Annotated in this window: 48 protein-coding genes (2 of these 48 cut by a window edge); 27 read left to right on the top strand and 21 right to left on the bottom strand. The window is 66.3% G+C overall.

Annotated features, from left to right (window positions below; all coding sequences use genetic code 11):
* The 5 genes from yedE to ACYQ01_RS10310 all read left to right on the top strand — a co-directional run.
* On the top strand, positions 1-202 hold the end of the coding sequence (yedE, locus tag ACYQ01_RS10330) for a YedE family putative selenium transporter (RefSeq protein ID WP_459933763.1). It extends 881 nt beyond the left edge of the window; 202 of the gene's 1083 nt are visible here — the last part of the coding sequence; its start codon lies off the left edge, out of view; its stop codon occupies positions 200-202.
* Between the two features lie 9 nt (positions 203-211).
* Complete coding sequence (locus ACYQ01_RS10325; protein WP_459933762.1) at positions 212-430, top strand: sulfurtransferase TusA family protein; 219 nt, start codon at positions 212-214, stop codon at positions 428-430.
* A gap of 3 nt (positions 431-433) precedes the next feature.
* The gene (locus tag ACYQ01_RS10320; protein WP_459933761.1) at positions 434-982 is read left to right on the top strand and encodes a putative Se/S carrier protein; all 549 of its coding nucleotides are present in this window, start codon (positions 434-436) and stop codon (positions 980-982) included.
* Positions 970-1827, top strand: a complete 858-nt coding sequence (locus ACYQ01_RS10315; RefSeq protein WP_459933760.1) for an NAD(P)H-hydrate dehydratase — start codon at positions 970-972, stop codon at positions 1825-1827. The genes ACYQ01_RS10320 and ACYQ01_RS10315 overlap by 13 nt, the downstream gene beginning before the upstream one ends.
* A gap of 224 nt (positions 1828-2051) precedes the next feature.
* Positions 2052-3116: a glycosyltransferase family 2 protein gene (locus ACYQ01_RS10310; protein WP_459933759.1), complete on the top strand. Its 1065-nt coding sequence runs from the start codon at positions 2052-2054 to the stop codon at positions 3114-3116.
* A gap of 57 nt (positions 3117-3173) precedes the next feature.
* On the opposite strand, the gene ACYQ01_RS10305 is transcribed toward ACYQ01_RS10310, so the two are convergent.
* From ACYQ01_RS10305 to ACYQ01_RS10275, 7 genes are all read right to left on the bottom strand, one after another.
* Positions 3174-4418, bottom strand: coding sequence for a polysaccharide biosynthesis/export family protein (locus ACYQ01_RS10305; protein ID WP_459933758.1), 1245 nt, complete (start codon positions 4416-4418; stop codon positions 3174-3176).
* A gap of 163 nt (positions 4419-4581) precedes the next feature.
* Complete coding sequence (locus ACYQ01_RS10300) at positions 4582-6219, bottom strand: hypothetical protein (protein WP_459933757.1); 1638 nt, start codon at positions 6217-6219, stop codon at positions 4582-4584.
* 20 nt (positions 6220-6239) lie between these two features.
* Positions 6240-8795, bottom strand: a complete 2556-nt coding sequence (locus ACYQ01_RS10295) for a glycosyltransferase (protein ID WP_459933756.1) — start codon at positions 8793-8795, stop codon at positions 6240-6242.
* Positions 8792-10303 carry an O-antigen ligase family protein gene (locus tag ACYQ01_RS10290; RefSeq protein WP_459933755.1) on the bottom strand — a complete coding sequence of 504 codons (1512 nt, stop codon included), beginning with the start codon at positions 10301-10303 and terminating at the stop codon, positions 8792-8794. Before ACYQ01_RS10290 ends, ACYQ01_RS10295 begins: the two co-directional genes overlap by 4 nt.
* Before the next feature lie 40 nt (positions 10304-10343).
* Entirely contained in the window at positions 10344-12218 is a 1875-nt protein-coding gene (locus ACYQ01_RS10285; RefSeq protein WP_459933754.1) for a tyrosine-protein kinase domain-containing protein, read from the bottom strand.
* Positions 12215-13414: a glycosyltransferase family 4 protein gene (locus ACYQ01_RS10280; RefSeq protein ID WP_459933753.1), complete on the bottom strand. Its 1200-nt coding sequence runs from the start codon at positions 13412-13414 to the stop codon at positions 12215-12217. The genes ACYQ01_RS10285 and ACYQ01_RS10280 overlap by 4 nt, the downstream gene beginning before the upstream one ends.
* Positions 13411-14514 carry a glycosyltransferase family 4 protein gene (locus ACYQ01_RS10275; RefSeq protein WP_459933752.1) on the bottom strand — a complete coding sequence of 368 codons (1104 nt, stop codon included), beginning with the start codon at positions 14512-14514 and terminating at the stop codon, positions 13411-13413. Before ACYQ01_RS10275 ends, ACYQ01_RS10280 begins: the two co-directional genes overlap by 4 nt.
* A gap of 570 nt (positions 14515-15084) precedes the next feature.
* On the opposite strand from ACYQ01_RS10275, the gene ACYQ01_RS10270 reads away from it, so the two are divergent.
* From ACYQ01_RS10270 to ACYQ01_RS10245, 6 genes are all read left to right on the top strand, one after another.
* A complete protein-coding gene (locus tag ACYQ01_RS10270; protein WP_459933751.1) occupies positions 15085-16227 on the top strand; it encodes an SGNH/GDSL hydrolase family protein in 1143 nt (380 codons plus the stop codon).
* A gap of 461 nt (positions 16228-16688) precedes the next feature.
* A complete protein-coding gene (locus ACYQ01_RS10265) occupies positions 16689-16868 on the top strand; it encodes a hypothetical protein (protein WP_459933750.1) in 180 nt (59 codons plus the stop codon).
* A 43-nt stretch (positions 16869-16911) separates the two neighbouring features.
* A complete protein-coding gene (locus tag ACYQ01_RS10260; protein ID WP_459933749.1) occupies positions 16912-18546 on the top strand; it encodes a glutamate synthase-related protein in 1635 nt (544 codons plus the stop codon).
* Positions 18547-18679: 133 nt separating this feature from the next.
* A complete protein-coding gene (locus ACYQ01_RS10255) occupies positions 18680-19885 on the top strand; it encodes a sensor histidine kinase (protein WP_459933748.1) in 1206 nt (401 codons plus the stop codon).
* The gene (locus ACYQ01_RS10250) at positions 19882-20580 is read left to right on the top strand and encodes a response regulator (RefSeq protein ID WP_459933747.1); all 699 of its coding nucleotides are present in this window, start codon (positions 19882-19884) and stop codon (positions 20578-20580) included. The genes ACYQ01_RS10255 and ACYQ01_RS10250 overlap by 4 nt, the downstream gene beginning before the upstream one ends.
* Positions 20581-20834: 254 nt before the next feature.
* Positions 20835-22319, top strand: a complete 1485-nt coding sequence (locus ACYQ01_RS10245) for a methyl-accepting chemotaxis protein (protein ID WP_459933746.1) — start codon at positions 20835-20837, stop codon at positions 22317-22319.
* Here the strand turns inward: ACYQ01_RS10245 and ACYQ01_RS10240 are convergent.
* From ACYQ01_RS10240 to ACYQ01_RS10210, 7 genes are all read right to left on the bottom strand, one after another.
* Positions 22303-22884: a cysteine hydrolase family protein gene (locus ACYQ01_RS10240; RefSeq protein WP_459933745.1), complete on the bottom strand. Its 582-nt coding sequence runs from the start codon at positions 22882-22884 to the stop codon at positions 22303-22305. The two genes, ACYQ01_RS10245 and ACYQ01_RS10240, sit on opposite strands and share 17 nt — an antisense overlap.
* Before the next feature lie 213 nt (positions 22885-23097).
* Positions 23098-24195 (bottom strand): beta/alpha barrel domain-containing protein, encoded by a 1098-nt coding sequence (locus ACYQ01_RS10235; RefSeq protein WP_459933744.1) that lies wholly within the window; start codon positions 24193-24195, stop codon positions 23098-23100.
* Between the two features lie 321 nt (positions 24196-24516).
* Entirely contained in the window at positions 24517-25758 is a 1242-nt protein-coding gene (locus ACYQ01_RS10230; protein WP_459933743.1) for a DUF190 domain-containing protein, read from the bottom strand.
* Between the two features lie 377 nt (positions 25759-26135).
* Positions 26136-27644 carry an efflux transporter outer membrane subunit gene (locus ACYQ01_RS10225; RefSeq protein WP_459933742.1) on the bottom strand — a complete coding sequence of 503 codons (1509 nt, stop codon included), beginning with the start codon at positions 27642-27644 and terminating at the stop codon, positions 26136-26138.
* On the bottom strand, positions 27641-28747 hold the full coding sequence (locus ACYQ01_RS10220) for an efflux RND transporter periplasmic adaptor subunit (RefSeq protein ID WP_459933741.1): 1107 nt from the start codon (positions 28745-28747) through the stop codon (positions 27641-27643). The genes ACYQ01_RS10225 and ACYQ01_RS10220 overlap by 4 nt, the downstream gene beginning before the upstream one ends.
* Positions 28748-28754: 7 nt before the next feature.
* Positions 28755-29459 carry an ABC transporter ATP-binding protein gene (locus tag ACYQ01_RS10215; RefSeq protein ID WP_459933740.1) on the bottom strand — a complete coding sequence of 235 codons (705 nt, stop codon included), beginning with the start codon at positions 29457-29459 and terminating at the stop codon, positions 28755-28757.
* Positions 29460-29463: 4 nt separating this feature from the next.
* The gene (locus ACYQ01_RS10210; RefSeq protein ID WP_459933739.1) at positions 29464-30627 is read right to left on the bottom strand and encodes an ABC transporter permease; all 1164 of its coding nucleotides are present in this window, start codon (positions 30625-30627) and stop codon (positions 29464-29466) included.
* 218 nt (positions 30628-30845) lie between these two features.
* Here ACYQ01_RS10210 and ACYQ01_RS10205 point away from each other — a divergent pair, with 218 nt between their 5' ends.
* The 3 genes from ACYQ01_RS10205 (at position 30846) to ACYQ01_RS10195 (ending at position 33259) form a co-directional block, all read left to right on the top strand.
* Entirely contained in the window at positions 30846-31142 is a 297-nt protein-coding gene (locus tag ACYQ01_RS10205; protein ID WP_459933738.1) for a hypothetical protein, read from the top strand.
* A gap of 384 nt (positions 31143-31526) precedes the next feature.
* Positions 31527-32774, top strand: a complete 1248-nt coding sequence (locus ACYQ01_RS10200; protein ID WP_459933737.1) for a hypothetical protein — start codon at positions 31527-31529, stop codon at positions 32772-32774.
* Between the two features lie 161 nt (positions 32775-32935).
* A complete protein-coding gene (locus ACYQ01_RS10195; RefSeq protein WP_459933736.1) occupies positions 32936-33259 on the top strand; it encodes a DMT family transporter in 324 nt (107 codons plus the stop codon).
* 225 nt (positions 33260-33484) lie between these two features.
* Here the strand turns inward: ACYQ01_RS10195 and ACYQ01_RS10190 are convergent, their stop codons facing one another.
* Positions 33485-34747, bottom strand: coding sequence for an EAL and HDOD domain-containing protein (locus ACYQ01_RS10190; protein ID WP_459933735.1), 1263 nt, complete (start codon positions 34745-34747; stop codon positions 33485-33487).
* 151 nt (positions 34748-34898) lie between these two features.
* Here ACYQ01_RS10190 and ACYQ01_RS10185 point away from each other — a divergent pair, with 151 nt between their 5' ends.
* From ACYQ01_RS10185 to ACYQ01_RS10160, 6 genes are all read left to right on the top strand, one after another.
* Positions 34899-36221 (top strand): PAS domain-containing sensor histidine kinase, encoded by a 1323-nt coding sequence (locus ACYQ01_RS10185; protein WP_459933734.1) that lies wholly within the window; start codon positions 34899-34901, stop codon positions 36219-36221.
* On the top strand, positions 36218-36835 hold the full coding sequence (locus tag ACYQ01_RS10180) for a response regulator transcription factor (RefSeq protein ID WP_459933733.1): 618 nt from the start codon (positions 36218-36220) through the stop codon (positions 36833-36835). The genes ACYQ01_RS10185 and ACYQ01_RS10180 overlap by 4 nt, the downstream gene beginning before the upstream one ends.
* Before the next feature lie 220 nt (positions 36836-37055).
* The gene (locus ACYQ01_RS10175; protein WP_459933732.1) at positions 37056-37205 is read left to right on the top strand and encodes a hypothetical protein; all 150 of its coding nucleotides are present in this window, start codon (positions 37056-37058) and stop codon (positions 37203-37205) included.
* Positions 37202-37702 carry a hypothetical protein gene (locus tag ACYQ01_RS10170; RefSeq protein WP_459933731.1) on the top strand — a complete coding sequence of 167 codons (501 nt, stop codon included), beginning with the start codon at positions 37202-37204 and terminating at the stop codon, positions 37700-37702. The genes ACYQ01_RS10175 and ACYQ01_RS10170 overlap by 4 nt, the downstream gene beginning before the upstream one ends.
* Before the next feature lie 446 nt (positions 37703-38148).
* On the top strand, positions 38149-40251 hold the full coding sequence (locus ACYQ01_RS10165) for a PAS domain S-box protein (RefSeq protein WP_459933730.1): 2103 nt from the start codon (positions 38149-38151) through the stop codon (positions 40249-40251).
* A gap of 142 nt (positions 40252-40393) precedes the next feature.
* Positions 40394-42853, top strand: coding sequence for a glycogen/starch/alpha-glucan phosphorylase (locus ACYQ01_RS10160; RefSeq protein ID WP_459933729.1), 2460 nt, complete (start codon positions 40394-40396; stop codon positions 42851-42853).
* Positions 42854-42904: 51 nt separating this feature from the next.
* On the opposite strand, the gene ACYQ01_RS10155 is transcribed toward ACYQ01_RS10160, so the two are convergent.
* Positions 42905-44170: an EAL and HDOD domain-containing protein gene (locus tag ACYQ01_RS10155; protein WP_459933728.1), complete on the bottom strand. Its 1266-nt coding sequence runs from the start codon at positions 44168-44170 to the stop codon at positions 42905-42907.
* A gap of 137 nt (positions 44171-44307) precedes the next feature.
* On the bottom strand, positions 44308-44583 hold the full coding sequence (locus tag ACYQ01_RS10150; RefSeq protein ID WP_459933727.1) for a hypothetical protein: 276 nt from the start codon (positions 44581-44583) through the stop codon (positions 44308-44310).
* Positions 44584-44713: 130 nt separating this feature from the next.
* Here ACYQ01_RS10150 and ACYQ01_RS10145 point away from each other — a divergent pair, with 130 nt between their 5' ends.
* Positions 44714-46009, top strand: a complete 1296-nt coding sequence (locus ACYQ01_RS10145) for an AMIN domain-containing protein (protein WP_459933726.1) — start codon at positions 44714-44716, stop codon at positions 46007-46009.
* A gap of 80 nt (positions 46010-46089) precedes the next feature.
* On the top strand, positions 46090-46995 hold the full coding sequence (locus ACYQ01_RS10140) for a DUF1134 domain-containing protein (protein WP_459933725.1): 906 nt from the start codon (positions 46090-46092) through the stop codon (positions 46993-46995).
* A 357-nt stretch (positions 46996-47352) separates the two neighbouring features.
* Here ACYQ01_RS10140 and ACYQ01_RS10135 read toward each other — a convergent pair whose 3' ends face one another.
* Positions 47353-47949 carry an HD family phosphohydrolase gene (locus ACYQ01_RS10135; RefSeq protein WP_459933724.1) on the bottom strand — a complete coding sequence of 199 codons (597 nt, stop codon included), beginning with the start codon at positions 47947-47949 and terminating at the stop codon, positions 47353-47355.
* A gap of 40 nt (positions 47950-47989) precedes the next feature.
* On the opposite strand from ACYQ01_RS10135, the gene ACYQ01_RS10130 reads away from it, so the two are divergent.
* The 4 genes from ACYQ01_RS10130 (at position 47990) to ACYQ01_RS10115 (ending at position 53666) form a co-directional block, all read left to right on the top strand.
* Positions 47990-48808 carry a WcbI family polysaccharide biosynthesis putative acetyltransferase gene (locus ACYQ01_RS10130; protein WP_459933723.1) on the top strand — a complete coding sequence of 273 codons (819 nt, stop codon included), beginning with the start codon at positions 47990-47992 and terminating at the stop codon, positions 48806-48808.
* 17 nt (positions 48809-48825) lie between these two features.
* A complete protein-coding gene (locus tag ACYQ01_RS10125) occupies positions 48826-49119 on the top strand; it encodes a hypothetical protein (protein WP_459933722.1) in 294 nt (97 codons plus the stop codon).
* 34 nt (positions 49120-49153) lie between these two features.
* Positions 49154-50602 (top strand): cardiolipin synthase, encoded by a 1449-nt coding sequence (cls, locus tag ACYQ01_RS10120; RefSeq protein WP_459933721.1) that lies wholly within the window; start codon positions 49154-49156, stop codon positions 50600-50602.
* 274 nt (positions 50603-50876) lie between these two features.
* Positions 50877-53666, top strand: coding sequence for a PAS domain S-box protein (locus ACYQ01_RS10115; protein WP_459933720.1), 2790 nt, complete (start codon positions 50877-50879; stop codon positions 53664-53666).
* Positions 53667-53678: 12 nt separating this feature from the next.
* Here ACYQ01_RS10115 and ACYQ01_RS10110 read toward each other — a convergent pair whose 3' ends face one another.
* Positions 53679-53894: a hypothetical protein gene (locus ACYQ01_RS10110; RefSeq protein ID WP_459933719.1), complete on the bottom strand. Its 216-nt coding sequence runs from the start codon at positions 53892-53894 to the stop codon at positions 53679-53681.
* 175 nt (positions 53895-54069) lie between these two features.
* Here ACYQ01_RS10110 and ACYQ01_RS10105 point away from each other — a divergent pair, with 175 nt between their 5' ends.
* The gene (locus ACYQ01_RS10105) at positions 54070-54276 is read left to right on the top strand and encodes a hypothetical protein (protein ID WP_459933718.1); all 207 of its coding nucleotides are present in this window, start codon (positions 54070-54072) and stop codon (positions 54274-54276) included.
* A gap of 345 nt (positions 54277-54621) precedes the next feature.
* On the opposite strand, the gene pyrF is transcribed toward ACYQ01_RS10105, so the two are convergent.
* A complete protein-coding gene (gene pyrF, locus ACYQ01_RS10100) occupies positions 54622-55353 on the bottom strand; it encodes an orotidine-5'-phosphate decarboxylase (protein WP_459933717.1) in 732 nt (243 codons plus the stop codon).
* Positions 55350-57055: the 3' portion of a DUF3536 domain-containing protein gene (locus ACYQ01_RS10095; RefSeq protein ID WP_459933716.1), read on the bottom strand. The gene runs 541 nt beyond the window's last position; the window shows 1706 of its 2247 coding nt (coding positions 542-2247); its start codon lies off the right edge, out of view — the gene reads right to left on this strand; it ends in the stop codon at positions 55350-55352. Before ACYQ01_RS10095 ends, pyrF begins: the two co-directional genes overlap by 4 nt.

The raw sequence follows: 57055 nt of genomic DNA, 5'->3' as shown, positions 1-57055 counted from the left end.
CGGGCGTCAGCTCTTCATGGCCGGGGAAGGGGACGGCGACGCGGCGGTCTTTGTCTTCGGGATGCTCTTTGGCGGCGCGTTGGCGCACAATTTCGGCCTGGCCAGCTCCCCGGCGGGCATCGGCCCGCATGGCATGGCCGGCGTGGTGGTGGGGTTGGCTGTTTGTCTGTATTTCGGCCTGACCATGCGAAACAAGGCTTGAGGTGACGATATGAGCGATTCTTTGGATGTGCGCGGACTGTCCTGTCCGCAACCGGTCATGGAGACGCTGACCAAACTCAAGGCCATGGGTTCGGGCGAGTTGGAGATCCTGGCCGACGGGCAGGCCTGCAGGGAAAACGTCACGCGGGCCGCGCAAAGTCAGGGCTGGAGCGTGGACGTGCAGGGCGCCGGCGACGGGGAGTATCGGCTCACGCTCAAGAAGGAGTAGCGATTGGTTTTTTCCCTGTTCAGAAGGAAAAAGCCCGCCGCCAAGCGGCAGTCGCATACGGACCGCGGGTTTCTGGTTTTCGAGAACACCAGCGAGGTCATCCGTGCGGAAAAGACCCTGAAGGACGCCGGATTCGCGGTAAGCGTTTCGGCTCCGCCCCCGGACATGCGCCAGGGCTGCGATCTCGTCGTGGAGTATCCGTTGGTCGAGGCCCCCAACGTCCTGCGCCGGCTGGAGGGATGCGGACTCACGCCCCTGCTGGCCGTGCCCATGAGCGGTCCCCATCTCGAACCGGTCTCGCTGTATCAGGTCAAGGACTTCGGAGAGCACCTGATGGTCCGGGCCGCGAACATGAAGATGACGGTGGAAAAGCGGTCCCTGCGCATCGTCAACGTTTCGGGCGGCGGCTGCCCGGACGTGCCCGCCTTGGCCGAGCAGCTCGTGGGCAGGCATTTGGCGGAGGTTGCTTCGCCGCGCGAAACCGGGCACACCCTGTGCGGGTACGCGCTTGGCCTGGCGTACGAGGAGCTGAAGCGGCTTTGCTTGCCATAATTGGAACCGTGCCCGATCCGGGTTTGCCGGTCCTTTCCGGCCAGGCGTCCTGGCGGGGCGGGTGTCTGCATGTCGCGGACCGGCGTTTCGATGTCAAACGCGGCACACCGGCCCTTGTCGCCGCCGCCTGCGCCACCTGCTCCAGCCTGGCCTTGCCCGAGCCGTACGCCTTCCTGGTCGGGGACGTGGGGCCGGGAAAGGGCAGCCGCGACCTGTACCGCCATCTGGTGGAGGTCCTGCCGCACGCCGATTTCACCACCCTGGTGTTTCACTACCTCTTGCCGGACGTGGATTGGCACGACAGGATTCTTTTCGCCGTCGACGAAATGCGCTGTCCGCCAAAGCTCATCGCCGACGCGGGGTTCATGTACGCCGCGAAAATGAGCGGCCAGGCCATGCGCTATGACCTCTTTACCCCCGACGCCGGCGAGTTGGCCTTTCTGGCTGACGAACTGGCGCCCCATCCGTTCTATACTCGGGGATTCGTCCTGCACGAGGGCCAACGCGCCCCGGACCTGATACGCCGCGCGTACGCGGGCGGGAATGCCGCTCGCTGCCTCATGGTCAAGGGAAGCACGGACCATGTGGCCACCGCGGAAGGAATCCTCGCCAGCCTGAACGAGCCGTCGCGAGACGCGATGGAGGCCATAGGCGGTACGGGCGACAGCCTGACCGGCATCGCGGCCGGACTGGTGGAGGCGGGCAGACCGGTGACGGACGCCGCCTTCACGGCCGCCAAGGTGAACCGCGTGGCGGGCGATCTGGCGCGGGTCACGCCCGGTTCCGGCATCGACGAACTCATCGGGCGCATTCCAGACGCGCTGTCGGCCTGCATGCCGGGATAATCTCCTTCGCAAGGCGCCCGGGCGTCGCCGCCGAGGACCACGCCGGCAACGCGCCGGCTTGTCCCCGGGGTTTGGACATTTTGACCGTTCCGGTGCATCTCGGCACAAGCATACTCGGGCTGGGGACAGGCCTTGGGAGACGCCGGCGAAAAACCGGCCCGCCTCCCCCCGGCCCCGGCCTGCGCCGCAACCGGGAGGCGCGCCCTTTCCCGGTAGAGGAAACCATGACGGCCAGCCCCTCCGACACGCATCGCCCGCGCGGCCCCGAATCGGTCTCCCGCGAGTCCCCACGCCTCCACCTCGGGGAGGGGGCGGGCGAGCCGTGCGACCTGCTTCCCGCGACGGTGGGCGTGATCCTGGTGAACTACCGGGGGGCGAGGCTGACGATGGCCTGCCTGGACGCCCTTTCCCGGTTGCACGTCCCGCCGGCGCGCGTGGTGGTGGTGGACAACGGCTCGCGCGACGAATCGGCGGCCCTGCTCTCGCGCGAGTCCGGGGCGGGACGCTGGACGCCCCGGCCCGAGATCCTGGCTCTGCGGGACAACCTGGGGTTCGCGGCCGGCAACAACGCGGCCTTGCGTCTGCTTTTGGCGGACCGCTCCCTTCGGGCTTTCTGGCTGCTCAACAACGACGCCCTTCCCGACCCGCAAGCCCTGGACGCCCTCTGTCGCCGGATGAACCGGCCCGATCGGCCCGGGGCCTGCGGGTCGATTCTCCTGTACGAGGGAACGCCTCGACGTATCCAGTGCGCCGGAGGCGGCCGGGTGAGCAGGATCACCGGGACCACGCGTTCGTTTTTGGAGGGGAAGGTCCCGTCGCCCGACCTGCCGCGCGCCTGCGACGCGGTGGAGGCCCGGCTGGACTATCTTTGCGGGGCTTCCCTGCTGGTCCGGGCCGAGGCGGCGGAGCGAACCGGCCCGCTCGACGAGGCGTATTTTCTCTACTACGAGGATGTGGACTGGTGCCTGCGCATGCGCGCCCGGGGCGTCTGTTTCGCTGTGGCCCCGGACAGTTTCGTGGTCCACCGGGAAGGCGGCACCACCGGCGCCCGGTCTTTTGCCGGGGACGGTGTGCCGGTTCGGCCCGCCCGGATCGACTATCTTTCCCTGCGCAACCGGGTGCGCCTGGTTCGCCGGTTCTTTCCGGCGTTCGCGCCCTGCGTGGCGGCCTCGTTTACGGGGGTGCTTCTCAAGCGGATACGCCAGGGCCAGCGCGACCGGCTGGGATTGGTCGTCCGGGCGCTCTGGGACGGCCTGACCGGCAACATGGGCCCGCCCGGCGCGATGTGATTGCGCCGTCTTTGGGAGAAAGAGGGCGTGCGCCCCGTGTTTTCCGCGCGGGAGACGCTATTCGTTGGCCGGATTGAAGTTCCGGTTGTAGCTGTAGCTGATGCTGCGCGTGAAGGGGAGCATGCGCGTGACGTACTGGTCGATGAACTGGTTGGCCTGGGCCACGCGGGTTTTCGGCACGAAGACGATGTCCTGCGGGGCGAGGCTGATGTCTTGGCGACCGGCGCTTTTGTTGATCACCTCGGAGAGGTTTGTCTTGTAGATGGTGACGTCGCCCACGGCGTCGCGGTGGATGATCACCACTTCGTCCAGGCTGCCTTCGGTGGTCACTCCGCCCGCGGCCATGATGGCCTTGAGCGAGGTCAGGCCGGTCGTGAGCGGAAACGAACCGGGAGAGCGCACCTGCCCGCTGACGAAGACCGTCCGGTGCGTGGAGGAGAGCAGGGTCAGGTTGACCTCGACCGGGTTGACGCTGAACTGCTGGAGGCTGCGACGGATGGCCGCGCGGGCGTCTTCCAGCGTCAGGCCCGCCACTTTCTGCGATCCCAGGACCGGCAGGACGATGTCCCCCGAGGTGTTGACCATGACCTGGCGCTCGAAGGCCGCCTGCCAACGGGGAGTGACCTGGCTGGGCACCACGGACACCACGAATTTGTTGCCGTAGTGTTTGAGGGTCGCCTCGGCGATGCTTTGCGCCAGTTCGCCCGGGGTGCGCCCCGCGGCCGTGAACCGGCCGAGCACGGGCAGAAACAGGTTCCCGTCGGGCAAAATGGTGTAATCGCCCTGTATCGCGTTGGCCGCAGTGGTGTTCATGCTTTGCAGCGTGACCGTGCACTGGGGGGTGGTCATCACCTTGGTGTAGGCGTTGGCGATCTTTCCGGCCAGGGCTTCCGGGGTGGAGCCGGCGGCCGTGATTTCGCCGATGCCCGGCAGGGTGATCTTGCCGTCCGGACGGACCATGGCGTCGAAGGGCGGAGCGGCGTCCAGGGCGAAAGCCACACGCAACGCGTCGCCGGTCATGATTTTGTACGGGGCGTTGCCGTAGGTGAGGCTTATCTGGACGGTGTTGTTCGCTTCCAGTCGGTATGCGGCGCCTTTGTACAAGGAAGACACCGCTTCAATCTTGATGACATCGCCGGCGGCCAGCGCGAAGTTGGTGATGTAGGAAGGCAACAGTTCGTCGGCCACGGGCTGTTTGCGGGTGGTTCCCGACGGTGTGGAGACCTGGGTGAAGATGCCGCTAACCGTGGAGCAGCCCACGCAAACGGCAAAGAGTGCGCCAAACAGTGCGGCGCGAAGCAAACGGCCAAGTCCCTTTGTTTTCAAGATTCACCTTCACCAGTGACGTCGGATATCCGTCCCGGCCCCCAAGGGGTGGGTCGGGGGAGAGTGGAAGCGGCTTTATGGCGCGTGCCCGGCGTATCCGGGGTCGAATGGACGCTTTGGCCATAGCCCAAGAAGAATCTCATTGTAAAGCGTCCCTCCGGGAGTCTTCGGAGGCGCTTCGCAACTCCAGAGTGACAATGGAGTGGGGCGGCAGCGTCACCGACTCCAAGCCGCGTCCTTGAACGCTCACGATGTCGATGTCGCGTCCTCCGGGCCGGGCCGGGCCGGGTTCGACTTTCGGATGCGGCCACCAACCGGGCAAGTCCGGGCCGTTATGGGCCGTGGCGTCGTCCGCGGCGAGCTCGTGGCGAACATATTCCGGCTGAGGCGCGAAGCCCGCGATGTCCAGGCGCACCGTTCGCGCCGTGTCCCACGACCGGTTGACCAGATTGACGAACAGGACGTTCCCCTGGTCGTTGAGCGCGGCCACGGCCGTGACCTCGGGCACGTCCGTCAGGGCGGGGACGTACCCCGTGCGGGGAACGGAAAACCGCGGCGAACCGGACACGGAGACATCCACCAGTCGCGAACCGAAGTGTCGCGTGAACAGGCGAAAGGCGTGATAGGGAACCTTGGGGCCGCGTCCCGGCGTCACCCAACCCATGAACGTGGCGTCCGCGAACTTGAAATAGGTGGCCAGGGTCACCCGGGGATGTTCGAGCATGACCTGGAGCATCCTGGCCACATAGACCGCCGAGCCTTGGGTCTTCACGTGGTCCAGCCAGAGGGGGTCGGTGGCGGAGAACAGCGGTCCCCATTCGGTTATGGCGATGGTGATGCGCCGCTGTGTTTCATACCGCTTGAGTAGGGCCTCCAGACCTTCGATATCGTGCGCCACGGCTTCCGGGGCGGCCCACATGGCCATGTACGCCTCGCGGGGGCTGGGATTTTCCTTGGCCAACAGGGAGGGAAAGTAGGCGTCGTGCACGGCCACGGCGTCGATGGCTTGGGCCGCGCCGCTCAACAGGGTCTCGTTCCACGCGGGATAGGGGCCGAAGGGAACCGAATAAGCGCTTGCGCGCACGATGGCCAGCAGGGTGATGTTCGGGTCCGCCGCGCGCATGGCCCGCGCGTATTCCAGGAACCGCCGGGTATAGGCTTCGGGGCGCAGGGACAGGCTTTTTTCCACCGGGCTGCCGTCGAGATAGAGTTCGTTGCCGATTTCCCAGTAGCGCACGCCAAAGGGCTTGGGAAAGCCGTCCCGGGCTCGTTCGGGGTTTTCGGCGACATTGCAGTAGGTCACCCAGGCTGCGGCTTCCTCGGGCGTGGCGGAGCCCACGTTGACGGTGAGCAACGGCTCGGCCCCGATATTTTTGCAGAAGGTCATGAGCTCGGGCGTGCCGAAGACATTGGCGGAAACGCCCTGGTCCGTGCCGTGGGGTCGGGCCGGGCGGCGCGAGCGCGGTCCCACGCCGTCGCGCCAGTGGTAGAAGTCCGCGAGAATCCCGCCCGGAAAGCGCACGACGGTGATTCCCTGCTGTCTGGCCAGTTGGGTAAGGCCCAGATTCAGCCCGCCGGCCGGGTTCCAGAGTCCGTTGGCGTTGTGGAACCACTCGACGTTCGTGCCGAACAACCCGCGCGGCACCTCGCCGAGGCGTCGGCCCGCGTCCACGCGGCAGACCACCTCCCCGGTCGCGGCGCAAAAGCCGCTTGAAGAGGGGAGCACAACGCACGACACAATCGCCAGCATCAACGCGAAACGGCACAGCGTCCGCATGGGGTTCTCCTTCTGCCGGTTCACGGTCGCCGTCCGTGTCCCGCGCTCGTGAGGGACGAATAGACGTTCCAATGTTCCCGGGCGTTGCGTTCCCAGGTCAACCGCGCGGCGAGCGTTCTTCCGGCCGCGAGCCGGGCTTCGCGGGCCGGGGAGCCGGACCACGTTCGGCGCATGGCGTCGGCCAGGCCCGCGGGGTCGTCCGGGGGGAAAAATTCGACGGCGCCGGAAAACAACTCCCGATGCACGGCGATGTCCGAACAGACGACCGGCGTCCCCGCCGCCATGGCCTCGAGCGGCGGGATGTTGAAGCCCTCGGCCCGGGACGGGGCGACAAGAAGCCGCGCGCCGCGCAGCAGGCCGGCGAGCGTGTCGTCGTCCACGTATCCGGCAAACCGCACCGATCCGGCCAGGCCCAGCGTTTCGGCCAGGGTTTCGAGCCGGCGACGGTAGCCGGGCTGGCGTTCTCCTCCCACCAGCACGAATTGTGTCCGCTCTTCGGGGCATGCTTTTCGAAAGAGCGCAAACGCCCGGAGAGCGACTTCCAGGTTTTTCCGGGGCTCCAGGGCTCCGACGAAAAGCATGCGGCCTTCCCCGGAATGCTGGACGGTCTGCGCGAGGGCGGGGAAAGGGTCCACCCCGTTGAGGATGACCCGGACCTTGTCCGACGGGGTTTTGTAGCGGCGCAGAATGTCCGCGCGGGAGGTTTCGCTCACGGTCAGGACGAGGCGCGCGAGCGTGATGCTCGGGCCGGTCAGGGCGCGCACGAAGGCGTCGCGCATGCCGGGGTGGTCGGCGGGATGCAGGACCGGAAAGATGTCGTGGACGGAGACGACCACCGGGCATCCGGCCAGCACGGGACAGATGCGCTGCACATGGAGAAGGTCCAGCCCGTGGCGTCTGGCGAGAAAGGGCAGGGCCAGGAATCGTTGCGCCAACAGGGGCGCGTCCGGCAAGGGGACGAAGACGGCGTTGGGCTGGAGGAGCCAGTCCGGAACGTAGCCGCGCCGGATGAAAAAATAAAAGCGGGCCTGTGGGGCGACGCCGGGCAGATGCCGGCACAACTGGCGCACGCATTGCTCCACGCCGCCCTTGCCCGAACCGAGAATGTGCGCGTCCAGTCCGATGCGCGGACCGTTGGTCCGGGCGTCGACGTTTGTCGTGTGCCTGGCGGCCATAGGGGATTTCCTTGTCGAATGTCGGTGAAACGCAAAAAAGGCCGCGGCCATGAGGCCATACGCGCCGCTTCCGGCCACTACGGCGGAAAGGGGGTCGCGAAAGGCCCAGGTCACGCCCGCCATGACCGTCCCGCCCGCCAGAGTCAGCGGCAGGCGGCCGGCCCGGAGCAGACCGGGGGCGACCCCGCGGATGGCGACGAGGCGCGCCGCGACCAGCAGCAGCGCCACACAGACCAGCGCTCCCGCCGCGCCTGAAGCTCCGGCCCACAAGGCGGCCAGCGGGGTCAGGACGACGGTCGCCGCCGCGCCGACGGCCAGGCTGCGCAGGTCCGCGTCCTGTCGACCGCAGGCCACCAGCAGCGTGGAAAGCGCCTGGTCCAGGCAGAGCAGAAACGCCGTCCACAACATGCAGTGCACGGCAGTGACGGCGTCGGGCCAAGCCTTGGGAAACACGACGCGCACCAGCGGGTCGGCAAGGCGGCCGGCGAGGATCACGCAGGGAAGAACGGCCGCCGACGTGAGGGCGAGCAGGCGTCCGCAGGCGCGGGCCACGTTGCCTGGTGAAATCTCCGCCGCCCGCGCCAGCAGCGGCATGAAGTTGACCGCCACCGCGGTGGGAACGAGCAGGACGAGGTCCATCACCTGATAGCCCACGGCGAACACCCCGGCTTCGGCTTCGCCGCCAATCAGGGCGATCTGGGCCTGGGGCGAAAACCGGAACACGATGTAGAGGAAGGTGATGGCCGCGAAGACGGGAATCTGGCCGGCGAAGTCCCGCAAGGAGTCTTTCGCGCTGAAACGGAGCGGATCGGGCCGCGCCAGGGGGAGCACCCGCGCCCCGTAGAGCGCGGCGAAGAGCCAGCGCACCAGGGCCAGGACGGCGAGCAGGCTGTCCACCCCGAATCCGAGCAGCAACAGGGCGATGCTCGCGAAGGTGCGCAGGCAGCTCTCTGCGCTTTGCAGCAGGCCCAGGGTGGCGCTGCGATCCCGCCCGACCAGGACGGACTGGGCGATGAGAACGACCGCCGAGGCGGGCAGGGTGGCCAGCACCCAGAACAGCCCCCGGGAGATGTCCGGTCCGTAGACTCCGGAGTGGGCGAGCAGGAAAAGCCCGGCTCCCCCGGCCAGGGTCACCGGCGCGGCCAGGCGGGCGGCGCTGCGCAGACACGCCCCCGTGGCGCCCGGATTTTTGGCCATTTCGCGCACCAGGTACTGGTTCATGCCCAAAAGCGGCAGGGCCTCGGCGGCGAAGAAGAAGACCAGCACGGTCCTGTAGACGCCCAAATCCGACATGGAGGCGCGGGCCAACATCCAGTAGAGCAGTTGCGCCGTCCCGGAGCCCAGGATCCGGGCCAGGGCCAGCAACGCGCTTCCCCGCAGAATGTTGGATGCGCCCTTCATGCGGCGGGCGTCTTTCCCGAGGCGGTCATGCGCCCCAGGGCCAGAATGAGCGCCGGCACGGTGAGCAGGATTTCCATGGACTTGTCGTTGGCGAAAAGGTCCAGCTGCATGTACGCCAGGGAGGCCAGAAAGGCGCCCAGAAGCCCGGAGGCCATCCGGGCCGTCCAGGGATCGGCGGACTTGGTCATGGCCAGGTTTTGGCGCAGCACCAGCAGCAGGAAAAGGAAAAACAGCGACAAGCCCACCGCGCCCTCCTCCGTGAGGACGAGCAGGACTTTGTTGTGGACCAACAGCGGATAGGCGTACTCCCGGCCGTCCTTGCCGAGCATGGGGGTCACTTCGAGCCGGCCGTAATAGGGGGGCTCCGGGGACTGGTTTGGATTCTCCGCGCGCCAGCGCGTGGTTTGGACCTGTACCGGGAACGCCTCCAGGGCCGCCTTGGCGAAGCCGCCCGGCCCCACCCCGGTCAGGGGGGCTATCCGCGCCAGGGCGAGGGCCAGGTCGATGGACCGCTTTCGGGAGGCGGTGGCGCCTTCGTCCCCATGAACCAGTCGTTCGTATATCTTTTGCCCGTCGAAGGCCCCCACTAGGGCGCAGAGGCACAACACCGGAACGCTCCAGGCGAACAGCATTCGAATCAGCCTGCGGCGGCGCAGGGTCGCCCAGACCACGCCGGCCACGCCTAGGCTCACGGAAAGCCAGGCGGAGCGCGAATAGGTCAGCACCAGGGACAGGCCCGTGACCGCCAGCAGGAGCGACGCGCTCCAGCGCCAGGCCGCGTTGCGCGCGGCCAGCAGGGCTGTCAGCGGCAGGCCGAAGAAGGTGAGAAACGCGGCTTCCTCGTTCGTGTGTCCCACGGTTCCCGTGGCGCGCAGGATCGACTCGCCCGCTTCCCCGGAAAACGGCTGGAGGTCTCCCGCGGGCCTTGTGGAAAAGGACCAGGTGCTCGACCTCGCCAGGGAGAGGCCGATGAACGCCGCCTGAAGGGCCACGGCCGCCCCCATGCACACCAGGATGATGCGGAACTCCCGGCGGTTGCGTATGGAGAGGCTCAACGCCGTCACGAACACGGCCATTTTGAATAGGTGAAGCGTCCCCAGAATCCCGGCGGCGCCGGTGCCCGAGCGCAGGGTGAGCGCCGCGCCCCAGATGCCCATCAGGAAAAGCGGCAGCGCCGCCGCCGGAAGTCCAGGCTGACGATTGCCGGGCGACAGACGCTCCAGGAGCAGCAGCAGGATCAGCAGGATCAAGGCCACGTCCGAAGCGGAAAACACCCAGACGGGCGGAAAGAAATCGGGGTGAAAGGCCGTTCCGGCGACAAAGACCCGTTCGATGGCCAGGGGGTGGAGAAAAATCCACCCGGCGGCCAGGGCCAGCCTCGGGTTGGGCATGATGACCAGGAGGAACGCCCCGGGCCCGGCCGCCAGAAGGGCCAAGCGGTGGATGGGCGGCCAGTCGGACGACACCGCGACAAGGACCGCGGCCACGACCGCCAGAAACGCCGCCATGGCCAGCGTCGCCGCGCTCTCCGTCCGGCTTTGCTCCCCGCTACCCATAGAAAAACGAAGGCACCGGGAAACGTCTGCCGTTGAGCAGGAGGCCGAACGGCTTGACGCCGAGCCTGGCCAGTTGCCGCAGCGCCTGGGAGAGGGTTTCGTGTCTGGTGGTTCCGTAGCGCACCACGGTGAGCACGCGTTCGGCCGTGGAGGCCAGGAGGACGGCGTCCGGGGAGTTCAGAATCCCGTCGGTGTCGATCAGGATGAGGTCGTAGCGCTCGCGCAGGGCGGCAAGCAGGTCGCACAAGGCGTTGCGGTAGTAGCCCAGCTTGAGTCGGTCTTCGAGATTGCCGCTCGGCATGAGGTCGAGTCCGGGCAGGGACGACGGTTTGACCACCTCCTCGATGGAGACTTCGCCGGCGAGCACTTCGATGATCCCCGGGGTGTTGGCGCGGCCGAACAGGCGCGAAAGTCCCTGGGTCAAAAATCCGCCGTCAATGAGCAGGACGCGCTGCCGGGCGCCGTGCAGCATGGCCTTGGCCATCTCCACGATGAAAAGCGTCTTGCCCTCTTTGCGCGAGGGGGAGGTCACGGTGATCACCTTGCCGCCGCCGGCGATATCCATGGCCCCGAGTATGGAGACGATGGCGCGGGAAAATTCCGGGATGGGGGGATCGGAAAGCTCGGGCGCGCCATTGGCGAGCCGAGCGACCCGGGGAACGCTGCCGGCCAGATCGAGCCCGCTGGTGCGTTCGCAGTCCCAGGGGGTGTAGAGCCTGCGGTCCAGGGCCGCAAGGAACAGGGCCATGGTGATGCCCAGGGAAATGCCGAGCACGCCGCCGGCCCCGCCCGCCAGGACATAGCGGAAAATGGTCCCCGTGGTCGAGACGCGGGGCGCGACGGGCATCTCCACGATGGAGACCGGAATCAGGCGGTTCTGATAGAGTTGCAGGGTCATCAGGGCCTGCTGCTGCTTGTCCTTGAGCATGCTGAGCACGGCGCGCGAAGTCTCTGATTTTTCGAACTTGGCCAAAATGGCCCGGGCGCGTTCCAGATCCGCCTGGGTTTTGGCGAGTTCCGGCGCTCCCGCGTTGTAGATGTTGCTCAGGCGGGCGACTTCGAGCTCCAGGCTCGCCACCTGCCGGGCGGCGCTCTCGACGATCGGATTGGAGTTGATCCTGGTGTCGCCCCAGGCCGAGGCCGCGTTTCCGCCGGACGCTCCGGCGGGAAGGGAAGAGGCGAGTTCGACCTGCTTGGTCAGGTAGTCGTAGGCTTTCTGGGCTTCGGCCACGTAGCGTCGAAAATATTCGTCTATGAACTGGAGGCAGACTTCCCGGGTGATGGGGGCCACCAGCCGGCTGCTTGGGGATTCGACCGTCACCTCGATGAGTTCGTCGCTCACGCGCAGGTCGGCGTGCGGCTTCTGGATGGTCGTGGCCTTTATGGATTCCTTGAGCTCCTTGGCCAACTGGGTGATGTCGCGTTCTCCCGGGACGGGCGCGGCGCCGGGTTTGAAAACGTGCCGGCAGGCCTGGATGAGGCGGCTGACGATGACTTCGAGAGCGGGACGCTTGATGTCGCTCGCCTGGAGCGACAGGGTTTCGACCACCTTGGCGCAGACGGTCACGCTGCGCAGCAACTCCGCGTTGCCCTGCCCGGAGACGATCTGGCCGCGCGGCGCGGCGATTTCGCTGAAGAACGACGAACCGGTGTCGTCGTACTTGATGAGCACCTTGGCCGAGCTTTTGTAGTTGGCCGGCAGCAGGTACGTAAGCCCCAGGGCGAGGGTCGGAACCATGACCGCGCAGACGGTCACCACCTTGGCGTGCAAGAAGACGCGGTTGATCATCTCGCGGATGGAAAACGTCCACTCTGTGTCCATGCTTTCGGACACGGCGTCCGTCCAGTCTTTCTTGATGCCGCTCATATGGAAGAATTCCCTTGGCGTTTGCCCTGTCGGCGGGCGCGGTATTGCGGGTGCGCGAGCGTCCATTCCTCGAACGCGTCGTCAATGCCGTCGACAAAAGAGGACCAGTCGTAGAGGGCCGCGCGTTCGCGCCCCTGTTTTCCCAGAACGCGGAGCTTGGGTTCGTTCGCGGAAATCTCCCGCAGCACTTCGGCCCAGCGGTCCGGGTCGGGCGGAAGCAGCCAGCCCGTCTTGCCGTGGACCAGGCTCTCTTGCGGCCCCCCGGCGTCCATGGCCACAACCGGCTTGCCATGGGCCATGGCTTCCAGGGGAACGATGCCCCAGTCCTCGTTCAGGGGAGGAAAAAGAATGGCCGACGCCCTCTGATACAGCGCATGCAGGGTTTCGTCGGAGGGCGCGACAAGAAATTCCACCCGGTCGGCGGCCGAAAAACGCCGTTTGAGCGCGCCCAGCAGGCCCTGACTCTTGGCGTCCACAAATCCGGCCACGACCACCTTCCACGGAGCCGGGAGGCGGGCGCGGAGAAAGGCTTCCAGGGCAAATTCGATGTTTTTCGTCCACATGATGCGCCCGGGAATGAGCAGCATGGGCTCGAAGGTGTCGCTCGGCCGGATCGCGCTCCAGTCAATGCCGGGATGCAAAAGCCGCATGCCCGGGCCTTTCCGGTACAGCCCGCCCTGGAGAATGCGGCGTTCGACCTCCAGACTGGTGGCGATGACGCCGTCGTAGCGTTTCCAGGCCAGGCGGTCGCACCCCCGGAACATGTTGGCGAAAAACCTGTAGCAGAGCCGTTGCAAAGTGGTCCGCGAAGCCAGCGCCTGACGCATGTAGACCGGATCGAACACGGCGCGCAGGGGGGTGCTGCAAATGTTGAAGAGGGGCAGGGTGTGGTTGCGGAACGTGAGCAGGTCGCCCAGACCGTCGCACCAGATGACCAGGGCGTCCACGTCGTCGGTCGGCACGCGTTGCGTCAGGAGGCGCAGGGCGGAGACCAGGACCGAATTGATTTTTCGATCGACGGACAAATGCCGCAGTTCGGTCACGTCGTACCGTTGAAATCCGGAAAACGTGGTGCTCGGCGCATAGTGTCCGGTATAGATTTTCCATTGGTGACGGCTGCGCGACACGAGTTGCAGCAGCGAACGCTCGATGCCGCCGTACAGGTAGATCCAAGGTTGATACACCGCGAATTTCATGCTTCGGCCTCGTGCAACGCTTCGCAATAGAATGCTTCCTGTTCCCTGGCGACCCGGTCCCAGGTGTGGCCCCGCGCCGCATCGAGCCCGGCCCGGCCCAGGGCGACGGCCGCTTCCGGGGAGTCCCACAGGGCGCGGACCGCCCGGCCGAAGGCCGGCTCGTCGCTTTCCGGGGCGAGAATTCCCCATTGCGGGCGCACCACCTCGTTGAGATGGGCGATGTCAAAGGCGATCACGGGTTTTGCCGCCGCCATGGCCTCCAAGGCGACGATGCCGAAGGTCTCGGCCCGCGACGGGATGACCAGAAAGCGGCAGTCGCGCAACAGGGCGTTTTTGGCCTCCCCGTGCACCATGCCGACCAGTCGGACCACGCCCGACAGGCCGTTTTGGTCGCAAAAGGCTTGCAGGCTTTCCCGGTCCGGCCCGTCGCCGGCGATCACCAGCGGGATGTCCGGCGCGGCCTGGCGCCATATGCGCAGCAGCCTGGCCAGTCCCTTTTCCTGGGCTTCCACCCGTCCGAGATAGAGGCCGAAATCGCCCGCATTGCCCGTCACGGGGAGAAAGGCCGACTCGGACACGCCGCAGGGAATGCGGCGGACGATGCAGCCCGGGACCATTTCTTCGAAAACGCGACGCATGGCGTGCGTTTGTACGATAAAGCGTCGATACAGTCCCTTTCGCGCCAAGGCCCGCATCCAGCGCGTGAAGGGCAGATGGTAGCGCGCTTCCCAGGCCGCGAAGGAAAACCACTGGACAACGCTTACGACCGGGGCGCGGGTCCACCGGGGGGTCAGCGCGAATCCCACGGGGGGGGCGAACTCCTCGACCAGGAGGTCGTGCGGCAGGCGCGGGACCACAAAGGGCAGCGAGGCCAAAAAGGTCAGGTGCGGCGACAGGCCCAGGCCGGGAATGTTCAGGCCGTAGCGTCGGTAGCGAACGCCCTCCCGGACGAGATCCCGCTTGGCCCCGGCGTATGTGGCGGTGGCCACGGTGATCCGGTGGCGCTCGGCCAGCCGTCGATTGACTTCGAAGGTCCGCACGGGCTGGCCGCCGCCGAGAGGGTTTTCAATGTCGTCCGAGTCCAGGTGCAGGATACGCATGCTGATGCCTCGAGAACGCTCCCGTGTTCGGGGGCGCGCTCCCTCTCGCCGTCGGCCTTTGCATTCTTCCGTGGCCACGGGTGAACGTTCGGTCGCTTTCCGGGAAATACGAATCGCTTGGCGCTCGTCAAATCGAGAACGCCAACGCGGGTCTTTTTCTGGACAACTTTCGTTAGGACAACCAAAGCGACGCTTTCTCATTAGGATAGCGAAGAGCGGCGAGTCTGCCAAGGCGGTATTTTCCATGATTCCAGAGGGCCGCGCGGCCAGGGGGACAGTGCGCCGGGATGCGGCCCGCCGGCTCGGCGGGGCGGGCCGGACGCGCGCCCCGGAAGGCGCCTGCGACGCGCGGCATGCTTTGCGGTCTTCGGGGGCGGATGGGCCCCGGCCCTGGCTGGTGCGATGCGCGGATTGCGGGTATGCGCATGGACTTGTGCGCGTGTGCGCTGGTCGCCGCCCTGATGCCGGCGGGGTCCGGGCGCGCAGGCCGGGCGCTGAGACTTCGAAAACCCTCGAACGAGAACCGTTGAGCGAGTCATGATTCCAGAACAACGCGGCGGGTGGTCCCGCATGATGATGGGTCTTGTGATGGTTGTGGTCACCATGGCGGTCATCGAGGTCCTGTCGTTTTTCGTGGTGCGCTATCTTTCCGGCAAGGGGCTGATCTTCTACGCGCCGGACGCGGCGTCCGTGGACTATGAACGCTACACGCGCACGCGCGATCCGGACACGGGATGGCCGTTTCGGGAAAACGCTGTCGGATCGGACGCCACGGGCGCGCGGACCAGCCCGTCCAATGCGGAGTCGCGGGGGGGCACGCCCTGCGTTTCGGTGTATGGCGACTCCTTCGCCTGGTCGACCGGGGTGGACGACAGCCATGCCTGGCCCAACCTCCTTTCGCAAAAGCTCGGCTGTCGGGTGCTCAACTTCGGGGTCATCGGGTTCGGGACGGACCAGGCCCTGATCCGCTTCGAAACCAATGTCCATGACGACGCTCCCCTGGCGATGCTGTGTTTCTGGACGGAAGACATCCTCAGAAACGTCAACCAGTATCGCGCCTTGTTGAGCCCCCGGGCCGAGACGCTGCTCAAGCCGCGTTTCATTCACGAAAAGGGCCAGTTGACCAGGGTCGCCTTGCCCACGCTGGAAAAACGGGAGTTCTTCAGGATGATCGACACGCCTGAAGCGTTTCTGCATCACGAGTACTTTCTCCCGAATACGCACAATTTCACGATCCGGCCGCAATTCCCTTACGTCGTATCGTGTCTCAAGGCCTTGTTCAGCAAGCGTGTGGCAAGCCGTGTGAACGGAAAGCTGTTCTATGAGGAGTTTTTCGACAAAACCCACGATTCGGATGCCTATCTGGTCACCCTGGACATCATGAAGCGATTCGCGCGGGAATGCGCGGCGCGCAACAAGACGCCACTCATCGTGTTCATCCCTGGCTGTAGAGACATCAAGAGCCGCATCGACGGCGGAACATGGATATACGAGTCCATGATGCGCGATCTGGAGCGCGAAGGCATACGCGTGCTCAACACCGGCGAGATTTTTTTGCGGCACACGGGCGACACGGACCCGTGCGCCCTGTTTCGAGACGTGACCCTGCACTACAACGAAGCGGGCTATGCGCTCATTGCCGAGAGCGTGTACGACTTTATCGCAGCGAACAAGCTCGTGTCCGGCAACGTGCGCCAGCCCGCCGCTCCTTGAGCGGGGCGACGCGGTGGCGGCCGCTCCCGCGGGGAAAGGGGTTCGCGTTTCGGGTCGCATAGCAGCCTGTTGAAAAATTCTTGCTGGCTGCGTTGCTGCGAAAAGCAAGCAACCCCTCAACGGATGCCAACTTCGTTTCGGGCTTGATTTTTTCTTGCGTCTTGCCAGCAAGTGTTTTGAACAGGCTGCAAGAATCGACGTTTTGGGCGGGCTGCATGCGCCGCGGGCCCGGTTTCTTCTGACCTTCTCCATACGACGTTTTCCCCCACCTTCTCTCCGTTTTTCCCTCGCTTCCCGGACAAACCGGGACGATGTCCCGGGAATTCGTTCCTTCGTCCTATGGACAAGGACGCGCTTCTCCAGTGTTATCCTTACGGAAACCTGAGGAGAACGCCCGGGACGGGCAAACGAAAGCTCCACGCCGGCCTCCCGCCCGGCGAACACACCAGACAGGAGGCATCATGTCCCACGACGCGGAATACGCCCAGAAGCGGATGATTCAGGAAAAACACGAGGCCCTGGAAGCCAGGGCGCTCACGGACCAGGTGACTCAACTCGCCAGCCGCATGCATCAAATCCATGCGGAGCTGGCCGACCTTCGCCACGACTTGAAAAGCATCAAGGACCACCTGCGCGCCTAAACGGCGCGCCAGCCCCCAACCGCAACACCCACCAGGAGAACAGATGATCAGCCTTTCCAAAGCCAACGACGTTCTGGGCACCGTCAACCGGGGCAACATCGCCGAATCGGGTCTGTGCACCCTTTGCCGGGCCGACTGCCAGGGCAAGTGCGAGACCTGGATGTCCAGCCTCAAGGGCCGCGCCATGCTCTATCCCCGCGACTTCGGTCTGGTCACGGCCGGCAGCGGCAACACCAGCCACGTGGGCGTGAACTACAACGCCCTGCGCATCCAGGGATACAACTACGGGGCCAAGGCCGTGGGCGCGGGCCGCACCAACAGCCCGGACGACTGTCTGTTCACCAACGTGGGCCTGGAAACCACCTTCGGCAAGGGCCACAAGGTCCGCATGCCGCTCATGACCGGGGCGCTTGGCTCCACGTTCATCGCGGCCAAGTATTGGGACTCCTTCGCCACGGGGTGTTCCCTGTCGGGCGTGCCCATCGTGGTGGGCGAGAACGTGGTGGGCGTGGACCGCGAATCCATTCTCACCCGGGGCCGCATCTCCAAGGCGCCCGAGCTCGACCGGCGCATTGACGGTTACATGCGCTACTTCGACGGCCACGGCGCTGTGATCGTGCAGCTCAACGTGGAGGACACCCGCAACGGCGTGGCCGAGTACGTCATCGACAAGCACGGGGACAAGGTCGTCATCGAGCTCAAGTGGGGGCAGGGGGCCAAGAACATCGGCGGCGAGATCGAGGTGAAAAGCCTGGAGTACGCCCTGTTCCTCAAGGAGCGCGGCTATCTGGTGGACCCGGACCCCGAGCTCAAGGAAGTGCGCGAAGCCTACGGCTCGGGCGCGGTCAAGGGCTTCGCCCGCCACTCCCGCCTGGGCTACACCGACCTGGGCAGCGAAGCTGCCGTGCGCGACAATTTCTTTTCCAGCGTGGAGCACCTGCGCAAGCTGGGCTACAAGAGCATTTCCCTCAAGACCGGCTCCTACGGCATGGAAGCCCTGGCCATGGCCATCCGCTACGCCAGCGACTGCGATCTGGACCTCCTCACCATCGACGGCTCGGGCGGCGGCACCGGCATGAGCCCCTGGAACATGATGGAAACCTGGGGCGTGCCTTCCCTCCTGCTCCACGCCAAGGCCCATGAATACGCGTCGCTCCTGGCCGCCAGGGGACGCAAGGTGGTGGACCTCTCCTTTGCCGGCGGCTTCGCCCGGGAGGACCACATCTTCAAGGCCCTGGCCCTAGGCGCGCCCTACACCAAGCTCATCTGCATGGGCCGGGCGGTCATGATTCCGGGCTTTCTGGGCTCGAACATTGAAGGCGCCCTGAACCCGGATCGGCGCGACGCCGTGTGCGGCAACTGGGAATCCCTGCCCAAGGCCGTCAAGGACCTGGGGGATACCCCCGAGGAAATCTTCGCCGGCTGGGCCGCGGTGAAGAAAAAGGTCGGCGCGGACGAGATGAAAAACGTGCCCTACGGCGCGGTGGCCATCTGCACCCTTATGGACAAGCTCGGCGCGGGACTGCAACAGCTCCTGGCCGGAGCGCGCAAGTTCTCGGTCGGCGAGATCACCCGGCAGGACATCGCCTCCGCCAACCGGGAGACCGAACGCGAGACCGGAGTGCCCTTCATCACTTCCATCCAGGATGAAGCCGCGCGCGGGATTCTGCTCGCCTGATGCGGCTGGGGCGGGGCGGTTTCGGCCGCTTCGCCCCTTTCGCGGCGTTTCGACAGGCGGGGCGGTCGGCCGGTCGTGTGCCGTCTCCACCCGGATGTTGTCATCCCCAAGGAAAAAGGCGACCCTCTCCGCCATGTCAGCCTCAGCCTTTCCGTCTCCGTCGCCCTTCAGAAGGGCCAGACGCGCGCCCAGGGCCCACGCGCGGCCGCGGGGAGGCGTTTCCCGACGCCGGAGCGCCTCCAGGGGGCCGCACGGACTGCTGGCCGCCCACAGCCAGGTCCTGCACGCCCTGCGCGAGCGGGTCAAAGAGCTCAACTGCCTCTACCGCATCACCCGGCTCTCCCAGAACGAGGACCTTTCCACCGCCGACCTGGCCAAGGGCATAGCCGAAGTGGTGCGCGAGTCCTGGCAGCACCCCAAGGCGGCCTGCGCCAGGGTGGCCGTGGAGGGGGAGGACTACCGAACCGAGGGCTACGCGGCCACGCCCTGGGTGCAGGCGAGCCCGGTGCGCCTGCGCGGCGAGCAAGCCGGACTGGTGGAAGTTCGGTACCTGAGAAAGTTTCCCGACTGCGGCGAAGGCCCCTTCCTGCGGGAGGAGCGCCACCTGCTCGACGCCGTGGCCGACCTGCTGGGACGCATTGTGGAGTCGCGGCGCATCAAGGCCCGGTTGGGCCGGCTTTCCTGCGAGCTCATCCGGGCCCAGGAGAGCGAACGCCAACGCATCGCCCGCGATCTGCACGACAAGGCCGCCCAGGATCTTTCCCTCATCAAAATGGAGCTTGAGGCCCTGCCGACCCGCCACGGCCCCCTGGCCCCGGAAACCGCGGCCCACGTGGGCCGGTTGCTCAGCCAGACCGGCGCGGTCATCGGCGAGATCCGCACCATCGCCTACGATCTGCTGCCCCCGGAACTCGAACAACTCGGCCTGCCGTCGGCGGCCTACCGCCTGTGCAAGGAGTTCGCCGCCCGCCATGAAATCCGGGTGGATTTCTCGTCCGACGGCATGAGCCAACTCAAGCTCGGGTTCGAGACCCAGATCAACCTGTATCGTATTCTGCAAGAGGCCCTGGCCAACATCCGCAAGCATTCCGGGGCCGAAAGGGTCCGGGTGGCCCTGGTGGCCTCGCATCCCAACGTGATTTTGCGCGTGGAAGACGACGGCGCGGGGTTCGCCCCGGATGTTCCGGCCGTGCCGACTTCCTCCGAACGGGGCATGGGGCTGGCCGGCATGCGCGAGCGCGCCCGCCTGATCGGGGCCAGGCTGGCCATCCGCTCCGCACCCGGCGGGGGGACGCGCATCCTGGTGGAAGCCCCGGCCCGCATGGAGACCAGACCGTGAATCAACCCCGCTCGATCCTCATCGTGGACGACCATCCCCTGTTTCGCATGGGCGTGCGCTCCCTGGTGGACGCTTCCGGGGCGTTTTGCACCGCCGGCGAGGCGGGAGACGCGGCCGAGGCCAAGCGCCTGGCCGCCCAGTTGCGCCCGGACTGCGTGCTCATGGACCTCTCTCTGCCCGACGCCAGCGGCATGGAGCTTATCGCCGAGATGAAGACCGTCTGCCCCAAGGCGCGCGTCATCGTGCTCAGCATGCACTCGGCCATGGACATGGTGGCGGAGAGCTTCCGGGCCGGCGCCATGGGCTACATCGTGAAGGAATCAGCCGGGGAGCGGCTCATCCAGGCCCTGGAGGCCGTGGGCCGGGGGGAACAGTACCTCGACAGCGCCATCTCGCCCCAGGTGATCAGCCGCCTCATGGACTACGCCGAACGAAAGACCGGCTCGACCCATTCCTCCTACGACGCCCTCACTCGTCGGGAACAGCAGATCCTCAGGTTCCTGGCCGAGGGGGACTTGCCCAAGGCCATTGCCGAAAAGCTCTTCATCTCGCGCAAGACCGTGGAAAACCACCGCACCAACATCATGACCAAGCTCGGGCTGAAGACCCCGCTGGAGCTGGTGCGTTACGCCATGCGCATGGGATTGGTGGATGTGGAGGAACACCACTGCCGCGCGGATTCGCCCCGCCCGTGACGGGCGGGCGCGCCCTGTGCGTGGCAGACGCCGGGAGACGGTAGCGCGTCGCATGACACGATTCGTATGACGATTTGTATTCGTCAAACATGCAGGGGGGATACCCATACGCAAGCCCGGCCGGAACGGCCGGTTTTTCGTTCTCCGGGGGCGTGGCGTCCGACCGAAGGAACAAGTTGGTTTGACGGGGTGGTATTTTTTCGGAAAATGGTTGAAAAAGGCTGGAGAATGCCCGGACGAGGTGAAATGAGCCTATGGCGATCTCCCTGAAAAAATTGTTTTTTGTCACCGCCTGCGTGTTGACCGGACTGGCGGCCCTGAACATGGGGCTCGTGGGTTCGAGCGGTTCCAAATCGCTCGAATCGTACAGGCATATCAGCGAAATCGATTTCCCCCTGAACACTGCCCTGCACGAGATGTGGGCCGACGGCCTGCAAACCGAACAGGCCACGCGCAACATCATGCTCAACCCCCGGGACGAAAAGGCGCAACGCAACTACGACGTCGCCAACCAGGGGTTTTTCGACTCCCTGGACCGGGCGCGAGCCCTGGACGGCGCGTCGTCCGCCGACTACGGCAGGCTGCGCGACCTGTGGGACCAGGCCCACGCCCTGCGCGCCCGGGTGCGGCTGTTGGCCCAGGACGGCAAGCTCGACGAGGCCACGCGGCTCTTGAACGGCAAGGAAACCCCCCTGTGGCGCGAGATCAAGTCGGTGGTGCTCAAGCGGATACGGACCGTCACCGCCGAGCGGGAGCAAGCCATCCGCAGGGACGCCGAGCGCCTCAAGCTGGCCGAGACGTTCGCCATGCTTTCGGCGTTGGGGGTGCTGCTTTTGGCCAACGTGTTGGTCTATCTGCTCTGGAGAAAGATCAAGAGACCGGTGCATGCCGTGCTGGAGTCCGTGGAGCGCGTTTCGCAAGGGGATCTGACCGTGCAACTTGATGCGCGGCGCTACGCGGCGGAGTTCGCCAGGATATCGAATTCGCTCAACACCATGGTGGCGGACATCAACAAGTCGCTTGTCGGTGTCAACGACGCCTCGCACAACGTGGCCTCCGGGGCGCAGCAACTGTCGGCCACGGCCGCCTCGCTCTCCCAGGGAGCCGACGTCCAGGCGGCCAGCATGGAGCAAATCGCCACGTCCGTGGAGCAGATTACCGAGAGCATCCAGCGCAATTCCGCCGCCGCAGAAGAGACACAGGCCATTTCCCTGAAGGCGGCCGGCGACGCCCAGGTGGGGTGCCGTTCGGTCCTGAAGACCGTGGAGGCCATGCGCCAAATCGCGGACAAGATCGTGGTCGTGGAGGAGATCGCCCGTCAGACCAATCTGTTGGCGCTCAACGCCGCCATCGAGGCCGCACGGGCCGGCGAGCACGGCAAGGGGTTCGCGGTGGTGGCTTCGGAAGTGCGCAAGTTGGCCGAGCGTTCGGGAGCGGCGGCCGCGGAGATATCGACCTTGTCTTCCGAATCCGTGGCCATTGCCGAGGATTCCGGCGCAAAGCTGGAAGCCATGCTGCCAAACATCGACCGGACGGCCGCGCTTGTGGAGCACATCGCCCAGAGTTCCCGGGAACAGCGGGCCGGGGCCGAGCAGATCAATCGGGCCATGCAGCAGCTCGACAAGGTCGTGCAGGAAAACGCCTCGGCTTCCGAAGAACTCGCGTCCACGTCCGAGGAACTTTCCGGCCAAGCCGAACAGTTGGTCGCCCTGGTGGGCTTTTTCAAGCTGGACAAGTGAGGCGCTTCCGCCGCCTTTCGGCCAGGCCCCGCAACAGTTCGGCGCAGTCGGCAAAGGACACGCCGCCTTGGCGCATGGCGTCCAGGGCCTCTTGGCCGTCATGCTCCCGGATGTCCACGCTGGCGATGGCGTCCCGGGCCACGGTGACCCGGTGGCCCCTGGCGGCGGCGTCGAGGGCGCAGGCCCGCACGCAGTATTCCGTGGCCACGCCGGCGATGACCACGTGGCTGACGCCCAGCCCCCGCAGCAGGGAGGCGGCGGCCGGCGCGGAAAAAAAGCTCAGGGCGTCCTTGTGCAGGACCAGATCGTCAGGTTCGCAAGCCAGCTCGTCCACCACGCGCGCCCCCCAGGACCCCACCAGGCAGTGGGGCGGCCAGACCGCGAACTCCTCGGAGTTTTCCGGGTGGGCGTCGCTTACGTACAGGACCGGCGTCCCGGCCGCCCGGTAGGCCGCCTTGAGCCGGACTAGAGGCTCGATCGTCGTTTGGCCCTTGGGGAAGTAGAGCTTGCCTTCCGGCCGCAGGAAGTCGTTGAGCATGTCGACGATGACGAAGAGTTCGCTCATGGCCTTTCTCCCGTGTCGCTTGGGCCGGGGCCCTGGAACATTCCGTCCGCCGGGCACGTTTCGGGCGTGACGCGCGCCAGGCGAGCCGGGTTTGCGGGCACGCCGTCCTGGCATGGCGTCCACGCAATCCGCGCCCGCGCGTTTCGTGGCAAACACAATGAATGTATTCGTTTTGTCCTTGAAAAACAAAGGCATGTTTTCAAGAATGCGCTCCTAGAGCATCCGCCGCATGCGGGGGTTCTCCCGCTCGTGGCGACCGGTCTTGGCCAGGGGGCGTCCCCCGATGCGCACAATGTCCGCCGTGGCGCACCAGGACTCGAAAAGTCCGCCGATGCCCAGGGATTCGAAGAGCCGCCCGTTTTCGTCCTCGGCCCGGGCGAAGGCCGCCACCTTGTCCAGGTCGCCGAACCCGCTGGAAAGCACGATGCGCACATGCCCGAACCCGGCCGCGTCCAGGGCGCGGCGCACGGCGCGCGCACCGGACACGGTGACGCCGTTTCCGGTCAGGAACTCCCGGCCGTCGAAGGGAGCGGCTCCCTGTCCCAGCAGCTCTCCGGCCGTGTCCAGGCGCACGCCCTGGAGGCGCGAGCCCAGGGAGCGCGCCGTGTCCAGGGAGTCGTCGATTTCGCGGTTGAAGGTGTCCGCCAGGGCGATGCGGCCGCACTCGGGTTCGATGTGGCGGTCAAAGGCCAGGGCCGCCTCGCGTGTGGCGTGTTCGGGCCCGCGCGCGTGGGCGAAGACCAGCACCAGCGCGTGCGGAATGGTTCCCACCCCGGCGGACTTGCCGCCCGCCAGCGCGCCCGCGTCCGTGGAGCAGGCGTCGAATCCGCCGGCAATCGCGGCGGCGCTTATGGCCTGGTCCCGGGACCAGTGCCAGTGCCTGGCCCCGAAATACATCAGGCTCTTGTCGGGCAGCAGTTGGCGGATGGCCCTGGCCTTGGCGGCCACGGCGTCGGGATCGGGCTGGGCCAGGCCGTTGGCCAGGCTGGTTCGTGAGGCGAGAATGCCCAGGTACAGGGTTTCGAGTTCGATGATGTCGCGAACCGGTCCCTCGATGCGCATGACCGGCTCCAGTGGGGAAAAGGCGCTGCCTTCGGGCAGGGCCATGACCCGGCCGTCGTGTTCGCCCAGGGCGGAATAGGCGCGAAAGACGTCCACCGCCTCGTCGACCCCGCGCAGTTCGCCCGGTCCGTTGCGGAAGAACACCTGCACGACCACCCGGGGATTGAGCCCCTCGCGTTCGAGGATCAGGCCGGAACGCAGGAAATATTTGTCCGTGAAGGGCCGATGGCTCGGAGGAAGGCTTGGCATGCGTCAGGCTCCGAAGAATTGGAGGTTGGTTGGTCCGGCCGGGGACCGGTGGCGCTTCCTCATCCAAGCCCGCCGCGGAGTCAAGCCTCAGGTAGCGCCCGGGACATCGGCCCGTCGAGGCGGGGCCGCCGGAACCTGGTTTTTTCCCCGGCGGATCGCTTTGCGACCGGTTCGCAGCCCATGGCCGGTTTCGGCGCGCTCCCATTCGCGGGGAGGGCGCCCGGAGCCGGTTTCGCTCCCGACGGGCAGGCCGCTTTCGCCCCGGCGCGAGACATTCGGTCGTCCTTGCGACGCGTCAGACGGCTCGGGCTGTTTGTTGCCTCAGTTCCCGCCGGCCAGGCGGCGCAACACGGCGTCGCGGTCCACCATGCCCATCAGGCGGTTGTCGTCGTCCGCCACCACCAGGCGCTTGGCCCCCTTTTCCACCAGCAGGGTGATCACTTCGGCCAGGGGCGTGCGCGGCCCCACGGTGAAGACCTCGGCGCGCATGACGTCCCGGGCGGTCCCTTCCAGTTCGTCCTGGGGCGGTTTGTCGCCGGACAGGGCGGTCAGGATGGCCCGCAAAAGGCCGGGACGCCCCCGGCGCACCAGGGAAGCCACCAGGTCCCGGTCGAGCACCACGCCCAGGACCCGGCGCTGGTCGTCCACCACCACCACCCGGCGCAGGGGCGAGGCCACCAGCCGGGCCAGCACCTCGCGCAGGGGGGTGTCCGGCGTGGCCGTGGGTACGTCGGCATAGAGCACGTCGCCGGCCATGGCGGCCGCTCCCTGCGGAAGCTCGGGCAGGGCGGGGTCCGCTGCGGCGGCCTGGCCGATGGCCCGCAGCACGTCCACCCGGCTGACCACGCCCAGAAGCCGACCCGCGTCGTCCACCACGGGCAGGCGCTTGAGCTTGCCGGAAGCCATCCGGGCCAGGGCGTCGCCGACTCCGAGGTGCACGGAAATCGTGGTCGCGGGCGAACTCATCACGTCCCTGGCGGTTCGTCCGGCAAAGGCCTGGGCATCCAGGTGTTCGGCCCGTATGGCGGGCGGCAACTGCCAGTGCACCTCCAGGCTCAGAGGCATGCGGGCCCGACGCAGCAGGTCGCCGCCGGTGATGACGCCTACGGGTTTTTCGTTTTCCACCACGGGCAGGGCCTTGATCCGGCGGCCGAGCAGGAGCTCCACCACCTCGGTCAGGGGGGTGTCCGGCGCGGCCGTGACCGGATTGCGGGTCATCACGTCGCAAATGCGCAGGGGCAGGTGAAAGGACGCCCTGGCCGATTCCACCACCACGGTTCCCTCGGTGAGCATGGACCGGGCCACGGGCAGAAAGTCCTCGATGCGCCCGGGCGTGTCCACGATCTCCACCACCATGGGCATGTCCTCGGACATGCGCAGGATTTTGGACGTGCGCAACAGGTTGTGGCCGCCAAACCCCATGACGCCGCGTGTCACCACGGCCCCGGCCAGGCCCCGGGAGCGGGCCTCTTCCACCAGGGCCTCGTACAGGGGCTTGCCCTCGTGGCGGGCGGATTCGCCCACGAACACCTTGAGCACGCTGACGTCGACCAGCGAAGTCATGGCGCACCTCCTTTCGCGGGATAATGCCGCAGTCCGGGGGGAGAAACAAGTCGGGCGGCGCGGCGAGAGCGGGCGCGGCAACGTACAAACGAGGGGTAATCAAGAACAATGCAAGAGAGCTGCTCTGGTCGCGAAGCCGATGGGGATTCCAAAGGAGGTGCCCCCCCTTGGCCGCCGGAGGCGTCCAAAACGCTAGCAGCCCGTTGAAGCAGTCGATTCTTGCAGCCTGTTCAAAAAACGTGCTGGCAAGGCGCGCAAAAATGTCAAGCCCGAAGCGGAGTTGGCATTCGTTGAGGGTTTGCTTGCTTTTCGCAGCAACGCAGCCAGCAAGAATTTTTCAACAGACTGCTAAAGGGTGCACGCCCCTCGAACGTATGTCAGTCCGTATGTGTATTCGTCTTCCTTTGATGCTCGTCACGGGGCGGGCGTCCCTTCTGCGCGACCTCGGGCGTCTCTTCAGCCTGGCCGGTCATCCATCCGCCGCCCAACGCCTTGGAAAGGCTCACCAGGTCGGTCAACAAGGCCGCGCGCGACGCCGCCAGGCTCATGCTGGCCGTGTGCAGGGACTGCCTGGCGTCGAGCACGTCGAGAAAGGTGGTCAGGCCCCGGGTGTAGCGCTCCATGGCCACGGCCAGGTTTTCTTCGTAGGCGGCCACCGTGGCGCTCAGGCGGCGGCGGTTTTCCAACTCGCCGTAGTAGGCGGCCAGGGCGTTCTCCACGTCTTCCAGGGCGGTGAGCCAGGCGGCGCGGTACTTGGCCAGGTTTTCGTCAAAGGCCGCGCGTTTGCCCGTGATTTCGGCCCGGGTCTTGCCCGCGCTGAAGAGGGGCAAGGTGACCGAGGGGGCCAGGGAGGCGAACCAGGGCGTGAAGCTCATGAACTTGGCGAAATCGCCGTTTTGCAGGCCCAGCCCGCCGGTCAGGTCGAAGGTGGGGTAGAGCTTGGCCACCGAAACCCCGATGGAGGCCGAGGACGCGGCCAGGGTGCGTTCGGCCTGGCGCAGGTCCGGGCGGCGCTCCAGAAGTTGGGAGGGCAGGCCGGGGGCCACCGGACCGGAAAATTCCGGCAGGGTCGCCTCGCGCAGCAACCGGTCCTTGAGCGCCGCGGGCTCGCGTCCCAGAAGCACGCCCAGGCGGTGGGCGGCCTGCTTGGCCTCGGTTTCCAGGGCGGGCATGCCGGCCTGGGCCGCGGCCAGCTTGGCCTGCGCCTGGGCCACGTCCAGATAGCTCACCAGTCCGGCCCGGTGGCGGGTGCTGGTGATTTGCGCCAGGTCGGCCAGATCGGCCACGTTCTTGCGCGACAGGGCCAGGCGCTCCTGGGCGGAGCGCAACGCGACATAGTTGGCGGCCACGTCGCCTTGCAGGGTGACCAGGGTGTCGCGGGCCGCCTCGCGGCTGGCCTCGTATTCGGCCTGGCTGGCCTGTCGGGCCCGGCGCAGCCCGCCGAAGAGGTCGAGTTCCCAACTGGCGTCGAACCCGGCCTTGTAGACGTTGGTCCAGCTCTCGGTGGACCCGGTCGCCGAGGGAGCCTGGGCGTCCACGGTGTTGTAGGTGCGGGTCAGCGCCCCCGAGCTTGTGACCGATGGAAACAGCGAGGCCGTGGACTGGCGCAGGCTGGCCCTGGCCTGGACGATTCTGGCCCTGGCCTGGGCCAGGTCGAGGTTGCCCCGTGCGGCCTGGTCCATGAGATCGTTCAGGGTCCGGTCGTGAAAGTCCAGCCACCAGGCCCCGGCCCGCGAAGACGCTTCGCCCTTGGCGGTGGTGTCCGCGCCGGCCTCGCTGAAACGCTCGGGCGGGTTCAGTTCCGGGCGTTTGTAGTCGGGGCCCACGGCCGGGCAGGCGCAGAGCAACCCGGTCAGGCAGACCAGGGCGACGAGGCGGGCGGTCATTTCGCGCCTTCCTCGTCGGAGGGTCGCGCCGGGGACTGGCCCGAAGCTTGAAGCCGGTCGGCGGCCGGGTGCGGGGTCTTCCCCGCAGACTGCCCCGGGGCCTGGACGCTCTTTGCGTTTCCGTCGCGGTTGTTCTCTTGCGCCGGGGCGGGCTCGGCCGGGTCCATTTCGGCGGGGGCCTCGATGAACACGTCCACCTGCTGGCCCACGTAAATGGGCAGGGCGTCGCGGTCGAAGGCGTAGATGACCTGGAGCACCCGGGTGTCCACCCGTTCGTTGCTGCTGCCCGTGAGCGAGGTCTTGGGCGTGACGTAGGGCTCCACCCGGACGAAACGAAGTGGCGCGCTGATCGACCGGTTGCCGCGCAGGAAGGCCATGGCGCGGGCTCCCCGCTTGAAGCGCCAGGCGTCGTTTTCGTCGATGTCGGCCCGGATGTGCGGGTTGTCCATGGTCCCCATGCGGATGAGCGGCGTGCTGAGCACGCCGGTGGCCGCGAACTCGCCGGGGCGGATGTTCACCTGCAGGATTTCGCCGTCCACCGGGGCGCGCACGGTCAGCCGGTCCAGGGTGACGCTCGCGGCCTCCATGTCGGCCCGGGCCGCGTCCACGGCGGCCTTGGCGCTTTCCAGCTTGGCCTTGGCCAGCACCCAGGCGTACTTGCGCTTCTGGGCGTCGTCCACGCTCACGGCCCGTCTGTCCGTGACGTTTTTCACCAGATCGTACTGGGCCTGGTAGTCGGCCAGGGACGCCTTGGCCTCTTCGAGGGCGGCCCGGGTCGAGGCCACGGCCGCCCGTTTGACCGTCAGCGCGGCCTTGGCTTCCCGGTCGTCCAGGCGAAAGAGAGGGTCGCCCAGGCGCACGGATTGCCCCGGTTCCACGAACACCTCGGCCGTCACGCCGGCAAGGGGGGAGCCTATGGAAATGTTGTCGGTCTGGGCCTCCACGATGCCGCCTCCGCCGATGTAGCTGGCAAAGGGGGCCTGGGCGGGTTGGGCCACGGGCTGGGCCACCGGAGGTTTCTGGCGGGCGCTCATGGCGGCGGCCACGGCGAGCGCCAGGCCTATGAGCGCCAGGGCGGGCAGGATCTTGTTGCGTATGCGCACGTCTCGCTCACGATTTTTTTGGGGTTACGGTTTCGATGCGTCCGTCGTCCATGTGGGCCATGCGGTCCGCGTAGTCGAAAATGCGCTGGTCGTGGGTGACGATGATCAGGCTGCGGTCCGCGCCCACGGCCAAGTTGCGCAAAAGGTCCATGACCATGGCGCCGGTCTTGTGGTCCAGGGCGCTGGTGGGTTCGTCGCACACCACCAGCCTGGGCCGGTGGACGATGGCCCGGGCGATGGCCACGCGTTGCTGCTGGCCGCCGGAGAGGTCGCCCGGTCGCGCCGTGGTCCGGTCTCCCAGGCCCACGTCGACCAGGGCCTGGCGGGCGCGGGCCATGGCTTCGACCTCGGGGACGCCGTTGATGAGCAGGGGGATGGACACGTTTTCGGACGCGTTCAGGGTCGGCACCAGATTGAAGGCCTGGAAGACGAACCCCACGGTCTGGCCGCGCAGGCGCACCAGGGCGCGCTTGTCCAGGCGGGAGAGGTCCTGTCCGAAGAGTTCGCATCGGCCCGAGTCCGGGGCCAGAATGCCGGCGATGACCGAAATGAGGGTGGTCTTTCCGCAACCGGAGGGTCCCACCAGCATGGCGAGTTCCCCCTGGGGCACGTCCAGGTCCACGCCGCGCAGGGCCTGGGTGCTGGCGGCTCCGACTCCGTAGGTCTTGACCACCTCCCGGCAGCGCACCGCGAGGGGGGGGGTGTCGTTCACGGCGTTACCCCTTGAAGACCACGGCCGGTTCGAGGGTGAGCACCTTGCGCAGGCTGATGGCCGCCGCAATGAGCACCATGACCATGACCGCCGTGGCGCATCCGGTGAGCAGTTGCCAGTTGATGAGCAAGGACGGCCCGGGCCGGCCCCGCGACGACAGGGCGAACAGGGCGGAAAGCCCCGACCCGATGCCGAAGCCCACCGAGCCCACCACCAAAGCCTGAAGCATGACCATGGCCGTTATCAACCGGTTGGACGCGCCCATGGCCTTGAACACGCCGAAAAAGCGCAGATTTTCCATGGTGAAGTTGTAGAAGAGCTGTCCGGTCACGGCGGCCCCCACCACAAAGCCGATGGCCACCACGAAACCGAAGTTCATGAGGATGTTGGAGTCCTTCAGGAATATGGAGAGCGAGCGGTCCTTGAACTCCTCGGTGGTCCAGGCGGCCAGTCCGGTGACGCGGGTGATGCGTCTGGCCACGGCGGAGGGGTTTTCTTCCGGCTTGGCCTTGACCAGCACGAAGGACAGGAGCTTGCGTTCGCTCAGGGCGTAGTTCTTGGCCCGACTGTAGGTGGTGTAGAGGGTGGGGTGCGAGTCGATGGACGACGTGGCCTTGGCGATACCCACCACCCGGGCGGTTTTTTCGTTGATTTCAAAGGTGTCGCCCACCCGGATGGGCGTGGGCGGGCCGGTGGAAGCCCCCGGGGGGCCGGCCATGCGGCCCTTGGCGCTGTTTTCGTCCACGATCACGGCATCGGGCTGGCGCAGGTCGGCCAGTTCGCCTTGCAGCATGATGGCCGGTCCGCCGATGAGGGTGGCGTCGTCGAGTCCCAGGAGCTGCACGCGCACGGTCTCGCCGTTGGCCAGGCGCAGTTGTTGCCCGCCCTTGTAGAAGGGCACGGCCCACTCCACGCCGCGCACGCCGCGCACGCGGTAGAGTTGGGTGTCGAGCATGGGCTTGGAATCCTCGATCATGCGCACCTTGGGGTCCATGACCCAGATGTCGGGCAAGCCCACGTCCGAGACCACGCCGTAGATGTGGGTGAGCATGGAGAACATGATGCCCGGTTGCTGAATCATGATGAGCGAGGCCAGGGCGATGCCGGAGACGATGCCCAGGTACTTGGCTTTGTCTCCGAAGAGCATTTTCAGGGCGATATGGAGCATGGGGGGAATTTCCTGTGAGGGCGAGCGCGGACCTTCGGGGAGCGGGTCGGCGGATGCGGAGGACGCCTGGATTTTTCTCCCAGGATGTTCTTCCGGGTCGCAACCGCGTCGCGCGGGGCGTTTCTGGTCCGTACCCTTCCTTGGAGAGTCACGGTAAGGTTCAGGTTACAGCGCGGGCGCGGGGTTGAAAAGCCGCGAGTGGGGCCGTCGCGTCCGAGATGGCCCTGGTCGTCTCGTCCCTGTTGGGAGCGTTCATCACCTGGCGCTTCGCCATCGAAACCACGGGCGTGAATCTGGAACGCGCGGAGCAGACGCCCCGGCAGCCCGTCGGGGGAGACGCCAACTCGCGTGGCCTCCGCGAAGTACGTCTAGCAGCCTGTTCAAAATCCTTGCTGGCTGCGTTGCTGCGAAAAACGCAAACCCTCAAGGGATCCCAAATACGCTTCGGGCTTGACTGTTTCTCGCGCCTTGCCAGCACGTTTTTTAAGCAGGCTGCAAGAATGGATTTTTTTTAACGGGCTGCTAGACGTAGAGTGTGGGGAGCGCCTTGAGATCGTGGTTTTTTCCCGGAAACAGGAAGTTATTTTCAAAAAGAAAACGATAGGTGCAAACTGTTGTCCGCAAGTCCGTGTGCGCTTGCCGGACGCGGCGCGCGTCGCAAAGCCATGCGATCCGCGCGGTTTTCGCACCGGGTCTCTTGGGGCGAAAAATTTCGTCGATCCCTCAAAAAAAACGCTCTTCGACTGTAACGTTTCGCCCTTGCCGCGCCACGCATCGTCTGTCCCGCAACCTTGCCAACATTACAATAGGCCAAAACAGGCGTTCTGTAATGAAGATGCGCTAAGGTTCTTCGCTCATGCGCCGATATGGATGACAATTCAACGACAGGAGTGAGCGCCATGTCACTGATCAATTCGGCAAGTACAGCCTACGGCGCGTTTTCCGGTTTCACTCTGGTGACCGGAACGAGCCAGACCCAGGAGCAGTCGGGCGTGTCCGGCGCGATAGCGACCGGTATCGACGACGCCACCAAGTCCCAGAGCTCGGACCAGACGAAGCTCTCCCAGATGGGACAGTGGGTGGGGCAGTTGCAAAAGCTCTCCACCAACGACCAGGAGGCCTTCAAGACCGCCGCGCAGAACATCTCGGACAGCCTGGCCCAAAGCGCCAAGGACAGCAGCGACATCACCCAGCAAAAGGCCTTGGGCGATCTCTCGGACAAGTTCGCCGAGGCGGCCAAGAGCGGCGATCTGTCGAGTCTGGGCGATCTGTCCCAGACCGGAGCCGCGCTGGGTCCCGAAGCCTTGACCGGCGCGGCCTCGGGCAGCCAGACCGGCTCGTCCGGCGGCGACACCGTGAGCTTGTCCAACGCGGGCAAGGCCCTGGCCGCCCAGATGAACGGATCCGGCTCGTCCGGCGCGGACTCCGGGTCCGGGATTTCGGGGTCGTCCGACACCGACACCGTGTCGACCGACTCCACGGGCTGGGACGTGAGTCTGGAAACCGCCAGCGAGGCGGCCGAATCGAGTTCGAGTTCGGATGCGACCTCGAGTTCGTCGTCGACCTCCGGCACCTCGTCTTCAACCACGTCGTCCTCGTCGAGTTCGTCGAGCGTCTCCACCGGAGCGTCCTCGTCGAGCTCGTCGAGCAGCTCGTCCTCCAGCGACACCCTGGAAGAGATCAACAAGCAGATCGAAGAGGTGGAGCAGGAAATCGCCCAGGTGCAACAGCAGTTGCAGCAGGCCCAGCAGGAGGCCACGAGCAAGGCCAAGAACAAGAGCGCTTCCGGCGAAGGGCGGGAAGGCAAGGGCGGACAGGGCGGTCAGGGCGCCCCCCCGTCCGGACCTCCGCCGTCCGGACCGCCGCCTTCGGGAGAAGCCGGTTCCATGGAAGCCCAGGACGGCGCGTCCCAGGCCGAGGGGGCGCAAGGCGCCGAAGGCGCCGGGCAGGCGCAGGGCCAGGGTCGGCCCCGGCCCCAGGGCGCGCAGGGCGAGTCGTCGTCGCAGGGCCAGGCCGGGGCTGCGGAAAGCCAGGCCGCCTCGGAAGATCCCAAGGTGAAGACCCTGCAAATGCAGTTGAGTTCGCTCAACAGCCAATTGACCATTCTGCAGAACGAGAAGCTCGAAGCCATGAGCGAGTCGAGCTGACGGGAGTTCCGTCTCCGCCTTGACGATCCGTCCAGGCCATGCGACCCCGCCCGAGGCGACGCGCCAAAGGCATGGGGCGAGCGCGTTCCGGCATGCGAAGTCCCGCCCCCGGAACGCGCCGGCCCGGCCTTGGGCGCGGACCGATCAAAGGAGACGAAGACATGGGCGGAGCATGGACTTGCCTGGTGCTGGCCGGGCTTTTCGAAATCGGGTGGCCGGTGGGCCTCAAGATGGCGCAGACTCCCGGACGGGTGGTCTGGGGCGTGGTCATGGCCGTGGCCTGCATGGGGCTGAGCGGGGCGCTCTTGTGGCTGGCCCAGCGCCATATCCCCATGGGCACGGCCTACGCGGTCTGGACGGGCATCGGCGCGGCCGGAACCTTCCTGATCGGGGTGGCTTTCCACGGCGACCCGGCTGGGCTGGTTCGGCTTTTGGGGGTGACGTGCATCATTGGCGGCGTGGTGCTGCTCAAGACGGCTTCGTAGCGTCCCGCCGCCGGCCCGCCACAGCGCGCGAGGCGACGTCCGTGGCTGGACGAAACCGCGCGAAAAGCCCGACTGGGCGGGCCGGTGCGAAAGCCCCTCGCGTAGCCGGTGCCACGCACGCGCGAACAAGGCGCGCGAAAGCTTTCAGCCCGCAGCGGAGTCGGCATCCGCGAGGGCCTGGGCTGTTTGCCGCAACGCGTCCCGCCAGGATTTCCCGACAGGCTGTCAGCCCTCTTGGCCCTTGGCGGCCTGAAAACACACCCGCGCCCACCGGGTGGCGTCGAGGTAGGCCTTGGCGGCCTGCCCCTGCTCGATGCCGGCGGTCTTGAGAAAGGTTCGCACCGCGCGCCAGTTGTTGGCGTCGAGGTTGTCGAGCATGTTCAGCCAGGCCAGGGCCGGGCTTTTTTTCCCGCACAGGCCGTTCTTCATGGACTTGTCCATGGGGATGGGCGTCACGAGTTCTTCCATGGGCCGGTCGAGCATGGCGTCGAGCAGGGAAAACAGTCCCAGCAGGAACATTTTCGGCCCGGGATAGGGGGCCTTGGACGCGTAGTCGGCCAGGTTGGAGAGAAACCGTCCCCGCTGCAAGGCCAATCCGGCCAACATTTCGCCCTTGGGGCTGGCGTCCAGGCTCGAAACCACGGCGGCCATGGCCCACTGCTTGAAAGGCTCGAAGCCCAGGAGCGTCACGGCGTGTTCGATGGAGGTCACTTCCCGGCCCACGGACAGGCTGGGGGAATTGACGAAGTGGAGCAGGCGGTAGCTCAGAAAGGCGTCCTTGGCGATGACCGCGGCTATGGCCTTGAACGTGGCGTCCTCGTTCTGCAAAAGGCGCATGAGCTCCAGCCGGGCCAGGGCGTTGGCCTGCAACACCTTGCCCTTCACCACTTCCGGCCGGCCGAAGAAGGTCCCCTGGAAAAGGTCGACCCCCAGGGCGCTGGCTCCGGTGAAGTCTTCCCAGGTGTCCAGGTGGGCGGCCATGCAGGGCGTTCCGTAGGGCGCGAGCGCCTTGTGGAGGGTAACCATCTCCAGCGGGCGCATGCGGCTCAAATCCAGCACGAACAGGTCGGCCAGGTCGAAAAGTCCGCGCAGGTTGTCGCTCCAGAACCCCAGGCGCACGGCCAGCCGATAGCCGCTGGTGCGGATGGCGTGGCAGGCGTCCACAAAGTCTTCCGACACCATGGATTCGGGGGTCACTTCGATCACGCACCGGTCCCAGGGCAGCCGGCCCACGTCGGGGTCGGCCAGCACGGCCTCTTGAAGCGGGATGTAGACCGAACCGTGTTCTTCCACGAGGCGTTCGATTTCGGGCAGACCGTCGCTCACCAGCCAGCGAAAGGCCGTGGTGTCGTCGGGATCGTCGCCGCGTACGTCCAGGCACTGGTAGCTGACGGCCACGCCATTGAGGGTGCGGTCGGCGTTGAACACCGGCGTGGTGCTGAGAAAGCAGGCATGAGAGTCGGGACCGGTGGAAAGGGGGAGTTCCATGGCGTGTCTCGCTTGAGGGGTACAGGACAAAGAGTCGATGCCGTCCAAGACGAATATTCTATCATAAGAGCGGATAAGCGCAAGGGGAAGGGGAATGCCGCCCCGGGGGGGGGAGGCTTTTCTCCCGGCGGAGCTTGGGGTAGCTTCGGACATGCTCCACGCAAGACGCAGGCGTCCGCCCGGCCATGCGGCCCGGTTGCGGGCGGCATTGCTCGAAACCTACCGCACGGTGGCGGACTTTACCTACGACTGGGAGGTCTGGATCGGCCCGGACGGACGCCTCCGCTACGTTTCGCCCTCCTGCGCCCGGGTGAGCGGGTTCGATCCCGCCGAGGTGGTGGCCGACGCGGAGTTTTTTGCGCGCGCCATCCATCCCCAGGACCTGCCGGCCTGGCGCGCGGCCATGGCCGCCCAGGCCCGGGCGGACCGTTCGATGGCGGCGCGCGGGGAGCAAGACCCGGAACTTCCGTCCTGCCCGGACTTTCGCCTGCGCCGCAAGGACGGTCGGGAAATCTGGCTCGCCCAGGAGACCACCCGGGTCTTCGACGCGTCGGGTCGGTTTCGCGGCCTGCGCCTGAGCCTGCGCGAAGTCACGGACCGGGTGCAGGCCCAGATGGCCCTGGCCAAGGCCCGGGAGGAACTGGAACACCGGGTGCGCGAGCGTACCCGGGAGCTGGACCGGGCCAAACGCGAACTGCGTCAGGAGATACGCCGGGGCCGAAAGGTCCAAAAGGAACTGGAGACCTCGCGCGAGCGTTTTTGCGCCCTGTCCAACTATTTGCAGGAACGCATCGAGGCCGAGCGGGCCCGCATCTCGCGCGAGATTCACGACGAGTTGGGGCAGAACCTCACCGCCCTGAACATGGGGCTTTTCAGCCTGGAGCAGGCCGCCCGCAACGGGCACTCCCCGGACCCGGACCGGCTGGCCTCGCTCAAGGCCCTGACGGCCGAGGCCATCACCACGGTGCAGCGCATCTCGCGCGAGTTGCGTCCGGCCATTCTGGACGAGCTGGGCCTGGGAGACGCCCTGGCCTGGCTGGTGCGCAGTTTCGAGCAGAGCGCCGCGACCCCCGCCAGCCTGGAGCGGCCCGCCGACCCCCTGGACCTGGACCCCGAAACGGCCACGGCCCTGTACCGCGTCTGCCAGGAGGCGCTCACCAACGTGGCTCGACACGCGGGGGCTTCGCGGGTCTGGGTGCGTCTGGGGCTGTCGCGCGGACGGCTGACGCTCACCGTGCAGGACGACGGGTGCGGAGTGCGCCCCGAAGCCCTGGACGATCCCCACAATCTGGGCCTGGTCGGCATGCGCGAACGCATGCGCGCCGTGGGCGGCGACCTGTCGGTGGGCCTTCGGCCCGGTGGCGGCGCGGCCGTGACCGTGACCGTGCGCCGCAAGCGGTCCGGGGCCGGACGCGCGGCGAAAGGCGGACACGCGGCAAACCCCGGGACCGGGCGGAAAAGGGCCGCGTCGTGACGAACGCATTGCGTCTTCTCATGGTGGACGACCATGGCGTGGTGCGCCGAGGGCTTATGGAGATCATCTCCGCCTCCGGCCGGACCTGCGAGTTTGTGGAGGCCGAAACCCTGGCCCAGGCTCTGGACGCCCTGGAAAACCACACTTTCGACCTGGCCGTGGTGGACATTTCCCTGCCCGACGGCAACGGCCTGGACTTGGTGTCGCGCGCGTCCCGCACCCGGCCGGAGATGCCCGTGGTGGTGCTCAGCATGCACCAGGAGGCCGAATACGCCCGCCGGGCCCTGGCCCTGGGGGCGCGCGGCTATCTGGGCAAGAACTTCGCTCCCGAGGAGTTGGGCCAGGCCATCGCCCGGGTGCTCGGCGGGCAGACTTACGTCAGCGAGGCCCTGTCCCCGGGCCTGCTCGCGCCGACCGGACGCGCCGCCCTGTCCCGGCGGGAGCGCGAGGTGGCCCATCGCCTGGCCCAGGGGGAAAAACTCTCCGACGTGGCCCAGGCCATGGGCATAAGCGTCAAGACCGCCAGCACCTACCGCACCAGGGCCATGCGCAAGCTGGGGCTCACCACCACCGCCGACTTCTTTCGCTACATGCTGGGCCGGGAAATCCTTTGAACGGGCGAAAATAACCGGCGATCCTTCGTCACCCGTCCGTCGTCAAAATCACTTGCCCTGTTTTCCGCGAGGATTTTGCGCCTCTGGCCCTTGGCTCGGCGCGTTTTCCGCAGGTGTTCGCGTCCGTCGGTCGGCTTGTCGGACTGTTCCGACAAAGTTGCCGGGTTTCGGGTTTGGGCTATGCCCGTCGTGGGGACATTTCCCCTTGCGAGGTGCGCCCATGCTGGACGTGATGCGATTGATCTGCGCGTTCGTCTTTGCGGGAATCGTGGGTGTTTTCGCGGTCTGGGCGATCCTGCGTCTGCGTCCGGTCAGGCGGTTGCCCGGGGATTTCGATTTCGACTTCTACAAACGCCAGGAGCCCAAATGAGTCCCGCAAAACTCGTGGCCGAGGAACGCCTGTTCGACCCTCCCTGCCTGGGGATACCGGCCGGAGCCCAGGCCGGCGCCAAAGTGTGCGGGCCGGGCGGCCGGTTTGTGGAGATAGCCCTGCTCGTGGACAACGGGCGCGTGGCCTGCGCCGGATTTCTGGCCGATCCTTCCGGGGCCTGCCTGGCGGCGGCCTCGCGCTGGTGCGAACTGGCGCAAGGCCGGGCGCCGGCGTCCTGCCTGGAGATCGACGCTTCGTCCCTGGCAGGGGAACAGGACGAGGGCCTGGCCGTCGAGCTCTGCCTGAAAGCCGGCCGGGCCGCCGTGACGGCCTGGCTCGACTTGACGACGAGCCCTGCGGCGCAGGAAAGCGCCGCGACCCGCAGGCGGCCAGGCCGATGCGCTCCTGGCTGCGCGGCGCGCGGGGCGGTTTCCGCTTCCCCAAGGCAAAGCGGGGAAACGCTTTCGGTCCGAGCGCGCGGTGGTCCCGGATCGTGAGGCGAAAAGGGGGCTCACGATCCTGAAGACGCCCCGGTGTGCGGCCGGGGCGTCTTCCTTGCGTCGAAGCGGCCTGGGGAGGAACGGTCGTTGAGGAACAATGATAGCAACCAGTTCAGCGCATTTGCTGTGCGATAACTTACCGATACGTTATCTCTCTCGGGGGAGAAAACCGCTGGGAAAGCCTGGCGGTTGTGTCACGAGGCTGGCGATTCGGCTCGGTGTTTCTCGCCAGCTCGGTCTGATTCGTAAAAGAGTATTGTTCGGCCGAAGGGCCTGGCCTTTCCCGTTTTCCCGAGGGGATTTGCGCGCAGGGAGAAAAAACCCCGCCCTAGCCGCTGGACAAACCTCGCCGGAAACGGCAAGTGTTCAATATGGCGCGCGAAACCCAGATTTTTTCGCATGGGCGCACGGGGGAAACTTCCTTCGGTTTTCGGGAGGTTGGGGTGTTTCGCCTGTCCGGCGGCCTTCGTCATTCCCGGTTCGACCAGGCCGGACCGGGGGGGAAGTCCGCGCGCGATGTCCTTCCGGGCCGGTTCGCACGCGTCTGGACCCTCGCCCTGCTGGCCCTGACCCTGCCCGCCCAGGCCGGAGCCCAACAACAGGGCGTGGCCTCGCTGGCCGGACCCGGCCTTGTCTGGCGTCCCGTCCTGACGCTTGTCCTGCTGCTCGTGTGCCTGGCCCAGGCCGGATGCCTGGTGGCGTTGTGGCGTCAACGCCGGCGGATGTTGTGGGAGCGCAAGGCCGGATGCGCCTGCGACCTCACCTACCGTTTTCTTGTGGAGCACGCCCAGGAAGCCATCTGTACCGTGGATCTGGCCGGGCTGTTCACCTACGCCAACCCATGCACGGGCGCGCTGCTCGGCCTGCCCGCCGAACGGCTGACCGGGAAAAGCTGCCTGGAGTTCGTCAAGGACGAAGACCGGCCCACGGCCAAGGCCTATTTCGACCGGGTGCGGGCGGGAGAAAACCTGCAATACGAAGGCCGCTACAAGGCCGCCGGCGGCAACGAAGGCTGGATGCTCGTCTCGGCCATTCCCCTGCGGGATGCGTCCGGCGCGGTCACGGGGGCCTTTATCGTGGCCCACGACCTGACCGTGCGCAAGCATTCCGAACTGGCCCGCAAGGAGAGCGAAGCCCGGTATCGCGCGCTCATCCAGTTGGCTCCCGAAGCCATCGTGGTCTACGACCCGGACAGCGGCAGGTTCACCGACGCCAACGGCAACGCCCAGCGACTCTTCGGCCTGACGCTCGAAGAGTTTTGCGCAAGCGCGCCGGCGCGTCTCTATCAGGAGGTCCAGCCCGACAACAGGCCGCTTGACGAGAGCGTCGCCGAAAACATCCGGCGCACCCTGGCCGGGGAGTCCCTGGTGCTGGAACGGGCCGTTCGGGACACCCGGGGGCGGCTTTTCGCCTGCGAGTTGCGCCTGGCCATTCTGCCGTCGGCCAAGCGGCGCCTAGTGCGGGCCAGTTTTGTCGATATCACGGAGCGCAAGCGGGCCGAGGAGGCCTTGCGTCTGTCCGAGCACCGTTTCAAATCCCTGTACGAGCAGGCTGCGGACGGCATTCTCGTGTTCGGCCCGGACGGTCGGCTCACCGCGGCCAATCCCGCCGCCAGGGAGCTTTTGGGCTACGATCTGGAAGAATTTCTGGGCAAGACCTACGCCGACCTGCTGGAACCCGGACAACTCGACGCCCAACCCGTGGACATGGCCGCCCTGCGGGACGGGCGCACCGTGAGGGGCGAGCGCGTCTTTTTGCGCCGGGACGGTCGAAGCGTTCCCACGGACGTGAGCGCGCGCCTTGTGGACGACGAGTGCTTTCAGGTGCTCATCAAGGATGTGGAGGCCAGAAAGAATCTGGAAAAACTGCGCGAGGACGTGGACCGCATCATCCGTCACGACCTGAAGACCCCGCTGGTGAGCATCCAGAGCCTGGCCTTGCAGATCGGCAAGGGCTCCCTGCCCGACAGGGCCCGCGAGCGCCTGGAGATGCTTGCCGACTCGGCCCAGCGCATGATGCGCATGATCAATTTTTCCCTCGATCTCTACAAGATGGAAACCAAGACCTTCGAGCTCGTGCCGGTCGAATTCGACCTGCTGCGCTCCGCGCTCCACGTGACCTCCCAGATGCGCCCTCTGGCCAAGGGACGCAAGGTGGATCTGGTCGTGCTCTTCGACGGAAGCGAACCCGACGCCCAAGCCCGCTTTCCGGTACGCGGCGAGGAGCTTTTGTGCCTGGGGCTCCTGGAAAATCTAGTGCAAAACGCCGTGGAGGCCTCCCCGCGCGAAGCCCGGGTGAGCATTCTTCTGGAGACCAACCCCAGGCGTCTGGTCATTCGCAACCGGGGCGAAGTGCCGGAAGCCATCCGCCGGACATTTTTCGACAAGTACGTCACCTCGGGCAAGGCCTGGGGCACGGGGCTTGGCACCTATTCGGCATGGATGGTGGCCGAGGCCCATGGATGGACCATCGCCCTGGACTGCTCGGCTCCCGGCTGGACCGGGGTCGGCGTGACCATGGGGCCCGACACGGCCGGCTCCGCGTGAACGCGACGAACGTTTTCTTTTCGTGGCCGCTGACCGTTTCCGCTGCGCATCGCCCGCCGACAGGACCGGGCGCTCGGGCGGCGACGGCGCGACGCGCTCCACAAACCGCAATCGAGGTCCCGCCTCGCCCAAGGACCGCTCCATGAATGCAAACGCCAAGCTTCCCCAGGTCGAATCCTACCACAACCTCGACAAGCTGGCCGAAGACATCCGCCGCCATATTCTCTCGGTGCTCGGCAACGACGTCTATCCGCCGAGGAAATTCCGCTACTTCAACGGATTGGCCTACAGCGTGCGCGACAGGCTCATCGCCATGTGGCTGGCCACCCAGCGCTCCTACTACGACACCATGGCCAAGCGGGTGTACTACCTTTCCATGGAGTTTCTGCCCGGCCGGTTCCTCATGAACTACCTGACCAACATGCGCATGGAGGAAGGCTGCCGCAAAGTCATCGCCGCGCAGGGATTCCAGCTCGAAGACCTGGAAGAAGAGGAACGCGACGCCGGACTGGGCAACGGCGGCCTGGGACGCCTGGCCTCCTGCTACATGGACTCCATGGCCACGCGGCGCATCCCCGGCTACGGGTACGGCATTCTCTACGATTACGGGCTGTTTCATCAACAGATCGTCAACGGCTGGCAGGAGGAGCAGCCCGACAACTGGCGACGCCTGGGCAGCCCCTGGGAGATCGACCGGCGCGAGGACCTCTACGAGGTCATGTTCTACGGCCGCACCGAGACCTATGAAGACGCCGAAGGCAACCTGCGCTGGCGCTGGGTGGACGGACAAAAGGTGCTGGCCATGGCCTGCGACATCCTGGTGCCGGGCTACGACTGCGACCACGTGACCAACATGCGCCTGTGGGCCGCCCGTTCCAGCCAGGATTTCGACCTCAAGGACTTCAATCGGGGCGATTTCGTGCTGGCCATGGAAGAAAAGGTGCTCTCGGAGAACATCTCCAAGGTGCTTTATCCCAACGACGAGCCCGTGGTGGGCAAGGAGCTGCGCCTCAAGCAGCAGTACTTTCTCGTGGCCGCCACCCTGCAGGACATCGTGCGCCGCCACCGCAAGCACCATCGCGGGTTCGAGGCGTTTTCCGACTTCGTGGCCATCCAGCTCAACGACACCCATCCCACCATAGCGGTGGCCGAGCTCATGCGCATCCTGGTGGACGAGGAGTTCCTGGACTGGGATCAGGCCTTCGCGGTGTGCCGACGCACCTTTGCCTACACCAACCACACCGTGTTGCCAGAAGCCCTGGAGACCTGGTCCGTGGACCTTTTGGGACGGGTGTTGCCCCGCCATCTGGAAATCATCAACGAGATCAACCGCCGTTTTCTCGAAGAGGTGGCCGCCAGATATCCCGGGGACTTCGCACGCCTGGACCGCATGAGCATCGTGCACGACGGCCGGGTGCGCATGGCCAACCTGGCGGTGGTGGGCGGGCATGCGGTCAACGGCGTGGCCGAGCTGCATTCGAACATTCTCAAGGACGGCCTGTTCCGGGATTTCCATGAATTCTTTCCCGGAAAGTTCACCAACATCACCAACGGGGTCACCCCCCGGCGCTGGCTTTTGCAGGCCAATCCCAGCCTGTCGGGCCTCATCACCGACGCCATAGGACCCGGCTGGATCACCGAGCTCGACCAGTTGGTCAAGCTTGTCCCCCTGGCCGAGGACCAGGCCTTTCGCGAGGCCTGGCGGGCGTCCAAGCTCGAAAACAAGAAGCGCCTGTCCCGCTACGCCCTGCGCAAGGTGGGCATGGGCATCAACCCCGGCACGCTTTTCGACGTGCAGGTCAAGCGCATGCACGAATACAAGCGCCAACTGCTCAACGTGCTGCATGTGGTCACGCTCTACAACCGCTTGCGCGACGGCCAGGCCCGGGAGGCGCCGGCCCGTACCGTGCTCATAGGGGGCAAGGCCGCGCCCAGCTATCGCATGGCCAAGCTCATCATCAAGCTCATCAACAGCGTGGCGGAGGTGGTCAACAACGATCCCTGCGCCGCGGGACGGCTCAAGCTGGTGTTTTTGCCCAACTACTGCGTGTCGCAGGCGGAAAAGGTCATTCCTGCCGCCGACCTGTCCGAACAGATCTCCACCGCCGGCATGGAGGCTTCCGGCACGGGCAACATGAAGTTCGCCCTGAACGGCGCGCTCACCATCGGCACGCTGGACGGGGCCAACGTGGAGATCATGGAAGAGGTGGGGGAAGACAACATCTTCATTTTCGGGCTCAAGGCCCACGAAGTGACGGCCATGCGCGCCGGGGGACACGATCCCCTGCGCTGCCGCGACCATGACCCGGAGCTGGCCCGCGCCCTGGACATGCTCGGCTCCGGCGCGTTCTCGCCGGGCGATCCGGGCCTGTTCGCCCCGGTCCTCGATTCGCTCCTGCACTGGGGCGACCACTACATGCTGTTGGCCGACTACCGCGCCTACATCGACACCCAGGACCGGGTGGGGCGGCTCTACCTGGACCGCGAAGCCTGGACCCGGAAGTCCATCCTCAACACGGCTCACATGGGCAAGTTCTCGTCCGACCGGGCGGTGATGGAATACGCGTCGCGGATCTGGGGCATCAGCCCCATGGGGGAATGAGGCGGCGGGGCGACTGGGCGGCGCGCCGCGCCCGCGTGGGCCGGGCGGCGGCTAGCGCCCCTCGCCCCCGTTCTGGCTCTCGAAGAAGGCCCCGGCCCAGGTCATGGCCTCGGTGTAGGCGTCCTTGACCACCTCGATGTCGAAGCTGAGCTTGCGGGTCTGGGTTTCCACCTTGGCCCAGTCGGCGTCTTCTATGGTGTCGAGCAGGGTGATGAGGGGCTGGTATTCGTTGTTGGGCTCGCGGCACAGGGCGGACTTGAGCTTTTCGTCCAGGGGCAGATAATCCACCACCTGGCGGGTGGGCATGCCCAGGATGGCGTCGATCAGGGAGAAAAGACCCAGCAGAAACAGCGCTCCCGGATCGAAACCCCAGAAGTCGTACGTGGCGGCGATGGTCTCCAGAAACTTGCCCCGTTGCAGGCTCAAAAGCACCAGCTCCTGCGGGTTGTCGCCCTTCTGGGCCATGTCGGCCAGCAGGACGGCCCGCAACCAGTTCTTCATCTTGGTCACGCCCAGCATCATCACGGCCTGCTTGATGGACTGGATCTTGCGCGGAAATCCGAAGGCGGCGCTATTTAAGTACGACAACAGGCGAAAGCTCACCGACACGTCCGACCCGATGGCCTCGGACAGGGCGTCGAAGTCCGGGTCTTCGGCCTCGATGATGCGCAGGATGTTGATGCGCGAAATTTCGTGGGACGTGAGCTTGCGCTCCGAAATGATTTCGGGCTGCTTGAAGAACGCTCCCTGAAACAGGGTGTATCCGGCCTTCTTGAGCGTTTCGTACTGCTTGAGGTTCTGCACCCGCTCGGCCAGAAACAAAGGCAAACGCGCGCGCTTTTCGCGCAGCAGGGCGATGGGGTCGGCCCCGGTGGAGATGTCGATGGTGAGAATGTCGGCCAGGGCGTGGAGCCTGGACCGGGCGTCGCCGTCGGCGGCGCAGTCCACGGCCAGGGTGTAGCCGTCGTCCTTGAGCGCGGCCAGGGCCTGCAGCAAGGAGGCCGGGTCCGCCACCCGCCCGATGAGCTTGACCACCCCCTGGGAGGGCGAAAAGGCGTAGGGGGCCTTTTCCAGCACGCCGCGTTCGTCGAACCCCACGAGAATGCGCTTGCCCCGCTCCATGGCCTGCTGGATGCCGATGAAGGTGCTCGACACCAGACTTTCGGCGGCCTGGTCCTTGGCGGCGTTCACCAACTGGGAGCCCGTGTCCTCCCCCGCCCCGTGCAACTGGTAGCCCCAGAGCTTCCGGCCGGCGTCGAGAATGGGATGCTTGGTGAAGAATACGTGGCCCTGGGACGCGAACTGTTGTTCGGACATAGATATCCCGTGGTCAGTGGGTGGAACGGGGCTTCGTCCTCTCGCAGACGAGGGAAGCGGTCATGAGCAAAGACGCTATTGGAAACCCCATACCTGGTTCCCAAACCGGCGGAAAGCTTTTTTTCGAAAAAACGATCCTATGCGTCGTGATCCGACGATTCGGCCGGGCGCTCCCGACGCAACTTGTCGCCGTAGCGCACCCGGGCTTCCCACACCTTGAGGCCCACGCGTTTGCCCAGGTCCATCTGGCGGGCCTTGAGCAGGGCCTCGGCCGCCTCGCCGTTGCCCTGGGCCTTGAGCATGCTGGCCGACTCCAGGTCGCGCAGGTACTTCTCGCATTCGGCGATCAGTCCCGAAAGGTCCAAGGCGTCGAGTTCGGCGGGAACCCGTACGGAGCGAACGCGCCGTTGCATGCATGCCCCCTTTTTTTCCACAATACAAACAAGGCGCCCGTCCGGCAACTTCCGACGAACTTGCGGCCTTGAGCTTTGCGCGGCAAGGATGCTACACGGCAAACGTGCAACTTTTTTCCCGGGAATATCCATGGCCTTGAACCGCAACGACAAACTGCTCCTGCTCGCCGCGGCCGTGCTGGCGGTGGCGGTGGTCGGCGGACTGGCCCTGTGGCGAATCACCGCGGGACCCGGACCGGCGGGGAACGAATCCGCTCCCGCCGCCTCGACCCCGGCGCCGGCTCCATCGGCCCAGACCCCGGCACCGGCCCAGACCTCGACGCAAGGCCCGTCGCCGGGCACGCACGGCCTGCGCGGCGGCGCGGCCCCGGAACCGGCAGGCGACGCTCGCGCGCCGGCAGGGGGCCACGTTTCGGGCCAGACTGCGGGCCAGGCCCCGGGCAAAGTCTCCGGCAAGCTTTCGGGCCAGGCCGCTCCGCAGGCCTCGGGCCAGGTGGGCGGGCAGGTGCTGCCCGGAGCCGCCTCGGGCATGGCCCCGCATACCGACAAATCCCTGGAAGACCTCTTCACCGAGCCCCTCGATCCACCCAAGCCGCCCGAGCCGCCGGCCCCGGCTCCTCCTCCGGCTCCCGCGCCCGCGGTCGCCCCGTCACCGCCCGCGCCCCCGCCTCCGGCCAAGAAGCCCGAAACCAAGGCCGAACGCAAGGCCCGGCTGGCCAGGGAACGCCGGGAGCAAGCCGAACTCCTGCGCGCGGCCAAGGCCGAACTCAAGCGGGCTGAAGAAGAGTTGCAGCGCATCAAGCGCGAGGCGACCCAGGCCATCAAGGACGCCCAGGCCATCAAGGAGAGCAATGCGGCCAAAACGGCGCCGGCCGACACTCCGGCTCCCGCGTCGGCCGCGCCCGATGCCGCTCCCTCCGGGCAAAAGCCGCCCGAGGGCAAACCCCGGTCCCAGGTCGATCCCGCCACAGGGGGAAGCGACGCTCCCCAGGCCGCTTCGGCCGGCTCGGACGGCGGAGCTTCCCGGGCGGAAGCGGCCGCGCCACCCGGAGACGCGCAGGCCATCCCCCGCCTTGAGGGGAGTGCCGGCGCGGGGAGCGCGACGAGCAAAACGGGCGTCTTGGAGCGGGTGAGCGTGACCGAGACGCCCGATGCCGTTTCCCTGCGCCTCGTGGGGGCCGGCAACGCCCACGCGCCCAAGGCCTCGTATCTGTCCTCGCCGCCGCGCCTGGTGGTCGATCTTCCGGGACACTGGACCTACCGGGGGCCCCGCGACGTTTCCGGTTCCGGGACGGTCCGGGCTCGGGTGGGCCGCCATCCGGACAAGCTGCGCATCGTGGTGGATTTGGCCCGGACGCCCGGACGCGGGCGCAAGGCCTCCCTGGAAACAAGCGGCGACGCCCTGGTGGTCACCGCGCCCAGATAGCGTGAGAACCCTTGACCGCGCCGGAGCCCGGACATGTGCGGCCCGGCGCGAAACAACATCTTGTCGTGATGGAGAACCCCGTGAAGCGCTTGACACTTCTTGGAATCGTCCTGCTCGTGTTCGCCGTGTGCGCTCCCTGCTTCGCCTTGGAAGAGCGCACCATCACCAACGAACCCACGGTCAACAAGCCCCATGTGCAGGCTCCGGCCTCGTCCGGGACGACCCAGGCCCCGGCCCAGGCCGAAGAACCGGCCGCCCAGCCCCAGCCCCAGCCCCAGGACCAGACCTCGGGCAATCCGGCGGAAAAGGCCTTTTCGAAAACTCCGGCCCAGACCAGCGCCCCGGCCAAAGCCGCCGCCCCGGCGCCGGCTCCCGCATCGGGACAGACCGAACAGTGGACCCCGCCCGCCGAGGGCCAGCCCGCGGATTCATACCAGGACAACGCCACCGCGCCATCGGGCTCGGGCGCGGACATGTATCATTCGCCCGAAGCCACCCAGACGCAAACCTACTCCCGCAAGGAGATCGACCAGCAGGTCATGGGCTTTTTCGAAGGCGGCGCGCGCGGCCTGGCCGAAATCATCGGCAAGGCCTTTGATCGGTACGGGGAGCCGGCGGGTTTCATCAAGGGCGGCGAAGGCGCGGGCGCGCTCTTCGTGGGGCTGCGCTACGGAGAAGGATGGCTGCATCTCAAAAACGGACAGAAGGTCTACGTCTACTGGCAAAGCCCGTCCCTGGGCTTCGATGTGGGCATCAACCTCTCCAAGGTCTTTTGCCTGGTCTACGGCATGACCAACGTGGACCAGATCTTCCAACGCTACCCGGGCGTGGACGGCAGCGCCTACGTGGTGGGCGGCTTCGGCATGAACTACCAACGCTCCGGACCCGTCACCCTGGCACCCATCCGCTTCGGCATGGGCCTGCGCCTGGGCGCCAACGTCGGGTACATGGCCTTTACTCGGGAAAAGACCATCAATCCCTTTTAGGATGGGGAGTGCTGCGAAGCGTTAAGATCGGGGGGAGGGAACCCCTTTTTTGAAAAAAAGGGGTTCCCTCCCCCCGGCCCTCCTCCCTCCTCAAAAAACTTCAGTATCGGGTCGCATCATGGCGCGGCGGTGCGTTGGACGGCTCAACCCGTCAACGCACTTTCCGTTTGCACAAAAAAGCCGATTCAAAACGTTTCGCCCCTTTCGTCGTCGCGTCCGATCGTCTTTCCCCGGCGTTTCCGGCCGCACCCATGAGAAAGTTTTTTGGAGAAGGGGGTTCGGGGGAGGAACCTTTTGTTCACAAAAGGTTCCTCCCCCGATCTTCCCTCTCCTTCTTCTTCCACTTCTTTTCTTCTCCTACACCTTCCGTGCGCAACACGGCGGGCCGGCGGGGCGGGGGCCGGCGGCGTCTTGGGCTTGGGGCAGGGCGGCGAGGGCGGTGACGGCCAGGTCCAGGAATTCGTCCAGGTCGAGTCCCAGCCGCTCGCATTCGCGGATGTTTTCGCGGCGCACGTTGCGGGCGAAGGCTTTGTCTTTCATTTTTTTCTTCACGCTTTTGGTCTGGAGTCCGGCGTAGCCGTCCGGGCGCATGAGCGCGGCGGCATGCACCAATCCGGTGACGGATTCGCCGGCGCGCAGGGCGAAGTCCAGGACCGAGGCGGGGGTGTGTCCGTTGAGTTCCCCGTTGTGGGCCTCTATGGCGTGGAGGGCTTCGTCCGGCAGCAGTCCGGCCAGGTCGCGAGCGGCCTGGAGTCCGTGTTGGGCCGGGGTTTCGTGGGTATGGGGAAAGTCCAGGTCGTGGACCAGGCCGGTGAGGCCCCAGAGGGTTTCGTCGTGACCAAGGCGGCGGGCCAGGGCGGCGAGAACGGCTTCGCTTTGCAGGGCGTGCAGGAGCATGCCGGGTTTGGGCCCCTGGTTTTCGAGCAGACGCCAAAGTTCTTCGCGGGTCGTCATGGCGCTTCTCCTTGCGGGGGATGGAGGATATGGTGCATGAATGAAACAGCTCTGCCTTCTGCACGGCAACTGCCAGGGAGAGGTTTTGGCCGCTTTGCTTTCGGCCTCTCTGGAGTTTACGGCCCGCTACGAGGTGGAATTCGTGGTGAATTTCACGCAGGAGCCGGTAAGGCCGGGCAGTCTGGCCCGGTGCGGCCTGTATTTGCACCAGCATCTGGGGCCGCTTTGGGGGGAGCTTTCCACTCAGGCGTTTGTGGCCCGACTGCCCGGGGGATGCAAGACGATTTGCTTTCCCAACATGTTTTTCACGGGGTATTGGCCGTTCTGGTCGAACCGGGCGGGGTTCGACTGCGCGGACAGCTTTCTCGACGACCTGATCGAGCAGGAGCTCGACCGGGACGAGTGCCTGCGCCAGGCCACCCGGGCCGACGTGAGCCGTCTTTTCGACCTGAAGGCCTTGCTTGAGGCGTCGTTAGCCCGCGAACGAGAAAAGGAAGCCCTTTGCGACGTGCCCTATGTGTCGTATATGGAGGAGAACTTTCGCACCAGGCAACTGTTTCGCACCATCAACCATCCCGGCCGGGAGATCCTGCTGCGTACGGCCGACGCGGTGCTTGCCTTGCTGGATATGGCCCCGCTGCCTCCGGCTTTCAGGGAGATCTGCCCGGACTTCTACGGGGACTTCGAGTTGCCCGTCCATCCGGGGGTGGCCGCGTTTCACGGCTTGGCCTTCGCCGGCGCGGAGCGGCGCTACACCATTTACGGAACGGCCATGACCTACGCGGAGTACGCGGCCCGCTACCTGGATTGCCGGATGGCGGGCAGGGCCGATTTCCTTGCGTATTTGACCGAAGGTTGATTTTCAAGGAGGACATCATGGACGGCGTCAAGACAGTGTTTCCCGACATCATTTCCTCTCGGTTGGAAGATATTTACGGCGCTCCCCTGCCGGACGAGGAGTTTCCCCTCTACCGCGAGGCCATCCGCAAGGCGGCCGACCGCCTGCTGGAACTGACAGGCGAGGAGACCCGGGAAGAGGCCAAGGCCCTGGTCGAGGAGTTGCAAAGCCTGGGCGAACGTGTGCGCCGGGTGTGCATGCGCTTCGCCTATCTGCAAGGGTTGCAGGACGGACACGCCCTGCGCCAGGCGCTGGAGAAGAAGATCGGGTGAACGCGAACGTATTGTTTTTTCGGGTGGCCGCGTCGTGACCATCAGCCACGACGCCTTGGTCACCCTGGAGTACCTGCTGTTCGGGGTTCTGGCCCTGCTGCATCTGTCGGGCGTGGTTTCGGGCCTGCACGCGTTGTTTTCCTCCCGGTCGCCCCAGGGGGCCATCGCCTGGGTGATGGGCATGCTCACCATGCCCTACCTGGCCGTGCCCCTGTACTGGGTGTTGGGTCGGGACCGTTTTGTGGGGTACGTGGCCGCCAGACGGGCCGGCAACCTGGAGATTGAGGCCCTGCGTCGGGAACTCAGTCCCGACGGGGCCTTGCCGCCGGCTTCCGAGTCCATGATCGGGTGCCTGGAGGTGCTGGAGCGCTTGGCCGGCATGCCCTTTACCGGGGGGAATTCGGCGCGCCTGCTCGTGGACGGGCCCAGGACCTTCGAGGCCATTTTCGAAGGCGTGGCCCAGGCCCGACGGTACGTGCTGGTGCAGTTTTTCATTATCCACGACGATAGACTGGGCCAACGGTTGCTCGCGGCGCTGACCGAAGCGGCGGCGCGGGGGGTGCGCGTGCTTTGCGTCTACGACGAGATAGGCTGCCACGCCCTGCCCAAGGCCTATCTGGACGCGCTGGCCTCCGCCGGGGTGGACGTGCGGCCCTTCAACACCACCAAGGGGTGGCGCAACCGGTTCCAGGTGAATTTTCGCAACCACCGCAAGATCGTGGTGGTGGACGGGCGCGTGGCCTTTGTGGGCGGGCACAACGTGGGCGACGAATACATGGGCGAAAGCCTGCGCTTCGGTCACTGGCGCGATACCCACGTGCGCGTGGAAGGCCCGGCCGCGGTGATGGTGCAGTTGTGCTTTCTTGAAGACTGGTACTGGGCCTCGGGGGAAGTGGCGGACCTGGATTGGGACACCTCGCGCTTCGAGGGCCCGGGACTTTCCGTTTTGGCCCTGCCTTCGGGCCCGGCAGACGATCAGGAAACCTTCGCCCTGGCCCTGACCGCGCTCATCCACACGGCCAAGCGCCGGGTGTGGATCGCCAGCCCCTATTTCGTGCCCGACAAGGAGGTCACCGCGGCCCTGCAACTGGCCGCCCTGCGCGGAGTGGACGTGCGGGTCATGTTGCCGTCCCGACCCGATCACCTCATGGTCTGGCTGGCCGCGTATTCCTATTTCCCGGAACTCGAGGACCAGGGCGTCAAGTTCTACCGCTACCAGAAGGGCTTTTTGCACCAGAAGGTGGCCCTGGCCGACGACGAACTGGCCTTTTTGGGCACGGCCAACTGCGATACCCGGTCGTTCCGTCTGAATTTCGAAATCACCTTGGCCGTGGCCGACCGGAGCTTCGCCGAGCAGGTGCGGGACATGCTCGAAGCCGACTTCGCCCTGTGCCGCCGGGCCACCGCGGCGGACTACACCCGGCGGTGGCTGGGATTCAAGGCGGCGGTGCGCCTGGCGCGCCTGCTCTCTCCCATCTTGTGAGCCCCTGGGGCGCGCGAAAGGAGCGCGGGGCGCGCTCTCGACAGGCGAGGGGGTTTTTGCTAACCGCTCTGAATGGTGAAGTCCGATCGGAAAGCCGTACCGTACGGCTGCGCCGTATCGGGTGGAACCTTTTGGCAACGCCTTTGTCGTCCTGTCCTGTCGTCGAACGCTTCGAGCTTTTGCGGTGCGACAGGCTTTGACCCGCCAGGCCTGTCATCGGCTGGTAGAGGGGACCTGTCATGCCTCTTCGCCACGGCTCACGGCCGGGGGGTTCATGCTGAACCCACCCGACTGGCCCATACGCAAGACCCTCAACCTGCTTGTGCTCTGTTCGCTGTTGCCCGCCATGGGGGCCATGCTCTTCTTCGGTTGGCTGGATGTCAAAAACGAAGAGGAAAACCTGGGCCGCCAGATGGTGTACATGGCGGACAGCCTGGGTGAAATCAAGTTCCGCCAGGCCGAGTCCTGCCGGCTGCTTTTGGGGTCCCTGGCCGAGGTCGACATCGTGCGCAAGGTCGAACCCCGGGCCGTGACCGCGCTGTTTCGGCGCATTCTGGAAAACACCCCCCTCAAGGCCAACCTGGCCCTGGCCCTGCCGGACGGCCGGGTGTGCGCCTCGGCCGCCCCGTGCGCGCCCGAGGTTTCGCTGGGCAATCTCAAGGTCTTTGCGGACGCCGTGCGCACCAAGGCGTTCAGCGCCGGCGAATTCGCCCTGAGTCCGGTCACGGGCATCGACGCCTTCCACTACGCCATGCCCGTTTTCGACGGGGTGAACCTGTCGGGCGTGCTCTTCGTGGCCCTGCCTCTGCAGGGCACGGACGACCTCTCCAGCCAGATCGCCTCCACGGACGGGGCGCGGGTGGCGCTTTTGGACCATGTCCTGCGACGCATCCATCGCGTGCCGGAAAATCCCCTCCTGATGCGCGGCATGCCGGCTCCCCCGAGCGTGACGAAGCGGCTCGGGGACACCGGGGAGGAGCGGGGCCGCTTTGTCGCCGTGGGGGGCGACGGGGAGCGCGTGCTGTACGGCTTTCGCAGACTACGCCTCGCGCCGGGGGAGCCGGTCTACCTGACCATTCTGGTGGGCGCTCCGGTGCCCAGCCTCATGCAGGCCTTGACGGGGCGGTTGGGCCAGTCGCTGCTGTTGGTGGGCGCGGTGCTGGTGCTGGCCCTGGCCGTTTCCCGGCTGCTTTCGGAGAAGTCCGTGGGCGAAGGCATGGACCGGCTGACCGCCGCGGCCGACACCCTGGCGGCCGGTGACACGGCGGTGCGGGTGGGAGAAATGCGGGCCTGTAGCGAACTCATCCGTTTCGGCCGAACCTTCGATCACATGATGGACGAATTGGCTTCGCGCGAGCACGCTCTGCGCGACGGGCGCGAGCAGTTGGCGGCGATTCTCGACTCCGCCAGCGACGGCGTCTACGGCGTGGACCAGGACGCCAAGATCACCTTCGCCAATCCGGCGGCCCTGACCATGCTGGGCTATGCGGACGTGACCCAGGTGCTCGGCCGAGACGATCACACCCTGATTCACCACACCAGGCGCAGCGGCAAGGCCTATCCGGTCTGGAAGTGCCCCATTCGCTGGGTGTTGCAGAACGGACGCCCCACCACCCGGGACGACGAAGTGTTCTGGACCGCCCAGGGAATGTATTTCAGCGTGGAATACACGGTTTCGCCCATTCGCGACGGCGAAACCATCCGCGGGGCCGTGGTGGCCTTTCGCGACATCACCGAGCGCCTGCGGGTGCAAAACGAGCTCACGCGCCACCGCGAACACCTGGAAGTGCTGGTGGAGGAGCGCACGGCCAAGCTGCAGAAGGCCGGACAGGCCCTCAAGATGCTCACGCTCGCCATTGAGCAGAGTCCGGTTTCGGTGGTCATCACGGACCGCAAGGGTCGTATCGAGTACGTCAATCCGCGTTTTTGCGAGACCACGGGCTATTCCATGGGAGAATGCCTGGGCAACCGGGCGGGCATGGTGCGCTCCGGCGAACACGGCGAAGATTTTTATCAGGACCTGTGGTCCACGATCACCAGCGGCAAGATCTGGAAGGGGGATTTCGTCAATAGAAAGAAAACGGGCGAACTCTTCTGGGAAAACGCGTCCATCGCTCCGATTTTCGACGAAAACGGCCAGATTACCCATTTCATGGCCGTCAAATTGGATATCACCCTGAAAAAACAGGCCGAAGAAGCCCTGCGGGACAAGCAGAAATACCTCTCCACGCTTTTGTCTTCCATCAATACGGGCATTTTGCTGGTGGATCGGGCCACCCACCTGGTGGTGGACGTCAACCCCTCGGCTGAGCTTCTGCTGGGCGCGGGCAAGGTCGAACTCCTGGGCAAGGACTCCCGCCCGTTCTTTCCCGAGGCCCAGCCTTCACCCATCTCCGGGTGGGATCTGCGGGAAAACGGTGCCTCGCGCGAGATCATCCTGACCAACCGGCGCGGCGAACACGTTCCGGCCCTGGTGGCCACCTTGCCCCTGGAGATCGGCGGCCGGGGATGCCTGCTGTTGACCCTGCTCGACATCACCGAACGCAAGCGTATGGAGGAGGAGCTGCGCTCCCTGGCCTTCACGGACGCCCTGACCGGCGTGAACAACCGCCGTCGGTTCCTCGAACTGGCGCATCGCGAGCTGGAACGGGCCAAGCGCTACGGCACGCCCTTTAGTTATCTCACCCTGGACGTGGACCATTTCAAGTCCATCAACGACGCCTACGGTCACGAGCAGGGAGATCAGGTGCTCAAGAGCCTGGCGAGCACCTGCCTGAAGGCCTTGCGCGACACGGACATTTTCGGTCGCCTGGGCGGCGAGGAGTTCGGGGCGGTGCTCATCGAGTCCACGGCGCAGGAAGCCCTGTCCGCGGCCACGCGACTGCTCAAGGCGGCGGCGAAAGACCGGCAGGAAATAGACGGACACACGGTGGGCTACACCGTGAGCATCGGGGTCTGTTCCTGGCGCAATGGGGATGACGCGCTGTCGGAGATCATGCGCCGGGCGGACAAGGCCCTGTACGAGGCCAAGGCCAGAGGGCGCAATCGCGTGGTGACCTGCTGAGCGCGGAACCGCTCAGGACCGTTTGGCCAGAAATCGGCCCGCCAGCTTGCTCACGCCCCAGACCAGGCAGATGCCCCCGACCCACATGCCCAGGGTCAAGGCGATACCCAGAAAGGGGAACCCCAGGGACTGGGCGATGTAGGTGCGCACGACCCCGAAAAGAAAGATGGCGCACAGCGTGGTCCACAACAACAAAAAGCCTCGCCAAAGCGCTTTGAGGATGTTCATACCCGCGCTTAACAGGCGAGGTCACCCGGGCGCAAGCCCGTGCAAGCGCGGGCCGACCGTGCCGAAGCGGTCGTTTTCGCGCTGCGTCCGGGGCTCGCATTTCCGGGGAGGGAAGCGCGAGGCCGGCCGAAGCGGGCGTCTTGCCTGGCGGCATGGGCTGTGTTATTTTGTCAGCATGCGAGTCAACAAACTTTCCCTCTGCGTGTTCGTCGGCATTGAGGTGTGCTTGTGTCTGGTGACGTTGGGCATGGTTTTACCGGCCACCGTCAAGACCGGGAGCCTGTTGGCCACGGGAGCGGCCCTGGTTTCGGCCATCCCGTGGGGATTGGTCACGGCCACCGGACTGGCCGTGTGGAGGTATGCGGTCAAGCGCAAGCCCTGAATCGGACTGCAACGCCTGAACGCTTGTCCTTTTCTTGCGACGCGTCGGTCCCCGGCCTGGCGTTTGGACCGGGCGCTCGGGACAGAAGAGGCGCGTCGCCAAGGACCGTTGCGGACCAGCGTTCGAACCCCTTGTCAATGAGGCGATCCGCCTGAGTATGAGATGGCGTGGCGTACGGGCGACAGAAACGACAACCGCCGGAAACGAACGTTTCCGGCGGTTTTTTGCGAGATCGCGCAAGGAAAGCGAGCGCGGCCGGCCTCGAAAAGTCTCGGCCCCTTTGCCGCCGGGGCGGCGGGCGAAGCCGGTAGCGCGTCGGGAAAGGGGCGGGGCCTCGGCGGCGTCTCAGTCCGTGCGCTCCTTGAGCGCTTCCAGGGTTTCCGCCACGTCGTCCAGCATGGCCCGGGCGGTTCCCGTCGGATCCGTGGACTGGCGGATGGGCCGGCCCACCACCAGGTAGTCGGCTCCGGCGGCGATGGCCCGCCCGGGAGTGAGCACCCGGTGTTGGTCGTCGCCGGCGTGGTCCGGCTGGCGGATGCCAGGCGTGACGATGACGAAATCCTCCCCGAACCGGCGGCGCAGCATGGCGGCCTCGCGCCCCGACGACACCACGCCGGCCAGGCCGCAGGCCAGGGCGTAGCCGGCGCGCAGGGCCACCAGGTCCTCCACTTCGCCCATGCAGCCCAGTTCGCGCAGGTCTTCCTCGCCCATGCTGGTGAGCACGGTGACCCCGAGCAGGTTCACCGCGCCGGCCTCGGCCCGCACGGCCTTGAGTTGGGCCGTGGTGTGGGCGTGCACCGTGGCCAGATGCACCCCGTGCCGGGCGGTCTGACGCACGGCCATGGCCATGGTGCGGGGAATGTCCAGGAATTTGAGGTCGAGCATGACCTTGTGTCCCAGGGCGACGATCTCGTCCACCAGGGGGAAGCCGCCCTCCAGAAAGAGCTCCAGACCAACCTTGAAATGCCCGACCGCGGGCGAGAGGCGGCGCACCCAGTCCAGGGCTTCGGGCGCGCTGGGCACGTCCAGGGCGAAGATCAGGCGTTCGCGAAGCGCGATGGCGTTGCGGTCGATCATGAGCCCATCCCGATGAGTCCGGCGAAGGTCCGGCCCGGTCCCTGGAACAGGCCGGTTTCCCAGAGGCGGTTCTGCACGGCCCACCAGTCCTCGGGCAGGCCGATCTCGCGCATGCGCGCGACCAGGCGGCACAGCCGGTCCCAGTCCGGGGAGCCGGTCTCCAGTTCGGCCAGGGCGTGCAGGCCGATGCGTCGGGTGAGTTCCCGGCAGGACTCGGCGGGTCGTGGCGTCTTGTGCAGATACAGGGTGAGCAGCTTCTGGCGCTTGCCGCCCAAGTCCAGCCCCCAGACGTAGCTCCAGACCAGGGCGGGCCACAGTCCGGCCCAACGCGGGGCCAGGGTCAGGGTGTTCTGGCCGTCCTGGAGCTCGTCGATGAAGTGGGCGCCGCACTCCATGCGGCGAACCGACTCCCGCCACAGGGACTCTTCGGCCCTGGTCACCCAGGCGTTGGCCAGGGCCTGGCGCTTGTTCTGCGGCAGGGACCTGGGGTGAAACACCGCCTCGCGCCCGCCGGCGAAGCGCGCCCGCACGGGATGGGCCAACGGGTCGCCGGATTCGGGCAAGCGCCAGGACAGCTCCATGTTTTCCGCGCCGCTCTCCAGATTCCAGCGCACGCTGGCGCCGCCCGAGAACTCGCCGTCCTTCAGGCTGGCGGCGCGCACGCTCACCCGCACGCCGGGCCAGTCCGCCTGGGCGCTCTGCTCGGGGGCGGGCAGGCGTTCCTCGGCCCAGAGGGTGAGAAGGGCCTGGGCGGCGAGCGACTCCAGGCTCTCGCGCCGGGGCCGGACCAGGGTGTTGAAAATGGTGCGCCCGTCGCCGTATTCGGGCAGGTTCGAAGGCGCGTCCTTCAGCGCCGCGAGCATGGGGCCTTCCAGATCGGGCGCGCCCGTGGCCTGGGCCAGCTCCATGGACCGCAGGGCGTAGGTCATGGCGTTGATAGGCTCGATGCGCGCGATTTCGTCGAAAAACCAGGCGCAACTGGCCATGGAGGCCAATCCCCACTGTTGCATGGCCAGGAGCTTCCAGGCCACGGTGCGCTCCGTCGCGCCGAGACCCGGGCGCAGGTGCGCGGCTTCGAAGCTCTCCTGGTCGCAAAGCTTGGCCAGTACCTTGCCGTAGCCGATCAGGGCCTTCATGGGATCGGTGAAGACCGTGGCCCCGCGTCGGAAAAAGTGCTGATCCACCCCGCTTTTCACCCCCTGCAGGGCCTGACGCAAAGGGCCGCGCCAGGTCTGGCGCCAGCCGGCGTGGCCGCCGCTGGTGCAGCCGCAGTCGCTTCGCCAGCGTTCCACGCCGTGGGCGCAGCTCCAGGAGGAGGGCTCGTGCAGGCGTACCTGCCGGGTGGGCGGATGGGCGGCCAGATAGGCGGCGAAATTGGTCAGGGTGAGGCCCCGCGCGCCCTGGCGGGCCTGGTCGAGCACGTAGGCCAGGGCCATCTCGCCGAAGGTGAAGTGGTGGCCGTAGGTTTCGCCGTCCGTGGCCAGGGAGGTCAGTCCGGGCCGGGCGGCGTCGGCGATGCGGCGAAAGAAGTTGGACCCGTCGGAGAGCAGCCCTTCGAAAGCCACGGCCTGCGAGAGCGGCCCGTCGTAAAAGAACACGGACATGGGGCGCCCCGAGGGCAGGGACACGCGGTAGGGTTGGGTGATGTCCAGGCTGTCCGGGTGCGCGTCGGTCCAGGACCCACCGTCCAGGGGGGCGACCT

The sequence above is a fragment of the Fundidesulfovibrio butyratiphilus genome (genome assembly GCF_054657235.1).
This window is presented reverse-complemented; position numbering and strand designations above follow the sequence as displayed.

Excerpts from the sequence above, each read along its gene's own strand:
- ACYQ01_RS10325 (WP_459933762.1), top strand. The coding sequence starts at position 212 with ATGAGCGATTCTTTGGATGTGCGCGGACTGTCCTGTCCGCAACCGGTC.
- ACYQ01_RS10310 (WP_459933759.1), top strand. The coding sequence starts at position 2,052 with ATGACGGCCAGCCCCTCCGACACGCATCGCCCGCGCGGCCCCGAATCG.
- ACYQ01_RS10300 (WP_459933757.1), bottom strand. The coding sequence starts at position 6,219 with ATGCGGACGCTGTGCCGTTTCGCGTTGATGCTGGCGATTGTGTCGTGC.
- ACYQ01_RS10295 (WP_459933756.1), bottom strand. The coding sequence starts at position 8,795 with ATGAAGGGCGCATCCAACATTCTGCGGGGAAGCGCGTTGCTGGCCCTG.
- ACYQ01_RS10290 (WP_459933755.1), bottom strand. The coding sequence starts at position 10,303 with ATGGCGGCGTTTCTGGCGGTCGTGGCCGCGGTCCTTGTCGCGGTGTCG.
- ACYQ01_RS10285 (WP_459933754.1), bottom strand. The coding sequence starts at position 12,218 with ATGAGCGGCATCAAGAAAGACTGGACGGACGCCGTGTCCGAAAGCATG.
- ACYQ01_RS10280 (WP_459933753.1), bottom strand. The coding sequence starts at position 13,414 with ATGAAATTCGCGGTGTATCAACCTTGGATCTACCTGTACGGCGGCATC.
- ACYQ01_RS10275 (WP_459933752.1), bottom strand. The coding sequence starts at position 14,514 with ATGCGTATCCTGCACCTGGACTCGGACGACATTGAAAACCCTCTCGGC.
- ACYQ01_RS10270 (WP_459933751.1), top strand. The coding sequence starts at position 15,085 with ATGATGATGGGTCTTGTGATGGTTGTGGTCACCATGGCGGTCATCGAG.
- ACYQ01_RS10265 (WP_459933750.1), top strand. The coding sequence starts at position 16,689 with ATGTCCCACGACGCGGAATACGCCCAGAAGCGGATGATTCAGGAAAAA.
- ACYQ01_RS10260 (WP_459933749.1), top strand. The coding sequence starts at position 16,912 with ATGATCAGCCTTTCCAAAGCCAACGACGTTCTGGGCACCGTCAACCGG.
- ACYQ01_RS10255 (WP_459933748.1), top strand. The coding sequence starts at position 18,680 with ATGTCAGCCTCAGCCTTTCCGTCTCCGTCGCCCTTCAGAAGGGCCAGA.
- ACYQ01_RS10245 (WP_459933746.1), top strand. The coding sequence starts at position 20,835 with ATGGCGATCTCCCTGAAAAAATTGTTTTTTGTCACCGCCTGCGTGTTG.
- ACYQ01_RS10240 (WP_459933745.1), bottom strand. The coding sequence starts at position 22,884 with ATGAGCGAACTCTTCGTCATCGTCGACATGCTCAACGACTTCCTGCGG.
- ACYQ01_RS10235 (WP_459933744.1), bottom strand. The coding sequence starts at position 24,195 with ATGCCAAGCCTTCCTCCGAGCCATCGGCCCTTCACGGACAAATATTTC.
- ACYQ01_RS10230 (WP_459933743.1), bottom strand. The coding sequence starts at position 25,758 with ATGACTTCGCTGGTCGACGTCAGCGTGCTCAAGGTGTTCGTGGGCGAA.
- ACYQ01_RS10225 (WP_459933742.1), bottom strand. The coding sequence starts at position 27,644 with ATGACCGCCCGCCTCGTCGCCCTGGTCTGCCTGACCGGGTTGCTCTGC.
- ACYQ01_RS10210 (WP_459933739.1), bottom strand. The coding sequence starts at position 30,627 with ATGCTCCATATCGCCCTGAAAATGCTCTTCGGAGACAAAGCCAAGTAC.
- ACYQ01_RS10205 (WP_459933738.1), top strand. The coding sequence starts at position 30,846 with ATGGCCCTGGTCGTCTCGTCCCTGTTGGGAGCGTTCATCACCTGGCGC.
- ACYQ01_RS10200 (WP_459933737.1), top strand. The coding sequence starts at position 31,527 with ATGTCACTGATCAATTCGGCAAGTACAGCCTACGGCGCGTTTTCCGGT.
- ACYQ01_RS10195 (WP_459933736.1), top strand. The coding sequence starts at position 32,936 with ATGGGCGGAGCATGGACTTGCCTGGTGCTGGCCGGGCTTTTCGAAATC.
- ACYQ01_RS10190 (WP_459933735.1), bottom strand. The coding sequence starts at position 34,747 with ATGGAACTCCCCCTTTCCACCGGTCCCGACTCTCATGCCTGCTTTCTC.
- ACYQ01_RS10185 (WP_459933734.1), top strand. The coding sequence starts at position 34,899 with ATGCTCCACGCAAGACGCAGGCGTCCGCCCGGCCATGCGGCCCGGTTG.
- ACYQ01_RS10175 (WP_459933732.1), top strand. The coding sequence starts at position 37,056 with ATGCTGGACGTGATGCGATTGATCTGCGCGTTCGTCTTTGCGGGAATC.
- ACYQ01_RS10170 (WP_459933731.1), top strand. The coding sequence starts at position 37,202 with ATGAGTCCCGCAAAACTCGTGGCCGAGGAACGCCTGTTCGACCCTCCC.
- ACYQ01_RS10160 (WP_459933729.1), top strand. The coding sequence starts at position 40,394 with ATGAATGCAAACGCCAAGCTTCCCCAGGTCGAATCCTACCACAACCTC.
- ACYQ01_RS10155 (WP_459933728.1), bottom strand. The coding sequence starts at position 44,170 with ATGTCCGAACAACAGTTCGCGTCCCAGGGCCACGTATTCTTCACCAAG.
- ACYQ01_RS10150 (WP_459933727.1), bottom strand. The coding sequence starts at position 44,583 with ATGCAACGGCGCGTTCGCTCCGTACGGGTTCCCGCCGAACTCGACGCC.
- ACYQ01_RS10145 (WP_459933726.1), top strand. The coding sequence starts at position 44,714 with ATGGCCTTGAACCGCAACGACAAACTGCTCCTGCTCGCCGCGGCCGTG.
- ACYQ01_RS10135 (WP_459933724.1), bottom strand. The coding sequence starts at position 47,949 with ATGACGACCCGCGAAGAACTTTGGCGTCTGCTCGAAAACCAGGGGCCC.
- ACYQ01_RS10130 (WP_459933723.1), top strand. The coding sequence starts at position 47,990 with ATGAAACAGCTCTGCCTTCTGCACGGCAACTGCCAGGGAGAGGTTTTG.
- ACYQ01_RS10125 (WP_459933722.1), top strand. The coding sequence starts at position 48,826 with ATGGACGGCGTCAAGACAGTGTTTCCCGACATCATTTCCTCTCGGTTG.
- ACYQ01_RS10115 (WP_459933720.1), top strand. The coding sequence starts at position 50,877 with ATGCTGAACCCACCCGACTGGCCCATACGCAAGACCCTCAACCTGCTT.
- ACYQ01_RS10110 (WP_459933719.1), bottom strand. The coding sequence starts at position 53,894 with ATGAACATCCTCAAAGCGCTTTGGCGAGGCTTTTTGTTGTTGTGGACC.
- ACYQ01_RS10105 (WP_459933718.1), top strand. The coding sequence starts at position 54,070 with ATGCGAGTCAACAAACTTTCCCTCTGCGTGTTCGTCGGCATTGAGGTG.
- pyrF (WP_459933717.1), bottom strand. The coding sequence starts at position 55,353 with ATGATCGACCGCAACGCCATCGCGCTTCGCGAACGCCTGATCTTCGCC.